The organism is Alphaproteobacteria bacterium (assembly GCA_019635875.1).
Lineage (GTDB): Bacteria > Pseudomonadota > Alphaproteobacteria > Reyranellales > Reyranellaceae > JAFAZJ01.
Window position 1 is genome coordinate 112544 of the sequence record JAHBYP010000001.1, and the last position, 56283, is coordinate 168826.

A 56283-nucleotide genomic window follows, 5' to 3' on the forward strand; every position below is an offset into this window, starting at 1 on the left:
CGCGCTGGCCGCTCGACGAATCGGCACGCGCCATGATCGGCCGCTCCGGTGTCGGCGCCGGCGTGAAGGTGTAGGCTCGTGACGATGAACGCCACCACCCTGCCCAACGGCGCGCGCGTCGAGGTGACGCCGCTGTTCGCTACGCCGGTCGTGCTGGTCGAGCTGCCGGATGCGGCGCGGCTGAACGGCGAGCTGCGCCGCGTGATCGCTGAGCGCGAGAAGGCAGTGCCGGGCACCCAGCACAGCAATCTCGGCGGCTACCAGTCGAGCTGGGACATGAACCAGTGGGGTGGCGCCGCAGCGCTGCGCCTGCTCGATGCCGGGCGCGACGTCGCCAATCGGCTGACCACCGACCGCACCGGCAAGCTGGTGCGCGTGCAGTGGAAGGCCAACATGTGGGCCAACGTCAATCGCGCCGGCCACGGCAACGAGTTCCACACCCATCCCGGCTCGTTCTGGTCGGCCGTCTACTACGTCGACGATGGCGGCATTGCAGCCGATCCGTCGCTCGGCGGCGAGCTCGAGTTCATGGACCCGCGCGGCGTGGCGCCGGCGATGTACGCGCCGCACCTCGCCTTCGCCACGCCGGGCGGGCTGTCGAGCGGCGCCTGCGAGTCGATCCCGCCGCGCGCCGGCCGGCTGGTGATGTTCCCGGCCTGGCTGCTGCACGGCGTACGTCCCTATCGCGGCGTCGCCGAACGCATCTCCATCGCCTTCAACCTGAGCGTCTGATGAACAGGCTCGATCTCACTTCTTGCCTTCCCCCGGAGGGGGAAGGTGGCACGTGCAGCGTGACGGAAGGGGGATGTCGAAGACGGACTTCTGCGTTCGGCATCGACATCCCCCTTCCGCCCTTCGGGCCCCTTCCCCCTCCGGGGGAAGGAATGGGGTCCTCGTCATGACCAGCGCGTTCTTTCCCTTCCGGCCGGGCGATCGCTTTCCCGAGGTGGCGCTGCCCGGCGTCGACGGCATGGGCCACAAGCTGAGCTGGAGCGTGCAGGGCGAGCCGCTGGTCGTGGTGGCCCTGGGCGATGTGCGGCTGCTGACCGCGGGGCCCATGGGCGGGCTGATCGCGTCGATCGCCGATGCCGGCGCATCGACGGCGGTGATCGTCGGCGCCAACATCACCGCGGCGCAGGGAGCGCTGAAGGGCTTCGCGATGCCCGGCGGTGGTAGCGTGCCGCCGGTGCTGTGCGATCCCGACCGGCGCGTGCTCGCGACCCTGCTGGCGCCCGATCCCGCGCAGGGCGCGTCGGTCGGCGCGCCGCACGATCATCGGCTGATCGTGCTCGACGCCAACCAGCGGCTGGTCGACGCGTTCACCGGCGCCGATGTCGAGGCGCTGCGCGATGCGGTGCTGGCGGCGATCGCCGCAGCGCGTGCCGATCGGCCCCCTGAAACGGTGCTGTTCGGCTCGGCGGCGCCCGTGATGATGCTGCCGCGCGTCTTCGAGCCGGCCTTCTGCAGGAGCCTGATCGAGCAGTGGACCAGCGGCGAGCGCAGCGACGGCGGCGTGTCGAGCCGCTACGGCAATGTCATGGCCGCCGACCGCAAGCGCACCGAGGACCACATCGTGCGCGATCCCGCCATGGTCAAGCAGATCACCGATCGCTTGGCCTATCGCGTCGGGCCGGAGCTGATGCGCCTGTTCAGCTGGGAAGCCGAGTTCGCCTTCGACGCGCCGGTGATCCTGTCCTACGCCGCCGGCCAGCAGCATTTCTTCCGCGCCCATCGCGACAACGGCACACCGCAGACCGCCGATCGCACCTTCGCCGTGTCGCTGAACCTCAACGAGGACTACGAGGGCGGCGAGCTGGTGTTCCCGGAGTTCGGGCCGACGCGCTACAAGCCCAAGGCGGGCATGGCGGCGATCTTCTCCTGTTCGCTGCTGCACGAGGCGCTGCCGGTGAGCGAGGGCAGGCGCTTCGTGCTCACCACCTTCTTCCGCGACCGCAAGAAGCAGCTGCAGGCGCAGCAGCAACAGCGGCCGCCGTCACTGCGCCGCTGAGCTGCGCTCCTCGCGCACGAACCACAGGATGGCGAAGCCGATCACGAGGAAGGGCAGCACGACGGCGACGCCCCAGCGCTGGGTCTGGGTGGCGGTCGTGACGATGGCGATGGCGGTGGGCGCCATCCACGCCGTGGCGCGGCCCGACAGCGCATAGAGGCCGTAGAACTCGCCGGCCATGCCCTCGGGCGCCAGGCGGCCCATCATGGTGCGGCTGCCGGCCTGCATCGGACCCATGCAGGTGCCCAGCAGCACGGCGAAGGCCATGAAGGTGAGTTCCTGCGACGAGCCGAACAGGCCGCGCGCCGGATCGAGCGGCGACACGGGGACGAAGTACAGGATCCTGTCGGCCGAGACCGAGAGGATGCCCAGGGCGGCGATGGTGACGCCGGCGGTCGTCAGCAGCACGAGGCGGCGCGAGCCGATGCGGTCGTCGAGCCGGCCGCCCAGCAGGCAGCCGGGGATCGCGGCGATGGTGATGATGATGCCGAAGACACCGAGCGTCACCGTGCTCCAGCCGAACACGCCCTTGGCGTAGACGCCGCCGAAGGCGATGATCGCCGCCAGGCCGTCATTGTAGATCATGTAGGCGATCAGGAAGAGGAACGGGTTGCGGTAGTGCGCGACCTTCTTGACCGTCGCCCACAGTTTGCGCGCCCCGTCGCGCGCGGCGTCGAGCGGCGAGACGCCGCTGGCCTTGCCGTCGGGCGTGAACAGGAACATCGGGGCCACGAAGATCGCCAGCCACAGCGCCGAGGCCGGGCCGATCAGGCGCTCGACCTCGAAGGTCCTGGCATCCAGGCCGAAGAGCGGCGGGCTGCCCGCGGGCGCCAGTCCGACCATCGCGGGATCGCGCACGGCCAGCACGATGAACAGCGACAGCAGGCCGCCGGTATAGCCCAGGCCCCAGCCCAGGCCGGAGAGCCAGCCCATGCGCCGGGGCTCGACGATGGTCGGCAGCTGCGCGTTGTTGAAGACGATCGAGAACTCCGCGCCGATGGTGCCGAGGATCAGCGCGAAGGAGATCGCCGGCACGATCGCGGCGTTGCCCGGCGTGGCGAACCACAGGATGGCGCAGCCGATCGCCGTCAGGATCTGGAAGACCAGGATGTAGGGCTTGCGCCGCCCGGTGATGTCGGCCATCGAGCCGAGGAAGGGGCTGAGCAGGGCCAGCAGCACACCGGCGGCCGATTGCGTGAAGGCCAGCGCCGCCTGGCCGGCGGCGCCCGAGGCTTCCTTGATCTGCGCCAGCTCGGCCGCCGAGGGCGCGCGGCCCAACGTCTGAAGGAGCTGCGCCTCCTGCAGCCCGGCGACCAGCTCGCCGGCGAAGTACGGGCCGAAGATGAAGGTGGTGATGAGGGTGAAGAACGGCTGGTTGGCCCAGTCGAACATCGCCCACGACACCTGACCCAGCCGCGCGCCGGGCCTCGCCGTGCCGTCGCTGTCCGCCGGCGCGTGTCCGCCCGCCATGCCCCCTCACACGGTCCCGTTGTGCGATGTCCAGCTTGCGGATGCGCGTCGTCGAAGTCCAGCGCTCAGGGCTTCTTGCGCACGATGCAGCCGCTGAAGCTGCCCTTGCCGCCGGTATAGGAGTGGCGATTGCCACCCAGCGAGAACGACCAGACGAAGCCGGTCGGGTCGTAGTTGATCGGCGTGCCCGCCGTGCCGTCGACCAGGCGCAACTCGCCGTCCCACGGATCGCAGACGCACACCTTGTTGCCGAAGGTGGTGTGGACCTCGTCGATCACGGTGAAGTGGCCGCCGCCGCCATTCCAGCCGACGCGCGCGATCACCGGGTAGCCCTTGTCGGTCGAGGCCTTGACCGCGGCGTAGACATCGCCCGGACTGAGGATGACGCATTCCCAGCCGGAGAGGCCGATGCGACGCAGCACCTCGGGATAGTGGGTGGCGTTGCTGTAGGTCGAGCCGTCGTAGACTGAGCCGGTGACGTCGCTGTAGATCTTGTAGATCTCGGGCTCCTCCTTCACCGCCTGCTCGACCGACAGTTTCGCCAGCTGCCCGCCAATGTACGTGCCGCCGGGCACGCCCGAGGAGGAGATCGCCGCGCCGGCCGAGACGCCGGCGACCATCAGATGCTTCTTCATCTTGAAGTTGACCATCAGGATGCTGGCGATGCCGCAGGAGTTCGAGCTGTCGGCGCCGGCCTTGGTGACGGTGTCCTGCGAGCGCACGGCGTGCACGCTGCCGTAGCGGTCGACGCGCATGAACCAGGATGTGATAGACATGGCGGATCTCTCCCAATTGTGGACAATGTCGGCGCGCTTGTGGCAATCGCCGGGCGCTACACCTTGCGCACGATGCAGCTGCTGAACTTGCCGGCGCCGCCGGTATAGGAGTGGCGGTTGCCGCCCAGCGAGAACGACCAGACGAAGCCGGTCGGATCGTAGTTCGTGACCGTGTTGGCGGCACCGTCGACCAGCCGCAGCTCGCCGTCCCACGGATCGCAGACGCAGAGCTTGCCGCCGCCCGATGTCGAATGCACCTGGTCGATGACGACGAAATGCGCGCCGCCGCCGTTCCACGCCACGCGCGCGATCACCGGAGCGCCCTTGTCGACCGCCGTCTTGATCGACGTATAGACGTCTGCCTCGGGCACGAAGACGCGCTCCCAGGTGCCCAGCCCCAGGCGGCGCAGCACCTCGGGAAACTGGCCGGCGATGCTGTAGGTCGAGCCGTCGTAGGTCGAGCCCGTGACGTCGCTGTAGATCTTGTAGATCTCGGGCTCGTCCTTGACCGCATTGGCGATCGATGCGCGCGCCAGCTGGCCGCCGATGAAGGTGCCCAGCGGCGAGCCCGACGAGGCGATCGAGGCGCCGGCCGAGACGCCGGCGACCATCAGATGCTTCTTCTGCTTGAAGTTCACCATCAGGATGCTGGCGATGCCGCAGGAATTGGAGCTGTCGGCGCCGCCTACGGTGATGGTGTCCTGCGAGCGCACGGCGTGCACGCTGGCGTAGCGGTCGATGCGCATGAACCAGGAAGTGATGGACATGGCAAATTCTCCCCTGTACCGAAACGCAGGGTGAAACAAATGTGATCAATCACTCGAAAGCGAGTGTGCCACGAAACGCGACGCTTGGACAGAAGATTCAGAAGGCGGGTCGCAGTTTCCCACCATCGCCCGTGGTCGTTGACCTGGATATCAGGCTTTCGTTACATCTGCGGCTGCGCGGGTGTAGCTCAATGGTAGAGCAGAAGCTTCCCAAGCTTACGACGAGGGTTCGATTCCCTTCACCCGCTCCAGCTCTCCTCGTTGAGACTTGACGAATTCGCGCCGGACCGCCTGCTCGTCGTCTTGCGCAAGCAGGGCGCGGGCCGATCACATCAGGCCGGGCTCGCCCAGATCCGTTCCGTCGACGAGCCGGCTGTAGCGATACGGGTGTGGATCGACGATCGGCGAGTCGTTGGCGACGATGTCGGCCGCCAGCCGTCCCGCTGCCGGGCCGATGCCGAAGCCGTGGCCGCTGAAGCCGGCGGAGACATGCAGGCCGGGCAGCCTGTCGATGGCGGAGATCACCGGGATCCAGTCGGGTGTGAAGTCGATCAGCCCGCCGTACTTGTGCACGATCTTCACGTCGGCGAGCTCGGGATAGATCTCGCCGATGCGCTTGAGCGCAAAGCCGACCAGCTTCTCCTGCGGCGGCGGGTCGTAGGTGCGCATGCGCTCGAAGGGCGAGACCGTATCGTTGCGCCAGCTCAGGATGGCCTCGGGGCCCTCGAAGAAGGAGCGGCCGACGCGGATGGACAGGAGCTTGTAGCGCTTCTTGAAGGTGCGCCAGAACGGCCGCGCATACTTCAGCCCCTGGGGGCTGAGCTCGAGCATGCCGCGTCCGCTGATGCCGATGGTGTAGCCGCCGTCGAGGCGGCGGCGGAACGTGACGTCGGGCGTCGAAATGCCGCCTTCGGTGATCTGCGGCGCCGGCGCGGTGAAGAACGACGTCGAGCGCACGCCGGCCAGGGGCATGTCGATACCGTGGTGGCGGCAGAACATCGAGGTCCAGACGCCGCCCGCGACGAGCACGGAGCTGGTGCGGATCGTGCCCTTTTCAGTGATCACACCGCTGACGCGCCCCGCCGACGTCTCGAGCCCACGCGCCGCGCAGTCCTGATGGAGGGTGGCGCCGCGACGCCGCGCACCCTCGGCGATCGCCGGCACCGCGAGCGCGGGTTCCGCCCGGCCGTCGGTCGGCGAGTGGATGCCGCCGGTCCAGTTCCCGGTGCTGCCCGGCGTCATCTCCTTGGCCTCGGACGCGGAGAGAACATGGCTGCGCATCTGCATCTCGCGGGCCTGATCGCTCCAGCGTGACCATCTGTCGAGGTCGGACGGGCTGTTCGTCACATAGATGAGACCGGTTCGGCGAAAGCCGGTCTCGGCGCCCAGCTCCTCGTTCAGCCCGCCCCACATCTCCAGGGCACGCTGCGCCAGCGGCAGTTCGCGCAGATCGCGGTTCTGCTGGCGGCACCAGCCCCAGTTGCGGCTGGATTGCTCGCCGGCGATGCAGCCCTTCTCGACCACGGCGACCGAATGTCCCTTCCCGGCGAGATGGTAGGCGGCCGAGATGCCGGCGATGCCGCCGCCGATCACGACGACATCGGCGGATTGCGGCAGCGCTGCATCGCTTGCGATACGGGTGACGGGCGGCGACATACGACGACCTTCCTGCGTTAGAGGTGCGTGTCGAGCACGCTCATGATCCAGATCAGCTTCGCCTCTTCGGTTGACCGGTTGGCGATGCCGTGCGGGATGTTGCTCCTGAACTGGAAGCTGTCGCCCTCGCCGAGCTCCGTGGTGCTGTCGCCGACGCTCAGCACGACGCGACCGGAGAGCACCAGGCCACCCTTGTCGCCGGTGCCGATCAGCACGTCTTCGCTGATGCTGCCGGGCGCCATGGTGATGATCATGAAACGGAGATTGTCGTCGTTGCGCGGCGACAGCAGCTCCTTCACCAGGCCGGTTCCGCTGGCGACGATGCGCGGGCGCTGGTCGGCCCGCCTGACGAAGGGCATGTCCTCGTTCGGCACGCCGCTCCCGGGATCGAGGAACTCCCAGAGATTGACGCCGAGCGCCGTGCGCAACCGCTGCAGCGTCCTCATCGACGGGTTGGACTGGCCGCGCTCGATCTGGCTGATGATGCCGGCGGACACGCCGGCCCTCGCCGCGAGCTCGAGAATCGTCAGCTTGTGCTCGGCCCGCAGCTGGCGAAGCCGCACACCGATCTGACGCGGATCGCTGCCGGGCACGGAACGCCCGTTCGTCGCCTGATCGGGAGGGGGTGAAATTTCAACAACCTGCATGGTAATTCATTATACAGAAGGGGAAGCGCCAAGGATCAGTCACCATCAGATTCGATTGATACTGCTCGATTGTCAACTGGAATGGATTATAGTAAATGATCCAATGGTATATATTTCACTATTGCACACTGTTAAAAATCAGGAAGGCTGTATTCGCATTCAGTAAATTTGAGAGAAGGTGCCGTATAATGAAAACATGGTTCGGATTCTGAAAAGGGATCGGAGCCGGTCGACCCTGAGTCCTGTCCTCTGACCGCCGCCCAGACTTACGACGAAGGCTCACTTCCCTTCGCGCGCTCCAGCCGCCACACAAGCCATCCGCCGAGCACGATGCAGCCGATGCCGGCAAAGGCGAGCAAATCGGGCAACTCGGCGAAGACGAGCAGCCCGATCAGCGTCGCTGTCACCAGCTCGAGATAGACCAGCGGCGAGAGGACTCCGACCTCGGCGTAGCGGAAGGCGGCGATCACCATGAAGTGGCAGAGGGTGGACAGCGCGCCCATCGCCGCGATCAGCAACAGCTCGTCCCCGCTCGGCCACGACCAGTGCGTCAGCGCGAACGGGGTCAGCAGCAGCGCGCCGGCGACGCACTGGAAGCGCAGCGCATCAATCGGCGGCGTGCGCACCACGGCGATGCGCGTCGTGATCAGGTAGCCGGCGAACAGCGCGCCGCTGGCGACCGCCAGCAGGGCGCCGAGGCTGGGCTCGGCGCCGGGCCGCACGACCAGGATGGCGCCGGCGAGCCCCAGCGCCGCGGCAGCCAAGCGGCCGGCGCTCAGCCGCTCGCCCAGCAGCGGCGCGGCCAGCGCGGCGATCACCGGCCCGAGGAAGTAGCCGCCGAACGCGGTGGCCAGCGGGATGCGCGTGATGGCGAAGAAGAAGCAGGTCATCGCGCCGACGATCAGGACGGTGCGCAGGAGATTGGCCGGCAGGTCCTGCCGCAGGTCGTGGGTGACGCGATAGAAGCCGGCGGTCAGCGACACCACGATCAGCGAGGATGCGACGTAGCGCGCCCAGGCGACGAAGACCGGCGAATGCGTGGCGCCCAGCAGCTTGGCGATGCCGTCGACCACGGGGATTGCCAACGACGCGCTGGCCATCAGCGCGATGCCGATGGCCAGGCGTCTTGTCGGCGAGGGGCTGTCGTTCATTGGCGGCGAGGATGCATCGCATCCCGCCGCCTGATCAACGTCAGGCCGGTTGCTGCACCGGCCGCGCGCGCGAGGCGAAGGGCGGGAAGGCGAGCGCGATCGCCGTGGCGCCCAGGCCCAGGCCGAACGAGCCGATATAGAGCCAGCCGTAGCTGGCATGGGCGTCGAAGATCCAGCCGCCGGCCAGCGGCCCGAACGCCATGCCGATGCTCGACAGCGCCGTGGCGGCACCGAACACGCGGCCCATGACGTGCATCGGGAAGTACTCGCGCGCGATCACCGCGTAAATCGGCATCACGCCGCCATAGGCGAAGCCGAAGACGATGGCGACGGCGTAGAATTCGCCAAGCTGGCGCGTGAAGAAGTACGCGCCGGCCATCACCGCCTGGACCAGCAGGCCGATCACCAGCACGCGCTTGGCGCCGAAGCGGTCGGCGGCGATGCCCAGCACCAGGCGCCCGGCGAGGCCGGCGAGGCCCTCGACGCTGTAGATCGTCACCGCGCTCATCATCGGCAGGCCGCAGGCGATGGCGTAGCTCACGGTGTGGAAGATCGGGCCGGAATGCGTGGCGCAGCACATGAAGAAGGTCAGGCCCAGCACGATGAACTGCGGCGAGCGCAGCGCGCGGCCCACCGTCATGCCTGGATCGGCGGCGGCGCCGGCGGCGACCGACGGCGATTGCGGCGGCGCGGGACGCACCAGCAGCGACGTGGGCACCAGCACGGCCCAGGCGAGGATCGCGATCCACACCTGCGCCGTACGCCAGTCGTAGGTCTCGATCAGCCAGCTGGCGAGGGGCGAGATCGTCATCGGCGCCATGCCCATGCCAGCTGAGACCAGCGACACCGCGAGCGCGCGGCGCTTCTCGAACCAGCCCGTCACCGTCACCATCATCGGCGCGAAGACCGCCCCGGCCGCGGCGCCCACCAGCACGCCATAGATGATCTGGAACTCCAGCAGCGAGGTTGCGCGGCTTGACAGGAACAGGCCCAGCCCGAGCAGGATCGAACCCGCCAGCACGACCGGCCGGGGCCCGACCCGATCGAGCAGCCAGCCCCAGAAGAAGGCGGCGACGCCCATGGTGAGGAAGTCGAGCGTCATCGCCGTGGAGATGCCGGTGCGCGACCAGCCGGTTGCCGCCGACATCGGCTGCAGGAAGACCGCGAGCGAGAACAGCGTGCCGATGGCGACACAGCCCATCACACCGCCCGCCGCGACGATCACCCAGCCGTAAGAGACACGCATGGATTGCTCCTTCGGATATGGCTGCATTTAACCCAATGGTTTAATACTGTCAATCCACTCCCTTCTCCCCGCCTTCGCGGGAAGAAGGACGGGTTCACCACCAAGACGAATGAGCGTCGGCGAAGGATTCGCAGCGAGATGGAAACTCCTCGATATGCCGCCTTTGACATGGTCACCCTCCTGCGGAGGCGCTTGATGGCGCCTCGTTCGATCACCTCGGATGCTCTCCACAAGTTGCGACGAAAGATTGCGGAGTCGCTCGAAGATCCGCGCCTGAACACTCCCGCCAGCAGGGTCTTTCGCGCCCTGCGCGTTCATCATGCGCGACGCCTGAAACAGAAGGCCAAAGCCCACTCATCGCGCGCCAGGCGTTGAGGCGAGTTCGTCACCCTGCGGAACAGAGCGAACCCGGTTGTTGCGGCCTTCACCTGCATCGGCCTGTAATCCGACAGACGAAGCCGAGGACACGCCGCATGACGCTACCGCTCGCGGGCATCAGGGTGATCGAGGTCGGGCAGGCCTATGCCGGGCCGCTGGCGGGCGCGATCCTCGCCGACATGGGTGCTGACGTGATCAAGGTCGAGAAGCCCGATGGCGGCGACGACGCGCGGCTGTGGGGCCCGCCCTTCGTCGAGGGCGACAGCGTGATGTTCCGCGCCAACAACCGCGGCAAGCGCTCGGTGACGCTCGATATCAAATCGGCGGCCGACGTGGCCAGGCTCAAGGCGCTGGCGAAGGACGCCGACATTCTGATCCAGAATCTGCGGCCGGGCATCGTCGAAGAGCTGGGCATCGGGCCGGAGGCGCTGCGCACGGTCAATCCCAGGCTGATCTACTGCTCGATCTGGGCCTTCGGCCACCAGGGGCCGCTGAAGATGGCGCCGGGCTTCGATCCTCTGCTGCAGGCCTATGGCGGGGTGATGACGCTCACCGGCCGGCCGGAGGATCCGCCGACCTTCTGCGCGCCGGCGATCAACGATGCCGCCACCGGCATGTGGTGTGTGATTGGCGCGCTCGCGGCGCTGCAAAGGCGGCACGCGACGGGCGAGGGCTGCGTCATCGACACCTCGCTGTTCGAGACCGCCGCGAGCTGGGTGTCGGGCGCGCTGCACAGCTACTGGGTCTCGGGCCAGCTGCCGCAGCGCCACGGCACCGGCAGCCCGATCATCGTGCCCTACCAGGCGTTCGAGACGGCCGACAAGCCGATCGTCATCGCCTGCGGCAACGACCGGCTGTTCGTGAAGTTCGCCGAGGCGGTCGGCAAGCCCGAATGGGCGGCCGACCCGCGCTTCGAGAACAACCGCAAGCGCGCGGAGGTGCGGGTGGAGCTGGCGGCGCTGATCCAGGCGATCATCCGCACGCAGCCACGCGCGCACTGGATCGCGCTCTTCGCCAAGGCCGGCGTGCCGTGCGCGCCGGTCAACGACGTCGGCGATCTGGCGCAGAGCGAGCAGCTGGCGGCGATGGACATGACGCGGACCTTGCCGACGACCGGCATGCAGGTGGTCGGCCTGCCGATCAGCTTCGATCGCCGGCGGCCTACGCCGATCCGCGATTCGCCGAAGCTCGGTGAGCACAACGACGAGGTCTTCGGACAATGACTACGATCAGCGAACATGTCGCGAAGTCGGCGCGGCACACGACGTTCTATCTCGCCGCCGGTCCGGCCGATGGCCTGCCGGTGATCTTCGTGCATGGCTGGCCGGAGCTGTCGATCTCGTGGCGCCATCAGCTGCCGGTGATGGGCGGGCTGGGCTTTCGCGCCATCGCCGCCGACATGCGCGGCTACGGCCGCTCCAGTGTCTACGCCACGCACGGCGACTACGCGCAGGAGCACATCGTCGCCGACATGCTCGAGCTCGCCGATTCGCTGGGCATCGGCAAGGCCGTCTGGGTCGGCCATGACTGGGGCAGCCCGGTGGTATGGAATCTCGCCAGCCACCATCCCGACCGCTGCATCGCCGTCGCCAATCTCTGCGTGCCCTATCACACGCTGGAGTACGGCCTCGACCATGTGCTGCCGCTGATCGACCGGAGTGTCTATCCCGAGGCGACCTATCCCGCCGGTCAATGGGAATACATGCGCTTCTACGAGGAGAGCTTCGCCACGGCGACCGGGAGCTTCGATGCCAATCCCTACACCGTGGTGAAGGCGCTGTTCCGCAAGGGCAGCCCGGCCGGGCAGGGCAAGCCCTCGCGCACCGCCGAGGTGCGGCGCAACGGCGGCTGGTTCGGCCCCGGCGGCGCGCCGGACCTGCCGCGCGACGCCGATGTGGTGAGCGAGGAGGATCTGCGCGTCTACGCCGGAGCGCTGGAACGCAACGGCTTCTTCGGTCCCGATTCCTGGTACATGAACCACGCCGCCAACGCCGCCTATGCGGCGAAGGCGCTGAACGGCGGACATCTCGACCTGCCGGTGCTCTTCCTCGCCGCGCGCTACGACTACACCTGCGAGAGCGTCACTTCGCGCCTGCCCGAGCCTATGCGCCGGTACTGCCGCAACCTCACCGAATCCATCGTCGACAGCGGTCACTGGATGGCGCAGGAGAAGCCCGTCGAGGTCAACCGCGCGTTGACCCACTGGCTGGCGACCAAGGTGCCCGGCGGCTGGCCGGGTTGAGTGCTCTCCCGCGCTCTGTCATCCCGAGCGCAGCGAGGGATCTCTTTGGCAGCGCCTCCCGCCGGCTCAATTGGATGCCGGCGAGACGCCGGCGCTCCCAGGAAGACACCTTGGATCCCTCGCTACGCTCGGGATGACAGGCACGCCTCAGAACACCGTTCCGTCGGGCGACCATTCGGCCTTGCGGTCTTCAATCTCGACCACCCAGACATCGGGATCGCGGCCGACCTGGCGGGCGATGTAGGCATCGGCTTCGGGTTCCGGCACGGGCAGCGGACCGGTGCCCCTGGCCCATCCCTGCTCGCCGTCGATCGTGCTGGTCTGGGTGAAGACTGTGACGCCCGCGTCGAAGCGGTTGACCTTCACCAGCACCGTGCCAGCGTCGGGATCGCCGCGGCGCACGACCACGGCGGGGATCATGCGCCGGTCGCACAGCCTGATCTGGGCCGAGACCCACAGGCTCGTGGTCAGCCCCATCGCCATCAGTGCAGGGCCGCGTCGAGACCGTCGAACACCGGACGCGCCGCGCGCCAGCGATAGCCCACGACATGCACGCCGGCCGTCCCGACGGCTTCGGCCAGTGAGGCGCGCGCGCCTTCCGGCACGATCAGGATCGCCGCCGCGCCGTTGCTGCCGACGCGGCGCAGCAGCAGGCGGCCGACTGCGCGCTCGATGCGATCGCGCGCCGGATCGGTGGCGATCTCCAGCAGCGGCGGCGCAGCGCGACGCGGCGTGAACAGCGGATCGCCGCCGCCATTGGCCGACAGCCCGCGGCGCGCCAGCTCCTCGGCCAGCGCCTCGAGCACCAGCGGCCGGTCGCAGGCTGCGCTGATCGCGTGACCGGCCTCGGTGATGGCCGGCGCCGGCGTCGCGGCGTCGAGCGCCGCGGCGGCGCCGTCGCCCGACTTGAAGCCATGCACCGCCGACACGAAGCGGCCGACCTGGCGCGCCAGGCGCGGCCCTTCGAGCGGGCCGATCACCAGCAGCTCGGTGCTCGTGCCGTCGGGCCAGCGCGCCGGCTGCCAGTTGCCCGTGGCGGCGAAGTCGCGGAACGCCTGCTTGCGCCGGCCGGCGCGCGCCCCGCCGATCTTGCCGCTATGGGCGAGGTAGAGCGCATCGTCCTCGTCGCGCAGGATGGCGCCGGCGACGCGCCGGTCGGCGCCGGCATGCAGCAGATTGATCTCGCAGGTGATGGTCTCGGTGCGCGTCGGCGCGTCGGGCGAATGACCGAAAGCCAGCCAGTGCCGGTTCTTCAGCAGCGCCGCGTCGTGGCGCCACCAGAACGCGTGCTCGCGCAGCCAGGCGATGTCGCCCTTCGCCTTGCCGCCGCCATGCCAGGTGATGGTGACGCCGCGCACCGGCAGGCCGGCGAGCCGTCGGCGCAGCACGCGCACGGCCCGCGCGATGCGACGACGGTCGGCCAAGACGTGGAGCATGCCGAGACATATACCGAAGGCCCGGCGCGGAGGCGAATCGAGTCATCGCCTTGGCGCTGCGCCGCTCCAGCGGCGCGGTCCGAACGGCGGGCTTGCTCCCGCCCGCGCCATCCGGCATGAGACGCGCCACCATGGCACCCCCGCCGCTCCTTGCGCTGAACGATGCGCGCTATCGCATCGGCGATCAGGTCATCCTCGACGGCGCCTCGCTGGGTGTCGGCCGCGGCGAGCGGCTGTGCCTGGTTGGCCGCAATGGCGCCGGCAAGTCGACCCTGCTGAGCCTGCTGGCGGGCGAGATCCAGGCCGATTCCGGCGAGCGCTTCATCCAGCCCGGTGCGCGCGTCGCCACCCTGCCGCAGGAGCCCGACCTCTCGGCGCACGCCTCGGTGGCGCACTACGTCGCATCAGGCCTCGCCGACGCACATGGTCCTGACGATCACCGCGTCGCCACGGTGCTCGACGAGCTGCGGCTCGACGGTCAGGCGCTGCCGGCGAGCCTGTCCGGCGGCGAGGCGCGGCGCGCGGCGCTGGCGCGGGTGCTGGTCGCCGAGCCCGACATCCTGCTGCTCGACGAGCCGACCAACCATCTCGACCTGCCGACCATCGAATGGCTCGAGGCGAAGCTCGAGGCCTGGCGCGGCGGCTATGTCCTGATCAGTCATGACCGGCGATTCCTGTCGCGGCTGGCGAAGGCGGTGCTGTGGCTCGATCGCGGCGTGGTGCGCCGGCTCGACGAGGGCTTCGACAGGTTCGAGGCATGGTCCGACGCGATCCTCGAGCGCGAGGAGACCGAGCGGCACAAGCTCGACCGGCTGATCGAGCGCGAGACGGTCTGGGCCGGCAAGAGCATCCGCGCGCGGCGCACGCGCAACGAAGGCCGCCTGCGCCAGCTCAAGGCGTTGCGCGAGTTGCGGCGCACGCAGATCGCGCAGACCGGCCGGGTGAAGATGGAAGCCGGCACGGCGGAGCAGGGCGGCACGCTCGCCATCGAGGCCCGGGGCATCTCCAAGCGCTTCGGCGAGCGGCTGATCGTGGCCAGCTTCTCGACGCGCATCCTGCGCGGCCATCGCGTCGGCCTGATTGGCCGCAACGGCGCCGGCAAGACGACGCTGCTGCGCATGCTGATCGGCGAGCTGGCGCCGGATACCGGCACCGTGCGACTGGGCGTCAACCTGATGCCTGTGGTGATCGACCAGCGCCGCGTGCAGCTCGATCCGGCAAGCACGCCATGGAAAGCCCTGGCCGACGTCAACGATCACGTGATGGTGCGCGGCCGGCCGCTGCACGTGATGAGCTATCTGCGCGAGTTCCTGTTCCGCGACGACCAGGCGCGCCAGCCGGTCGGCACCTTGAGCGGCGGCGAGCGCAACCGGCTGCTGCTGGCCAAGGCGCTGGCGGCGCCGTCCAACCTGCTGGTGCTCGACGAGCCGACCAACGATCTCGACGCCGATACGCTGGACCTGCTGCAGGAGACGCTGGCCGAGTACGACGGCACGGTGCTGCTGGTCAGCCACGACCGCGACTTCCTCGATCGCCTGGTGACCTCGACCATCGCCATGGAGGGCGACGGCACGGCGATCGAGTATGCCGGCGGCTACAGCGACTACCTGCTGCAACGGCCGCCGCCCAAGGAGGCGCCGGTCATGCGCCCCGCGGCACGCGTCGAGGCCACGCCGCCGCGCGGCGAAAGCCGCCGCAAGCTCAGCTACAAGCAGCAGCGCGCGCTCGACGAGCTGCCGCATCGCATCGAGACCCTGCAGGCCGAGATCGCCGCGCTGAACACCAGGCTCGCCGATGCGACGCTCTACGCGCGCGACCCGGCGGCGTTCAACACGGCGATGACGACGCTTTCAACCATGCAGGCCGCGCTGACGGCCGCCGAGGACGAGTGGCTGGAGCTCGAGACTTTGCGCGAGGAACTGGCGGGTTAAATGCCCGCCGTCGTCCTGAGCGCAGCGAAGGACCTCGCGGTGGCGTGATCAACTACGACGCTTCCATCTGGCCGCAGTACCGCCAGGTCCTTCGCTGCGCTCAGGACGACGGTGAGTTAGAGTAGCACTTTCGAGAGGATCAGCAGGATCGCGATCGCCAGGACGCCCTGCGCCGCGGTTCCTCCCGAGAAGGCAAGCAATGCTCGCGCCGGCGTGATTCGCTGGGCGTGGGCGGTGAGCCAGAAATGCGCATCGTTGATATGGCTCACCGTCATCGCGCCGGCGCCGATCGCAGCGACAGCCAGGGCCCGGCCGGTCGGCGCGTCGAGGCCCAGGGCCGGCAGCAGCGGCTCGATCATGCCCGCGGTGGTGAGCGTCGCGGTCAGCGACGAGCCCAGCATGGTCTTGACGATCGCCGCGACGAGAAACGGCGTCAGCACGCCCCAGCGCTTCAGCGACAGCGCCTCGCCCAGCAGCTCGGCGGCGCCGGTCTCGTCGAGCACGCGGCCGAAGCCGCCGGCAGCGCCCATCACCATCAACGCCCCGGCGGCCGCGGTGATCGCCTCGCCGGCCCAGCCGCGCTCCGATAGCGCCGCGGCGTCCCAGCGTCCGACCAGCAGCAGTGCCAGTCCGGCGGCGAGAACCATCAGCATCAGCGGCCGGCTGATGCCGGTGAACAGCTCGCGCATGCCGCCGCGGCCCAGCGGCTCGCTGGGTATCTGCGCCACCGATTGCACGATCAGCAGCGCGAGCGGCACCAGCACCGGCAGGACGACGGCGAGCAGGTCGCGTGCGTGCATCGGCTCGGTGGTGATCTCGGCGTCGCTGTCGTCCACCCTGGGCAGCGCCCGGCCGGCATAGAGCCAGCCGGCCATGGCGACGACGATCGCCAGCGGCGCGCCGACGATGAAGACGGTCATGGCGTCGGCGCCGAGCACCGCCGATCCGGCGATGGCGATGGGCGAGGGCGGCACCAGGGCGAAGGACGCCAGCAGCGACAGCGACAGCACCAGTCCCGAGCGGCCGCGCAGCGCGCGCACCAGCGGCAGCGCCAGCGCCAGCGCCGCCGTCGGCGAGGCACCGGTGCCGGCGACCAGGCCGATCGGCACAGCGATGCGTGACGACGCGCCTCGCCGCGCCAGCGCGGCGGCGATGCGCACCGCCGCGCCGGAGCGCTCGACGAAGACGGCGGCGACGATGCCGCCCAGCAGCACCAGCCCGACCTGGTCGAGCGTGTGCACGAAGCCGATGCTGAAGGTGCGGCCGATCGAGCTGATGGTCATGTCGGCGGCGAAGCCATAGGCGACGACCAGCCCGGCCAGCGCCAGGGTGGCGTGCAATCGCAGGCGCCCGGTGAGGATGATGAGCAGAGCGACGGCAAGCGCCAGCAGCGCGGCGCAGTACAGCAGGCCCGTCATTCCACCCCCGGCCGGTTCATCGCGTCGCAGGGTGGGGCAAACGCGCGCCGACTGCTAGTGTCGCGCGATGCTCCGGTTCGCCCTGTTGCTGATCCTTGTCGCGCTGTCGCTGCCCGCGGTGGCGGCCGATCCGGGCTTTGTGCGCGTCGAGGGCAAGCGCTTCGTCGGCCCCGACGGCAAGGCGATCCAGCTCAAGGGCATCAACCTCGGCAACTGGCTGATGCCCGAGGGCTACATGTTCAAGTTCGAGCGCGCCAAGTCGCCGCGCCAGATCGAGGGCGCAATCGAGCGCCTGGTCGGGCCAGAGGCGGCGCAGCGCTTCTGGCGCAGCTTTCGCGACAGCTACATCGGCGAGGACGATTTCGCCTTCATCAAGTCGGTCGGCTTCAACCTGGTGCGCATCCCGCTGCACCACAAGCACTTCATGCGCGGCGAGCGCTTCGAGGGCGACGGCTACGCGCTGCTCGACCGCGCCGTCGGCTGGGCCCGGGTGCATGGTCTTTATGTCGTGCTCGACATCCACGCCGCGCCCGGCGGCCAGACCGGCATCAACCACGACGACGGGCCGGGCTATCCGCTGATGTTCTACGTGCCGGAGCATCGCCGCCGGACCCTGGCTTTGTGGCGCCACATCGCGGCGCGCTACAGCAAGGAGCCGGCGATCCTCGGCTACGACCTGCTCAACGAGCCGATCGCGCCCTACCACGACACGGCGTGGCTAAACCCCAAGCTCGAGCCGTTCTACCGCGAGGTCACCGCGGCGATCCGCTCGGTCGATCCGCACCGCATCATCTTCATCGCCGGCGGCCAGTGGAGCTCGACTTTCGACATGTTCGGCGCGCCATGGACGGCCAACCTCGCTTACACCTTCCACAGCTTCTGGGCCAGCACCCGGCGCGACTCGATCCAGCGCCACCTGAACTTCGCCGCGCGCCACGACGTGCCGCTGTTCATCGGCGAGACCGGCGAGTTCACCGACGAATGGAACGAGGCGTTCCGCATCCTGCTGGAGCGCCACGGCATCGGCTGGAGCTTCTGGACCTACAAGAACCTCGACACGCCCTCGACCATCGTGTCGATCCCGCGGCCCGCCGACTGGCACCATGTCGTCGCCGTCGCCGACCGGCCGCGCGCGCGATGGAACGATCCGCTGCCGGTGCCGCGCGAGCGGCTCTATGACGCGCTCGGCCAGTATCTCGAAGGCACGCGCTTCGCCAACGGCACGATCCGCTGGAGCTACCTTAAGTCGCTGGGGCTGAAGCCGGCGCCGTAATCCCGCTGGTCACTGTCATCCCGAGCGCAACGCGGGTCCAGGGCTTGCCTGGATCCTTCGCTGCGCTCGGGATGACAGTGTGATCGAGTTCAGCGCGCTGCCGGCGTCGGCATCATCGGAAAGCCCGCCTGCTGCCAGGCCTGCAGGCCGCCGCGATACCAGTAGACGTTGCGGTAGCCGGCGTTCCAGGCGCGCAGCACGGCGTTGTAGGACTCCCAGCACTGCACGCCGTAGCAGAAGAAGACGATCGGAAAGTCCTTGCGCCCATTGGTGAGCTGATTGAGCTCGTTGGAGAGCGCCGTCTGCACCTGGTCGTTGAACGTGCCGCCGCGGCCGCCATAGGGGATGTAGCGTGCCTTGACGATGGTCTGTGCGTGCTGGCCCTCGAGCACGTCGACCAGCAGGAACTGCGTGCCCTTGCGGATCTCCTCCTCGAGCAGCACGGTCGAGATGATCTTGCCCACCGGTATGGCGTTGGGCGTCGGGCTGCCGACATTGCTCTGCAGGGTGTTCTGCGCCGGCACGCCGAAATCGCGCGTCTCATCGCCGTAGATGCGGCTGCCGGGCGGCTGTGGCTGCGGCTGGGGTTGTGGCTGCGGTTGTGGCTGGGTCTTGGGCTGCGGGTCCGCCGGCTCGGGCTGGGTCACCACCTTGCCCGGGTCCGGCTTGGGGTCGGGCCGGGGATCTGGTCGGGGATCGGGCCTCGGATCGGGCCTGGGATCCACGCGCCTGGGGTCGGGCTGGGGATCTGGCTTCGGATCCACACGTCTGGGGTCGGGTTGGGGATCGGGCTTCGGATCGACGTGCGGCTTGGGGTCCGGCTTGGGGTCGGGCTTCGGATCGGGATCCGTGATGATGGTGCCGATCACGAACAGCGCCACGAGCAGCAGCACCACGCCGCCGACCACGGCGAGGATGATCGCGTTGCGCCGGCTGGTACTGGCGGCGGTGGCGCCGCCGGAGCCGGTCGGCACATAGGTTCCCGCCGGTGCGTGGGTGCCTGCCGGCACATAGCCCTGTGACGGCGCCTGGCCGTAATTGCCCTGCGATGTCGGCCCGGTGGCGTAACCCTGCGGTTGGCCGAAGTTCCCCTGCGATGCCGGGCCTTGGGGCGGATAGGCGCTGGGCGGATTGACCCAGGAGCCCTGCTGCGCGCCGGGCTGGCTGACGCCCGGCGGCCGCTGCTGCACCGGTTCCGAGACGCCGACCCAGCCGTCGCTGGAATCGGCCGGCGTGGGCGGCATCGCCCCTGAGGGTGCCGCGTCGCCATAGGCCGAGGGCAGCGGACCGCGGCCCAGCCCGTGGGCGCAGGCACGCACGACGGGCAGCGCGATATCCTTGCGGATGCCGAGATTGCCCTCGATTCGCGCTGCCAGACGATCGATCTCGAACACCACCTGGTCGGGCCGCGTCGAGGCGAGCGCGTCGAATATGCCGTCATCGATGCAGCTGCCGATGACGCGGATCTCGCGCCGCGCCTCGGGCACCCGGTCGGAGAGCACCGACACGACGCGGCGGCGGTCGCTGAAGACGTTGGCGCCGAAGCGGCCCGGCAGCTCCGCCAGAACCTTGGCAATCGCGTCGTAGTGGTCGTCGGCCATGACGTTCTCTACCGCGCCAGCGTGGCGAACGGAAGGCGGGGGCAATCGATTCGGCGCGTCGGCATCATTGCACGATCCCGCAGCCGACGATGCGCTGACAATTGTCGGAGAGGATGCACAGTCGGCTGCTTTGCAGCTGGACGTCCTGGCCGCCGCCGCTGCCGATGAAAACGGCGCAGACGCCACCGACATTCAGCCCGTCACGCTGCCATTGCGGCTTCAGCACGCGGAATACCTCGTTGCCCTCGCGACCGAGCTGGAAGGGGCCGGGCATGGAGATGCTCTCCGGCTCGTTGGCACCCATCGACGCCACCGCCATCAGGCCGACGCCCCAGCCCTGCTGCTTGGAGACGGCGACCATCACCCGCAAAGGCTGCTGGCCGGCCGGGGCCAGGAACTCGAAGACCCAGGCCTGGCCACTGTCCTGCCCCCGCAGTGCCGGCAGCTGACCGCTGTCGGGCGAAGCGATCGTCGGCAGGTTGCCGCCCTGATGTGGTGGCTGCCGGCCCTGCGGCGGCTGACCCTGTGGCGGACGCTGCTGGGGTGGCGGTCCGGCGTGGGGCGGCTGCTGTTGCGGCGGGCTTTGCGGCGGTGGTTCGTCCTGTCCGCCGCCGCCGCGGCCCAAATGGTAGGCACTGATCGCCACGATCACCCCGATGACGCCGATTGCCCATTTGAGGCCGGTGCTGCTGCGCGCCAGCGGCGCTTGCGGCAAGGACGGATAGGGTTGCTGCGGCGGCGAGGCTGTGGCGGTCGGGGGCGCGGGCGCGCCCGGCCCGCCTACGGCGCTCGATACGCCGACCCATTCGGTCTGCCCGCTCGGCTGGGCCCGCGGCGTGGGCATCGCCGGCATGACCGGCGGCGGGGCGGGCGCCGGCGCGAACATGGCACCGAGCTGGGCGGCGACATGCACGCCGGCCATGGCGTCGTGCGGGCTGACACTCTCGGCGGCGGCGACCTCCTGGGCGATGCGCTGCATGTCGCCGGCGGGATCGCGGCTGGCGCGCAGCCGGTCCATCGCCCCCAGAGCCAGCGCCGCGGCAGCCGCCTTGATCGCGCCGCGCATGTCGGGCGCCTGGTCCGACAGCATCGGCACGAGTCGGCGCGGATCGCTGAGCACCGCCTCGCCGAAGCGCTGCCGGGCGTCGGCGAACAGGGCCACGATCCGTTGAGGATCGGCGCTCATGGCGATGTTTCCGGCGCGGCGCTCACCAGACGACGTCGCTTGCGGTCTTCTTCTGGCGCTCCGCGTCGCGCGCCAGCACGGTCACCGGATCGGGCGCGTTGGTCGACTGCGAGACCGACTTCACCGGCACCGTGGTCGCCCACTTGATGCGGTTGACCAGGTCCTGCGCGTTGTTGGCGCGCAGCGGCTTGAAATCGGGATGGGCGATGAAGCGCTCGAGGATCTCGATGTCGGCGTCGCCGCCGATGGCCACCGCAACGCGCAGCGCGCGCTGGCCGTAGGGCGCAGCCAGCAGCCGCTTCATGCCGACGTCGAACTCGTCGGAGGGCTGGCCGTCGGACACCAGCACAATCACCGGCGGCAGCTGCCGTCCGGGCATGTGATCGGGATCGAGGATGTCGGCGATGGCGCACAGCGCCTCGCCCATATGCGTCTCGCCGCCGGCCGCGAGGTCGGTCCATTCGAGCTCGTCGACCAGGGTCGGGTCGGGCACGTGCCACTGCGCACCCGAGGCGAAGCGCAGCACGCGCACCATCAGGTCGGTCTCGGGATTGTCGGCGGCGGCGGCGCGCATCTCGGGGATGGCGGCGCGCATCGCGTAGTTCAGCGAGGCGATCTTGTCGCCGGTCATCGAGCCCGAGCAGTCCAGCGCCAGGATCACCTGGAGCTGGCGGCGGACCAGCGCGGTCTGCCCGAGATTGGGGAGGTCGATCGCCATCAGCCCGTCACCGTGCCAAGGATGCCGCCGCCGAAGTCGATCGCCGTGCCGGGCACAAGGCGCACGTTCTTGTTGGGCTCGACCGGCTGCACCGAGTTGTCGCGCATGCGCACATACCAGGTGCCGGCGCCGAGATTCTTCAGGCCGATCACCCCGGGATTGCGCGGATGCACCGTGACCTCGCCGACCACGCCATTGCCGTGTCCGGCCAGCGAGGGGACCAGCGACAGGTCCAGCCGCGCGCCCGGCGTCAGCGGCATGTTCACGCCGGCGACATTGAGCGCCAGGGGAACGTTGGCGACGGTCTGCGCCACCGGCTGCGGTGCCATGGGCTGCGGTGGCGCCATGGGCTGCGGCATCGGCGCGGCTGGGGGCGGCGCACCGGCGGGGCTGAGCGGGCCGCTGGCCAGCGCCGCCCGGCGCCGCGGCGGGCGGTGGCGAGGAGGCGGCGCGGCGGCCATCGGCGGCAGTGAACTAACGGACCCGCGGGCGCCCAGGCCGGCGCTGCCGGCGGCGGCGGCGCGCCCATCGGCGGCGGCACGTAGGACGGACGCGGCGGCATCGGGCCGGCGCCCGGGGCGCCGACGACGATCGAGCCGCCGCCATCGGTGCCGCCGCGGCCGAAGATGCTGGTCTCGATCTCGCGCGCTTTCAGCAGGCAAGCGATCATCGCGATCACCGTGAGGATCGCGATCACGTACTGCAGCATCGGATGGACATGGGCGATCGAATTCCACAGCGCGTGCAGCACCGAGGCGGTCACCCAGCCAATGGCGAGCAGCTTGATCGCGCCTTTGGGCCGGATCACGGCCAAGCCGATGAAGTAGGCGAAGACGATGGCGTAGCCGATATGACCGGCCAGCGCGTTGAAGACGCGCGGCAGCAGCAGCATCAGGCCGACGCCGAAGGCGCCCAGCACTTCCTTGCCGCCGCTGCCCCTGAGCACCTCATTGACGATGTTGGGCACGTACTGGCCCCAGGTCTCGATGAACACGAAGGCGGCGCCCGAGCCCAGCGCCATCAGGATGGCGTCGAGCGGCCCGCGCACGCGCAAGAGGTCGTAAAGCGTGGGCGACAGCGTCTGGCGCAGCTTGATGCCCCAGATGGTCAGCGCTGCGCCGATCAGGATCGGCACGCCCTTCATCAGTTCTTCCATCAGGCCGGCGGCGAAGAACATGCCGACGAAGACGGTGGGGAAGTCCTTGGCGCCGAGCATGCCCGGGCCGCCGGGCAGGATAGTACGGAAGAAGAAGAAGAACGGTGCGCCCAGCGGCGTCATCAGGATCAGCGCCAGCACGAAGACCGGGAAGGCTAGGTACCAGATGCGCCGGTCGCTGCGCGAATAGACCATCATCGCGACCACGGTCATCAGCAGGATGTAGAACGTCACCACCATGCTGAGCTGGCCGAAGGCGGCGCGCGCCTGCGGCAGCGACTGGGAATTGAGCAGCTCTCGCATCAGGCCGAACAGCGCGACCGTAACGACGGCCGTCACCATGCCGAAGATGAAGAGCGGGCTCTTCCACAGCTTGATCTTGCTCGACCGGATCGGGACGATCTCCGAGAACGAGGCCTCGTCGTGGTCCCGCGGCACCGGCGGCATCATGTTGTTGCCGGTCATCGGCTGCTCCCGTTTCGACGGCAATGATGGACGATCATCGTCGTGATGGCTACCAGTCGCTGTCGTCGTCAGTCGCCGACCCGCCGCCGGCGGTCCGATTGGCAAGGCACAGCGTGACATCGTCGCCGCTGCCGCGGCGCGAGACCTCGGCCAGCCAGTCGTCGAGCCTGCCGATGACCTCGGGCAGCCCGACCTTCCGGACGGTGTCGCGATACTGCCGGCCGATGGCCAGGAAGGCCTTCTCGTCGGCGAACGACTTGGCCACGCCGTCTGTCGACAGCATGACGAAATCCGGCCAGTTCGGCGCCCCGTCGGCGGCCATGGCCCGGACGCGAAATCGCTGCGCGGCGTCCTGGGCGCAGAGTGAATAGGTCTGCTCGCCGATCAGCCCCTGGTCGACCGGCAGGGGTCGTTCGATGCGGCCGTCGGGATAGCCGAACAGCACGTCGCTGTCGCCGATCTGCAGCACCAGGAGCCGGGAGGGCGCCATCGCCACCGCGGCCAGGGTGCAGCCATAGGGCGTCAGCACGTCGTGGCCGGCCTCGACCCAGCCGCTATCCTGGGCACGGGCCTGGTGGTCGGCGGCCACCGCCTCGCGCCAGCGGCCGAGGATCTCCTCGACCACGCCCTCGCTGCTGCCGCCGCCGACGAAGCGGCGCAGCGCCTCGATGGCGCAGTTCACCGCGATCCGCGAGCCGATGTCGGAGCGGTCGTAGGCCGGCGCGCCGTGGCCGTCGGCTACGGCGGCGATGAAGGCCTCGGCATCCAGCGTCGGCTGGCCGCCGCTGCCCGCCGGCGCCCAGGCGAGCGCGTCCTGGTTGGGCATGTCGCGGCGCGCATGCGAGGCGCCGCGCACCGTCGAGCCGCCGGCCGCCCATACCCCGTTGGCCAGGCTCATTGCGTGCGCTCCCGCGCCACCACACTGGTGTCGCCGGTGACGAAACGGCCGGTGCGGCGGCCGAAATCGACCGTCGTTTCGTCCATGATTCGCACCGCGCGGCCGGGATCGACCGTGACCGCCGATCCGTCGCCCAGGGTGACCTTCCAGGCATTGCGCATCAGGTTGCGCAGGCCCCACACGCCCTTGTTGGTGGGGTGCTCCTCGACCACGCCGGCCATGGTGGCAAAATCGACCGGGCGGTCGGGATCGATGTGGTGGATGGCGACGCCGACCCCGGGCGCCAGCGTGATGGTGTCGCGGCCGATCAGCAGCACCGGCGGCAGCGCCATCGGCCGGCCGCAGGCGACGCAGACGGTGGGCATCAGGGTCTGGCCCTTGACGCCCTGGCGCGGTGCCTGGTCGTAGCCACAATGCTGGCAGGTGACGCAGCCATCGACCATGCGGGCGAAATTGGTCCGCCACTCCGGCTCCAGCACGCGCTCGCCGGGTTGCCGAAGGCCGACGGTGAACGAGCGGGTGAACAGCGAGCGGATCGCCGGCGTGAGCGAGTTCCAGCGCGCGACGATGGCGTCGTGCACGCCCGGCACCGGCCCGTTCGACTGGTCCTGCGGATCGAAGATGAACACCGGGTTGCGGCCGTACAGGCTGGTCTCGGCGCTTGAGTCCATGATCTGGACCTCGTTCTCGCGCCGCCCGTCGAGCGGGTGCCAACTATGGATGATGTAGAAGAACAGCACCGCCATGGAGAACAGGTCGGTCTTGGTGCTGGGCAGGGTCTCGCGTCGCACGACCTCCGGCGCCATGAACTTGCGCGTGCCAAACACGGCAGCGTCCATGCCGTCGATGTCGACGTTGTCGTTGTCGCAGATCAGGATGTCGCCGGTATTGGTGTGAAAGAAGATGTTGCCGAAATTGATGTCCTGGTAGCAAAAGCCGCGCGCGTGCAGCTCGAGGAAGTTCTGGGCGATGCGCAGGCAGACCATGACGCGCTTCGAGAGCGGCAGGTCGATGCGCTTGGGCGGCCGTGCGATCAGGTCGCGCATGCCGTTGTAGTCGCCGTCGCGCAGCGGCATGACGTAGCCAAAGCTGTTGGAGCCGGCGATCTCGACCAGGTCGATGGGCCACAGGAAGCGGTCGGTCGGCGGGCCGATGCCGATGGCGCGCGACAGCCGCGCCCGCAGGGTGCGGTCGATCGAGGCGATATCGTCGTGGTACCACTTCAGAGCAAAGCGCGTGCCCTCAATGGCGACGGCATAGACCGCGCCCTGGCCGCCAGCCCCCAGGAGGTTCTCGACATGCCCCCGGCGCCGTCCATGGACGGTCACCAGCGGCGTACCGCGTGGCAATTCGTCGTTTGTGGTCCCGCTCATCCGATCGTGTCCCGGCCCGCTCTCCGGCGGGGACGGCGCCTGCCGCCACCCGACCGAGCCGGGACGCCGCCAAGAGTACATGCCGCGTCTCCGGTTTTCTAGCGTTGGGAATCGGCGAGTGGTAAGACAATTGCCTGCCATTTTCCGCACCGGACGCCACGCCGTTGATCCGCCGTCTGTCCACTCTGCTGCACGGCGACCTCGTCGGCTTCAGCCGGATGATGGAGGCGGCCGAAACCACGACCGTCGCAGCCGTGAAATGGGCCCAGACCCAGGTCTGGGAACCGGCCATCGAGCGTGGCAGCGGCCGGCTGGTCAACACCGCCGGCGACGCCTTTCTGGTCGAGTTCGACACCACCCCGCAGGCGATCCGCTGCGCCATGGAGATCCAGGCGGACCTCGCCTGGCGCCAGCGCGAGGTGCCGGCCGAGCGGCGCCTGACGTTCCGCATCGGCATCAACCGCGGCGAGGTGCGGGTCGACGGCACCAACATCTTCGGCACCGCCGTCAATGTCGCCGCGCGCCTGCAGTCGCTGGCCTCGCCGGGCACCATCTTCGTGTCGGCGGTGGTGCGCCAGGAGATGGGCGAGCCGCTGGGCTTCACCTTCACCGACCGTGGCGAGCTGTCGCTGAAGAACATCGCTCGCCCGGTGCGGGTCTACGAGATCGTCGTCGACGCCGCCGGCCACGTGCGCACTCAGATCGTGCGCGAGCGCTGGCGCGTGGTCGGGCGGCGGCGCAATGGCGGGCCGATCGACGTGACCCTGGACGCCGCCGCCCTGGCCACGGCCGAGGGCATCATCGTCGGCCGTGTGCCCGAGCAGTGCCACCTGACGATCGACGACATCAGCGTGTCGCGTCGCCATTTCCGCCTGCGCCAGCTCTCGGGCGAGACGCTGTCGGTCGAGGACCTCGGTTCGACCAACGGCACCATCATCGCCGGTCGCCGCCTGACGCCCGGTCAGCCGGTGCCGATCACCGCCGGCACGAGCGTGACGTTCGGCGATGTCACAGTGAACATTGCGCGCGTGCCGGCGGGCGGCGAGTCGACGCGGTGGTGATCCTCGCTTAGCCTCGCGCCATGCCGAAGTCGTTCGAGATCCGCGTCATGGCCGCGACCGATCTGGCGCGTGCCCTCGACTGGGCCGCCGCCGAGGGCTGGAATCCCGGCCTCGACGACGCGCGCGCCTTCCAGATCGCCGATCCGCAGGGCTTCCTCGTCGGCATCCTCGATGGCGAGCCGGCGGGCTGCGTGTCGGTCGTGCGCTATGGCGGTGACTTCGGCTTCCTCGGCTTCTACATCACGACGCCGCAGGCGCGCGGCAAAGGCCACGGCATCCGGATCTGGAATGCCGGCATGGCGCATCTCGCCGGCCGCAACATCGGACTCGACGGCGTGCCGGCGCAGCAGGACAACTACCACAAGTCAGGCTTCCGGCTGGCCTGGCGCAATATCCGCTATCAGGGCGTGGCCGCGGCGCGCGGCCTGCCGCCGCCGGGCGTGACCTTCGCCGACGCCAGGGCGCTGCCCTTCACGCGGCTCGCCGCATACGACCGACGTTTCTTCCCGGCGCCGCGCGACGGCTTTCTTGCCTACTGGATCGCCGCGCCGGGCCATGTCGCGCTGGCGGCGATCCGCGACGGTACGATGCATGGTCTGGGCGTGATCCGACCCTGCCGCGAAGGCTTCAAGATCGGCCCGCTCTATGCCACCGATGCCGCCATTGCCGCCGCGCTGGTCGGCGCCCTGTGCGAGCGCGCCGGCCCGGGCGTCGTGGCGCTCGACGTGCCGGAGACCAACGCCCGGGCGGTGCATCTGGCGGAGTCGCTGGGCATGGTGCCGTCTTTCGAGACGGCGCGCATGTACACCGGCGCCGATCCCGACATCGACGCCGCCGGCCTGTTCGGCGTCACCACCTTCGAGCTCGGCTGATGCGCCTGCTGCTGATCAATCCCAACACGACGCAGGCGATGACCGACAAGGTCCTCGCCGTCGCCCGCGCGGGTCTCAGTGACGAGGTCGAGCTGGTCGGCGTCACCGGCCGCTTTGGCGCCGCCTACATCGCCAGCCGCGCCGCCTACGCCATCGCCGGCCATGCCGCGCTCGATGCCTGGGCCAATGCGCCGGGCGAGTTCGACGCAGTGGTGCTGGCCTGCTTCGGCGATCCCGGCCTCGACGGCTTGCGCGAGATCTGCCCGGTGCCGGTGGTCGGCATGGCCGATGCCTCGCTGATGGTCGCGGCACAGCTCGGCGCGCGGATCGGCATCGTCACCGGCGGCGAGCGCTGGGGCCCGATGCTGCGCGAGTTCGTCGCCGCGCGCGGCCTGGCCGACCGCGTCGCCGCGATCCGCACCGTGGCGCCCACGGGCGCCGACATCGCGCGTGATCCCGAAGGCGCGCTGGCGCTGTTGGCGCAGTCCTGTGTCGCCGCGGTCGACGACGGCGCCGACGTGGTGGTCCTGGGCGGCGCTGGCCTCGCCGGGCTGGCCGATCGCCTGCGCGAGCGCGTGCCGGTGCCGCTGGTCGATGGCGTGCTGGCCGCGATCGGTCAGGCGCTGACGCTCTGCGGGCTGGGCGTCGGCAAGGCCACGCGCGGCAGTCTCGCGCAAACACCTTCGGTCGGCAGCATCGGCCTTTCCCCGGCGCTGGCGGCCCGTCTCGTCGCAGGGGGGAAACCATGACGAAGCCGCTGGACGGCAAGGTCGCGCTCATCACCGGCGCGGGCAAGAACATCGGCAGGGCGATCGCGCTGAAACTCGCCGCCGATGGTGCGGCGATCGTCGTCAACGGGCGATCCGACCGACCGATCGTCGATGCGGTCGTGGGCGAGATCACGGCGGCGGGCGGCAAGGCGATGGCGGCGATGGGCGACGTGTCCGACGCGCGCGCGGTCGAGCAGATGATGGCGGGCGTGATCGCGCAGATGGGTGGGCTCGACATCGTCGTCAGCAATGCCGGCCTGCGCCGCCAGACGCCGTTCCTCGATATGCAGCTGGCGGAGTGGCGCGAGATCCTGTCGGTGGCGCTCGACGGCGCCTTCATCCTTGCCAAGGCGACGGTGCCGTCGATGATCGCGCGCGGCGGCGGCGCCTTCGTCGCCATGTCGGGCATCTCGACCCATGTCGGCACGCCCAATCGCTGCCACGTCTCGGCATCGAAAGCCGGGCTCGAGGGCCTGATGCGCGCGCTGGCGATCGAGCTGGCGCCGAAGAGGGTGACGTTCAACTGCGTGGCACCGGGCGCCATCGACACGACACGCGGTGCATCGGCGGGCGCGCGGCCGAGCGACGATCGCGCAGTGCCGCTGGGCCGCAAGGGCACGGTCGAGGAGATCGCCGCCACCGTACGCTATCTCGTCGGACCGGAGGGCGCCTACACCACCGGCCAGACCATCCACGTCAATGGCGGCGTGTTCCTGACGTAGCCACTCTGTCATCCCGAGCGGAGCGAGGGATCTTGGGTTCGCTAAAGGATCCCTCGCTACGCTCGGGATGACACCGAGTTGACGGGATGACGGCGACTAGATCGGCTCGTTGAGGAAGCGGTCGACCAGGCGGTCGGCGTTTGTGCGGTCGGTGAACGCCAGGTGGCGCGCGAGATTGCGCGCCGACGACGCCAGGTAGAAGCGCTCGTACTGCTCGTTGCGACTGGCCAGCGCGCTGCCGGTGTAGTCCCAGGCCAGCCGGAAGATGCGTGCGCGCTGCTCCGCCGCCATGCCCTTGGCGCCGGGCAGGTACTGGTCGATCAGCGGCCGCAGCGCCTTGTCGGCGAACTGCGCCGCCGTCGGCGCGGCGAAGAGATTGTGCGAGCCGATCAGGCGGATGATCTCGTTCACGCGCGGGAACCACAGCGGCAGGGTGGCGCGCAGCGCGTGCAGCGGGCGCTGGTCGCAGGTCCACAGGCCGGCGCCCCATTCGCGCGCGCCGGCTTCGGCCGCCAGCACCGCGGCGCGCGTGAACTCGGCGTATGTCCAGATCTCGCCGATCATCTGCTGGGTATTGGGATCGACGGCGTTGATCGCCTCGGCCATGCGCAGCGCCACGCCCCAGGCGAACTCCAGCTTCACCGCGGCGCGGATCATAGTCTGCTGCTGGATGTTGGCCGGCCAGCTCGAGCGCATCACCGTGTTGTAGGAATTCAGGTTGCGGTCGATGAACACGCGCTCGCGCGGCACCTCGACGTCGTCGAAGATCACGAAGGCGTCCTGCTCGTCGAAGCGGCTCGACAGCGGATGGTCGAAGCGGCTGGTGCCCGCGCTGACGCTGTCGCGGCACAGGAACTTCAGGCCCGGCGCCGACATCGGGATGCAGAAGGACAGCGCGTAGTCGTCGGCGCCCGGCGGCAGCGGCAGGGCGGGATAGACGGCGATCTCGTCGGCGAAGGGCGCCAGGGTGGCGAGGATGCGCGCGCCGCGCACGACGATGCCTTGTTCAGTCTGGCCGACGACGCGCAGCGCCTGCTGGTTGCCGGCCTGCGGCGCGTCGCCCATCGCCTTGTCGACGGTCGGCTGTACGATCGTATGCGTGAGCGAGATATCATTGCGGCGCAGGAACTTCTGGTACTCGACCAGGCGCGCGGCGCCCCCCTCGTTGCCGTGCGCGCCCCATTCGTCGGGCCGCCCGGCGAATCCCGCGTAGGTGACGTTCATGTAGTCGGGCGTGCGACCCATCAGGCCGACGGAGTACTCGGCGACGCGGCGCAGCGCCTTGTGCCTGATGTCGAGATCGGCGCGCGAGCGCGGGATCATGTGGCTGACCGCGATCGGCTCGCCGGTCTCGGGATCCGGCATCAGGCATTCGTCGGCGTGGCGGTGCTGCAGGTCGTAGACCTCGGCCAGCGCGTGCGCGGCGCCGCGCAGCGCCGGATGGTCGACGACGTCCGACACGCGCTGGCCGTCGACCCAGACCTCGCGCGCGCCGCGCAGGCCCCTGAGGAACTGCTCGCCCGTGCGCGCCGGCATGACGCTACTTCGCGCCGATCACGGCGGTGACGTCGCACTGCACCAGCGCGTCACCCTCGCCGGCCAGTGCCTGGGTGTGGCGCGCCGGCCGCGCATGCGCGTCGGGGAACATCTTGACCCACTCGGCATTGATGGCGTCGCGCTTGTGCGGCGCGCGGATCCAGAAGTTCAGCTTCACGATGTCCTCGGGCGTGCCGCCGGCGGCCTCGACAAAAGCGCGCACATGGCCAAACAGGCAGGCGAGCTGGCCGTCGAGCGTCTCCGGCAGCTTGCCGGTCTTGGGGTCGCGGCCGGCGATGATGCTCGACATCATCAGGTTGCCGACGATGCTGGCGCCGGGAATCGGGTTGCTGTGCTTGAAGCCGTCGATCTCGATGCTGCGCCGCTTGGCCATGACGTTTCCCCTATTGATGGCATACCCATCGATCCACCGTGCCAGGGGTGCCGTCAAGGCTGGTCGTCGGTTACCGCCGGGAAATGCAGCGAGAATGTGGTGCCCTGACCCGGCGCGCTGCGCAGCGTGATGAAGCCGCCGGACTGGTGGACGAAGCCGTAGACGGTGCTCAGCCCCAGCCCGGTGCCGCCGCGCTCGGCCTTGGTGGTGAAGAACGGCTCGAAGACCTTGTCGCGCACGTCGGCCGGCATGCCCCTGCCGGAATCGGTCACCTGCAACGCCACCCAGCGTCCGGCGCGCAGTTCCGAGTCGGCCTCCGCCGCGCCGGCGGCGATCTCGCGATTGAACACGCGCAGGGCGATCTCGCCCTGTCGGTCGATCGCGTCGCGCGCGTTGACGACAAGGTTCAGGGCCGCCGTCTCGATCTGCGTCGGATCGACGATGCAGGGCCACAGATCGGGCTCGATGTCGATGGCCAGGCCGATTTCCCGGGGCAGCGACGTCCTGAGGATGCCGTCGATCTGGCGCACCACGGCGCCGATATCGCTACGCGCCGGCGCCAGTTCCTGACGGCGCGCGAAGGCCAGCATCTGGCGCAGCAGCGCCGTGCCGCGATCGGCGGCGCTCATCGCGGTGTCGATGGTCTCGCCGGTGCTGGCGTCGGCGGTGTCGCGCAGATCCTCGAGGCAGGCGACGATCACCGCCAGCAGGTTGTTGAAGTCGTGGGCGATGCCGCCGGTGAGCTGGCCGAGCGCCTCGAGCTTCTGCGCCGCGCGCAGCCGTGCCTCGGCGGTGGCCAGCTGCTTCTCGGCGCGCCGCTGACGGGTGATGTCGCGTACATGCACGAGACGCGCGTCCTTGCCGCGGAACTTCGCCGACACGGCGTCGACGATGACGTCGAGGCGCCGGCCATCCTTGGTCAGATGGCGCATGCCCCTGCTGGTGGGCGCCGTGACCTTCGAGGAGCGCAGGGTGCGTGCCACGTCCTCGCGTTCTTCCGGCCGATGCAGGTCGGGGATCGACAGGGCGAGGAATTCCTTGGGCTGGTAGCCATAGGTCGAGCAGGCGGCGTGGTTGACGGCGAGGATGCGCAGGCTGCGCCGGGTGTAGACGAACATCGGGCTGGGATGGCGCTCGAACAGATCGCGAAACGTCGTCTCGCTCTCGCGCAGCGCCTGCTCGGCCTGCACGCGCTTGGTGATGTCCGACGCCGTGCCGCCGTAGCCGAGAAAGCGTCCGCCGGCGTCGAAACGCGGCCGGCCGCTGATGCGGAAGGCGCGCGCGCCGTCCTCCTCGGTCCGTACCTGATACTCGAAGCCGCGGAACTCCTCGTGACGCTCCAGCTTGGCGATATAGTCGCGCCAGCCGCCGCGCAGGACGCGCGCGCCGGGCAGCTCCCAGCGCCGCTGGCCATAGGTGATGCGATTGACAACAGGGCCGGCCTGCCGTCGGCCGACGTCGGAGACGATGCGGTGCTCGGCGTCGGTTTCCCAGGTCCAGTCGGAAGCAAGGTCGAGTAGCTCGCGATAGCGCTCTGCGGAGTCCCTGAGCGAGCGCGTCAGCAGGCGGATCTCGAGCTCCGACTCGACCAGCCGCGCCAGCGCCTCGAGGCTGGCGACGCGGTCGGCCGGAAGGTCGGGACGCGGTCGCGTATCGGAGACGCCGATCGTGCCGATCGGCTGGCGGTCGGAGGAGAAGATCGGCGCCGCGGCGTGGAAGCGCACGCGCAGCCCGCCGGCAACCTGCGGATCCTCGCGCAGGCGCGCCTCGTCCAGCGTGTCACGGATGACCTCGACCCGGCCGCTGGCGATGACGGTCTCGGAGAACGCCTGGGCGCGCGGCAGGCCGGGAAGATCGTGGCCGTAGCGCGCCTTGAACCACAGGTAGTCTGAATCGTGGAAGGCCAGCGTCGCGATCGGCGCATCGAGCACGCGCGCGGCCAGCGCGACGATGGCGTCGAACTGCGGCTCAGGCTCCGACCCGACGACGTCGTAGCGATACAATGCGGCGAGGCGCTGGACTTCCCCCAACGGACGTCCCCTTCTGCGGTACCACGCAGGCGGGAAAATCTACCACGAATGATTACCCACTAACCACATGGTTGGCATGCCCTATGCGCGCTGCACCTTCTGGATCGCCGCCCAGACGCGGTCGCTGGTCGCGGGCATGTCGAGCTCGCGCACGCCCACCTCGCTCAGCGCGTCCATGACGGCGTTCATCACCACCGGCATGGCGCCCACGGTGCCGGCCTCGCCGGCGCCCTTGGCGCCCAGCGGATTGAACTTGGTCGGCACCGGGTTGCTCTTGATCTCCATGCTGCAGATCGTGTCGGCGCGGGGCATGGCGTAGTCCATGAAGCTCGCGGTGTAGAGCTGGCCGCTCTCGCGGTCCCACATCACGCGCTCCATCAGGATCTGGCCGACGCCTTGGGCCACGCCGCCATGGATCTGGCCCTTCAGGCCGATGGGGTTCATGACCGTGCCGACATCGTCGACCACGGCGTAGCGGTCGAGCCTGACGTGGCCGGTCTCGGGATCGATCTCGACCTCGCAGACGTGGCAGCCGTTCGGGTAGGTGTCACGCGGCGAGAGGTAGGTTGCGTGCTCGTACAGCCCCATCTCCTCGCCCTTGGGCATGCGCGCCGGCTGGAAGGCGGCCAGCGCCACCTGCTTGAGCGCTACCTTCTTGTCGGTGCCGGCGACGGTGAAGGCGCCGTCGGCGAACTCGATGTCCTGCTCGCCCGTCTCCAGCATGTGCGCGGCGATCCGCTTGCCCTTGGCGATCACCTTGTCGGCGGCGAGGAACAGGGCCGAGCCGCCGATCACGGTCGAGCGCGAGCCCATCGTGCCCATGCCGAAGGCGACGCGGTCGGTGTCGCCGTCGATGAACTTCACGTCGGCGGGATCGATGCCCAGGCGCTCGTTGAGGATCTGCTTGTACATGGTCTCGTGGCCCTGGCCCTGGGCCTTGGTGCCCATCAGCAGCAGCGCGGTGCCCGAGGGCGTGAAGCGCACCTCGGCGTATTCCGGCTGCACTGTGCCGGCGGCCTGCTCGATGGCGTTGACGATGCCCAGGCCGCGCAGCATGCCGCGCTTCTTCGACTGGGCCTTGCGCGCCTCGAAGCCCGGCACGTCGGCGAGCTTCAACGCCATGTCGAGGTTCTGCTCGAACTCGCCGCAATCGTAGTAGGGGCCCAGCGGCGACTGATAGGGCAACGCCGAGGCCGGCAGCATGTTCTTGCGGCGCAGCTCGATGCGATCGATGCCCAGCTCGCGCGCGGCGTCGTCGACCAGCCGCTCGATCAGGTAGATCGCCTCGGGCCTGCCGGCGCCGCGATAGGGCGCGGTCGGGTTGGTGTTCGACAGCAGGCCGGTGATGTGCACGTAGGCGGCCGGGATGTTGTAGACGCCGACCACGGTGCCGATCTGGCCGAACGGGGTGAGCAGGTTGCGGTCGGATCCGATATAGGCGCCGATATTGGCCAGCATGTGCAGGCGCAGGCCGATGAACTTGTTGTCGGCGTCGAGCGCCAGCTCGATGTCGCCGATGTTGTCGCGGCCATGCTCGTCGGCCATCACCGCCTCGGAGCGCTCGCAGGTCCATTTCACCGGCCGGCGCAGCTTGCGCGCCGCCCAGACCGTCAGGCGGTGCTCGACATACTGCCAGCCCTTGCTGCCGAAGCCGCCGCCGACGTCGCCGGCGATCACCCGCATGTCGCCCTCGGGCACCTTGAAGATCGACTGCGCCAGCATGTTGCGCACGCGATGGGGGTATTGCACGTCGGCATAGAGAACCATGCGGTTCTCCTGCGCGTCGAAGTTCCCGAGCGCGCCGCGCGGCTCCATGTACTGCGCGTGCACGCGGGTGACGACGTAACGGCGGCGGATGATCCTCGCCGCCTTGGCGAAGGCCGCGTCGGTCGCCGCCTTGTTGCCGCGCTCCATGATGTGCGAGACGTTGTCGGGGCACTCGTCATAGACCGGCGGCGCGCCGGGCGCGGTGGTCGTGCCGGTGTCGGTCGAGGACGGCAGCGGCTCGTAGTCGATCTCGACCAGCTCGGCGGCGTCCTTGGCCTGGGCCAGCGTGTCGGCGATCACCATCGCCACCGGATCGCCGACATAGCGCACGCGATCGACGCACAGCGCCGGGCGCGGCGGCGCGAACATCGGCGAGCCGTCGGCGCGCTTGCGTGGCATGTTGACCCTGGGCATGCCGAGATTGTCGGCGGCGTAGTCGGCACCGGTGTAGACGGCGACCACGCCGGGCGACTGGCGCGCCGCGCTCACGTCGATCGAACGGATCTTGGCGTGCGCGTGCGGCGATCGCACCAGCACCGTGTAAGCCTGGCCGGGCAAATTGACGTCATGGATGTAGCGGCCCTCGCCGCGCAGCAGCCTTGGGTCCTCGAAACGCAGGACGGGTTGTCCGATACCGTACTTGGCCATGACGCCTGATCTCCTCGTTCTGGTCCCATCCTACCTGCTGTCATTCCGAGCGCAGCGAGGAATCCAGGCGCCATCCTGGATTCCTCGCTGCGCTCGGAATGACAGAGTGAGTCCGTCTGCGCTCTAACGCACGGCGTGCGCCAGCGGCTTCCACTTCGCCAGGTCCGCCAGGACGCGCGAGCGGAAGGCCTCGGGACCATCGGCCAGCACGTCGTTGCCGAGATTCTCGAGCTTGCCCTTGATGTCGGGCCGCCCGGCGACCTTCTGGATCGCCGCCACCAGCCTGTCGCGGATCGGCGCCGGCAGGCCGGCCGGCGTGGTGAAGCCGAGCCACGACACGACGTCGAAGCCAGGCACCGTCTCGGACACCGCCGGAATGCCGGGCTCGAAGCGCGAGCGCTCCTTTGAGGTCACCGCCAGGCTGCGCAGCTTGCCGGCGCGCACCAGCTGCGTGCTGTTGGTGAGCGTCGAGACCAGCAGGTCGAGCTGGCCCGTACCCATGTCGGCCAGCGGCTGCGCCAGCCCGCCGCGATAGGGCACATGCACGATGTCGATGCCGATCTGCGCGCGCAAGAGCTCCATCGCCATGTGCAGGGTCGAGCCGATGCCGGAGGAGCCGTAGGTCAGCTTGCCCGGCCGCTGCCGGGCCTCGTCGGTGTAGTCCTTGAAGGTCTTGAAGCGCGAATCGGCGGGAACCACGAAGTTGAAGGGAAAGCGCGTGACGATCGACAGGAAGTCGAAATCCTTGTCGAGCCTGTAGGACAGGTCGGGATCGGTGGCCGAGACCACCGCCTGGCCGCCAGTCATCATGTAGAGCGTGTAGCCGTCGGGCGGCAGCTTGGCGACCTGCGTCGCCGCCAGCCGCTCGGCGGCGCCCGGCTTGGGATCGACGATCATCGTCGTGCCGAGGAGCTCGCCCATCGCCGGCGCCATGTGGCGCGCGATCGTGTCCGGGTTCGAGCCGGCGGCGTAGCCGTGCACGATGCGGATCGGCTGCGACGGCCAGGCCTGCGCCCGCGCCGTCGCGCCGAGCCCGACAAGCGCCGGCGCCGCCAGCATCATCGTTCGTCGTGTCACCCCCGCGGTCGCCCACACCGCACTCTTACCTTCCCCCGGAGGGGGAAGGTGCCCGCAGGGCGGATGGGGGATGTCGAAGACAAACACCGATGTCGTTGGGGCATCCCCCATCCGTCGCGCTGCGCGCGCCACCTTCCCCCTCCGGGGGAAGGTAAGTGTGGTTGGCTTCCGTCGCATGGTTCTCTCCCCCAACTCTTGTCCTTGTGTCGTCAGCCCAGCGGCCCCTGGAAGGCCTGGTCGGCATAGGTGTCCGACAGCGGCTCGATGGTCTGCGGCCAGTCGCCATTGACCTTGCGGCGCAATTCGGCGGGGCGCGGCCGGCCGTCCCAGCCGACGCGCTCCATGTAGTAGTAGAGCATCAGGCAATGGCCCGCCGGATCGAGCACATGCGCGGCGTAGTCGATGCCGGGATGCAGGTCGTGCGGGATCGCCGTGGTGAAGCGCGCGCCCTGCGCCTTGAGCCAGGCTGCGGCCTCGCGCAGCTGGCTGTAGCTGCCGACCTGCAAGCCCATCGATGCGACCGAAGTCTCGGGATTGAGGCCGAGCTCGGCGCGCAGCGCCTTGGGCAGCAGCGACAGGCTGTGATGCTCCGCGCCGTTGCGCAGGAAGACGCAGCGATGGCCGCGCCAGGCCACGGTCTCCGTGACGGTGAAGCCCATCACCTCGGTGTAGAAGTCGGTCGAGGCCGCGACATCGGCGACGAACAGGCTCATCGGTCCGATGTTGGTGATCTTGAACGGCCGCTTCAGGCGCACGCCCTCGACCACGTGGTCGCCCTCGCCGATGTCGCGCACGGCGTAGCCGGAATGGATGTCGATGCCCTTGGCGAGCGCGTCGCGGACTTCCTCGGCCTCGGAGATCTGCGGCAGGCCAGGCGCCTCGCGGAAACCGCGATAGTACATGTCCGCCGGCTTGCTGCGGCCATCCCAGCCGATCTGCTCCATGCCGTAGTAAAGCTCGACGGTGTGGCCGTCGGGATCTCGGATATAGGTGTGCCAGTTGCTGCCCGGCATGTCGCGCCCGACGCGGCGGATCTCGACGTCGCGCTCGCGGAAGTAGTCGGCGGCGCGGAACACCTCCTCCATCGAGCCGACCTGCCAGGTGATCTGGTTCACCGTGATGTCCTTCGACACCGCGTCGTCGCCGAAGATTGCGCCCAGCGTCTTGTGCGCCAGCAGGAAGGCGTGGTGGTCCGCACCATGCGTCATGAAGACGATGCGCGGATCGGCCATGCGCCTGGCCATCTCCTCGCGGCCCGGCACCTTCGAGAAGTCGCGCTCGTCGGTGATGCGGAAGCCCAGCAGGCGGCCATAGAAGTCCATGCCGGCGCCGAGGTCGGCGACGTTGAAGCCGAAATGGCCGAGCCGGCGGATCTTGAACGGCCTGGGGTAGCTCACGCCGCCGACGCTGTACTGGTTGGATGGATGGGCCATGTTTGCCTCCCTCGATTGGCGTCGGCGATGATCGTGGTGAGAGAGAATAGTTTTGTAAACCGATAATCGATTATCGACGATGATATCGAAAAGATGGTTGCGCACCGGATGGTGCCCACCCTAAGCTGGCGGCCGTGACTCAGATCGCCGCCCCCAAGACGCTGGCCGAAGAGGTCTATCTGCGCATCCGCGCCGGCATCCTCAATGGCCGCCTGCTGCCGGGACAGCGGCTGAAGCTCGCGCTGCTCTGCGAGGAGCACGGCGCCAGCCTCAGCATCGTGCGCGAGGCGCTGACCCGCCTGTCTGCCGAGAAGCTGGTGCGATCGCAACCGCAGCAGGGCTTCGCGGTGACCGCCCTGTCGTCCGCGGCGTTGCGCGACATGACCTTCGTGCGCATCCAGATCGAGAGCATCGCCCTGCGGCGTGCCACCGAGCTGGGCGGCATCGAGTGGGAGGCCGGGATCGTCGCCGCCCATCACGTGCTGGCAAATACGCCGGTTCACGCGGAGAACGATCCCAAGCGGCTGAGCGAGGCCTATGCAGCGGCGCACGCCGGCTTCCACTTCTCGCTGACGGCGGCGTGCGACAGCCCGCTGCTGCTCGATTACCAGCGCACGCTCTACGACGCCTCGGAGCAGTACAGGCGCCTGTCCTACCTGATGCGCAGCGAGCGCCGCGGCGTGCGCGACAAGGCGGGCGATCACCGCAAGCTGATGGAAGCGACCATCGCGCGCGATGCCGAGCGCGCCACTCGCCTGCTGGCCGTGCACTACGAGGCGACGACCCGCAACCTCATCGACTCGGGAATCATCGACGGCGAGCCGGTCGGCGACGCCGCCTGAGCCAACGACATCGGAGACGCGTGATGGATCTCGGCATCAGGGGCCGCAAGGCGATCGTGTGCGCCTCGTCACAGGGGCTGGGCGAAGCCTGCGCCACGGCGCTGGCGCGCGAGGGCTGCGCGGTGGTGATCAACGGCCGCGACCAGGCCAAGCTCGCGGCAACGGCCAAGCGCATGCGCGCCGCGAGCGGCGGCGAGGTCACGCCGATCGCCGCCGACATCACCACCGAGGCCGGGCGCGAGCGCCTCGTGGCCGCCTGTCCCGAGGCCGACATCCTGGTCAACAACAACGCCGGCCCGCCGCCGGGACGGATCGCCGACTGGGATCACGCCGCCTGGATCGCGGCGCTGGAGGCCGACATGCTGGCGCCGGTGCTGCTGATCCGCGCCGTGCTGCCGGGCATGCGGGCGCGCAAGTTCGGCCGCATCGTCAACATCACCTCGGCGATGGTGAAGTCGCCGCGGCCGATGATGGGCCTGTCGACCGCAGCGCGCGCCGGGCTGACAGCGCTCGCCAAGTCGATGTCGATCGACGTCGCCGCCGACAACGTGACCATCAACAACATGCTGCCCGAACGCATCGACACGCCGCGCCAGCAATTCATGGCCCAGCGCATGGTCAGGGAGCAGGGCATATCGATGGAAGAGGCGCGCCAACGAATCGCCGCCTCGATCGCGGCGAAGCGCATGGGCCGACCGGAGGAATTCGCCGATGCCTGCGCCTTCCTGTGCAGCGCCCAGGCCGGCTTCATCTCCGGCCAGAACCTGCAGCTCGACGGCGGCTCGTATCCGGGGTTGATCTGAATTTCTACCTTCCCCCTCCGGGGGAAGGCACTCAAAACTCGACGTCGAGCTCCTCGAGCTCCTCCGGCTCCTCGTGCGCCGCCTCGATCCATTCGACCATGGCCGGCATCTCCAGGATGCGCGCGCGGTAGGCGGCGCAGGTCGGGTCGAGCTTCACGTCGTAGGTCAGGAAGCGCGTGCAGACCGGTGCGTACATCGCGTCGGCCATGGTCGGCGCGCCGAACAGGAAGGGGCCGCCATATTGCGTCAGGCATTCCCGCCAGATCGCCACCACCCGGTCGATATCGGCCTGGGCGCCGGCCCAGACCTTGAAGCCCGGGTAGTGCGCCTTGAGGTTCATCGGCAGGGCCGAGCGCAGGTTGGCGAAGCCGGAATGCATCTCGCCCGACACGGCCCGGCAATGCGCGCGGGCTATACGGTCGGCGGGCAGGAGCGCCGCCTCCGGCTTGAGCTCGTTGAGGTACTCGCCGATCGCCAGCGTGTCCCAGACCGTGGCGCCATCATGCCGCAGGCAGGGGACAAGGAAGGACGGCGACAGCAGCAGCAGCTCGGCCCGCGTCGAGGGATCGTCGATCGAGGCGACCCGCTCCTCGAAATCCAGGCCGGCCATCCGGCAGAGCAGCCAGCCGCGCAGGGACCAAGAGGAATAGTTCTTGCTACTGATCGTGAGCGTCGTCTTGGCCATGAGCGTTGTCCCTTTGTTCCAGCGGTGTTGTCTTCCCGCCCGGTTCTGGGTCCGACGTCCAGGCAGCTTGTAGTCGTCGCTTGCAATAAACGAGCCGGACCTCCCGCATGCTGTATCTGGCCTACCAGGCGCAATCCGACATGATGGAGCCGGCCCGCTCGCTGGCCCGCATGGCACTGTCGAGCATGGTCAACGGCTCGACATCCGCGCCGCCGGCCTTCCGGAACCTGGCTGCGGCCTACGAGCTGCTGTCGCGCGCTACCCTCACCCATCATCGCCCCGCCTACGGCATCACCAGCGTCAAGATCGGCAACCGCGAGGTCGCCGTGCGCGAAGAGGCGACCCACACGACGCCCTTCGGCACGCTGCTGCGCTTCGCCAAGGACGTCGAGATTGTCCAGCCGCGCATCATGGTGGTCGCACCGATGTCCGGCCATTTCGCCACCCTGCTGCGCGATACGGTGCGAACGCTACTGCCGGAGAATGACGTCTACATCACGGACTGGCACAACGCGCGCGACGTGGCGCTGAGCGAGGGCCGCTTCGGCTTCGACGAGTATGTCGAGCATCTGATCTGGTTCCTCGAGGCGCTGGGACCCGGCGCACATATGGTCGCAGTCTGCCAGCCCTGCGTGCAGGCGCTGGCGGCGGCGGCGATCATGGCCGAGGACGACAACCCGGCGACGCCGCGCAGCATGACACTGATGGCCGGGCCGATCGACACGCGCGTCAATCCGACCAAGGTCAACGAGCTGGCGACGTCCAGGCCGATCGAATGGTTCGAGCGCAGCCTGATCGCCTCGGTGCCGGCGCGCTATGCCGGTGCGCGGCGCCGCGTCTATCCCGGCTTCGTGCAGCTCGCCGCCTTCATGAGCATGAACATCGACCGCCATGTCAGGGCGCATATCCAGCTCTACGACGATCTCGCCAAGGGCGAGCACGAGAAGGCGGCGGCGACCAAGGCGTTCTACGACGAGTATTTCGCCGTGCTCGACCTCGACGCGGATTTCTACCTCGAGACCGTGCGGTACGTGTTCCAGGAGTTCCTGCTGGCCCGGGGCGAGCTGACCTGGCGCGGCCGCCAGGTGCAGCCCAGGGCGATCCGCCGCACCGCGCTGCTCACGGTCGAGGGCGAGCGCGACGACATCTGCTCGATCGGCCAGACGGTCGCGGCGCACGATCTGTGCTCGAGCCTGCGGCCCTACCGCAAGCGCCACCACATGCAGGCCGGTGTCGGCCATTACGGCGTCTTCAGCGGCCGGCGCTGGAGCGGGCAGATCTACCCGCTGGTGCGCAACGTCGTGCTGGCCAACGACTGACCGCGCCTGTCATCCCGAGCGCAGCGACGGATCCTTCGCATGCGTCAAGATCCCCCTCGCTACGCTCGGGATGACGGATATGGTTCAAGCACTGTGACCATGCGTCAGCCCGGTCGCCTTGCCGGCGTATGGGCCGGGCCCTTGAGCTCGATCTGGTTGCCCTCCGGGTCATTGAAGTAGATCGAGGGGCCGTCGCCCTCCGCGCCGTAGCGGTCGACCGCCTCTCCCGGATCGATGTTGTAGGGCTTCAGGCGCCGGGCGATGTCCTGGGGATCGAACGGATCGACTCGGAAGCAGAGGTGATCCATGTTCTTGCCGGTGCGCGGCTGGTCGTTGGCGACGAGATCGAGCAACGACTCGCCGGCGCGCAGCTGCACCAGGCTGATGCGATCGAGGCGGCGCTCGACCTTGCAGCCCAGCGCCTGCTCGTAGAACGCGACCATCGCCGGCAGGTCGTGCACGCGCAGCACCACGTGATCGATGCGACGGATCTCGAAGGACATCGGCGCCTCCTTGCGGCCGGGTTCACTCTGCCATGCCTTGTTGGTGCCGTATTGCCGATCCTTGAATCGATTGTCCGGACACAAGGGGATCGACCGCTGCTGGCACTGCGCGCCATCGCATCGCTGTGCACCATCGCCCTGGCGGCGAGTGCCGCCGGGCTGGCGGGGATTCTCGACCGCGGCGACTGGGAGCCGGCATTCTACAATCCGAAGCCGCTGGCGGACGATTTCATCTTGCCGATGCCGTGCGGCGGCGCCATGGCGTTTCGGCGCGTCGAGGTGCCGCGGTCCGATCCGAAGCGCCACCGCGGCCTGGTGGTGCTGGGCAGCGACGACCCGCGCCATGGCGTCTCCGAGGGCAGGCGCGAGGAGCCGATCGAAGGCGCCTTCACCGATCGCGGCGATCCCCGGCGGCGCTACTTCTATCTTGCGAAGTACGAGACCACTTCCCTGCAGCTGGCGGCGCTGGGCGGCGCGTGCGGATCGACCGACCGCGAGTCGCTGCGGCCGGCCACCGGCGTGACCTGGTTCGAGGCAGTGCGGGCCGGCCAGCGCTATTCCGAATGGCTGATGGAGAATGCGCGCCACCGGCTGCCGCAGGAGGACAACGCCATCGGCTATGTGCGCCTGCCGACCGAGGCGGAATGGGAGTACGCCGCGCGCGGCGGCCTGGAGGTCTCGCCGGCCGAGTTCGCGGCGCGCACTTTCCCGATGCCGGGCGGCATGGAGCAGTATGTCTGGTTCCGCAGCACGCGCTCCTCCAACAGCGAGCTGCAGATCGCCGGCGTTCTGAAGCCCAATCCGCTGGGCCTGCACGACATGCTGGGCAACGCCGACGAGATCGTGCTCGAGCCCTTCCGCGTCGTGCGCCAGTCGCAGGCGCGCGGCCAGGCCGGCGGCTACACCATTCGCGGCGGCAGCTACCAGACGGCCGAGCCCGACATCCGTTCGTCCTATCGCCAGGAGCTCTCGCCCTTCGACGAGAGAGGCGCGCGACGCGCGCCGACGGTCGGATTCCGGCTGGCGCTGGTGACTTCGGTGCTGTCGTCGCCCGCGCGCTACAACGAGTTGCGGCGCATGCCGCCGGTGCCGACGCCGTCGAAGGCGCTGGTCGCCCCCCCGCCGCGCCAGCCCGCGCCGCGCCCGGCGACGGAGAACCAGCGGCGCTAGCGATCGAACGCATCTGTCATCCCCGGGGCCGTCCGCGGCCCCTGTTGCGCAGCGAGGGATCCCGCATGTCCTCCTGGGAGCGCCGGCGTTCCGCCGGCTCCTGAAGATGCCGGCGAGAGGCCGGCGCTCCCAACGAGATCCCTCGCCGCACTCGGGATGACAGCAGATCCTTCGTATCCGCCCGCTGCTCTCGCTTCACACCAGCCGGTACACCAGCTCCGGCTCCTGCCGGCCGCGCACGGCCTGCTCGCCGACGAAGACGGGCTCGACGCCCAGCGCGGCCCGGTCCTGCAGCATGCCGAGCGTGTCGCCGCTCACCAGCACGATGACTTCGTCGGCTTCGACCATGTATTGCTTGCCGAGCTGCTCGAAGCGCTGCGCGACGTTCACGGTGTCGCCGACGACGGTGTAGTTCACTCTGCCGGGCGCGCCGATATTGCCGACCACCACCGGCCCCGAGTGCAGGCCGATGCGCAGGCGGATCGGCGCCAGGCCCTCGCCGCGGCGCCTGGCGTTGTCCGCGCGGATCAGGCGGGCGATCTCCAGCGCGGCGCGGCAGGCGGCGTCGGCGTGGTCGGGCATGCGCCGGATACCGCCCCACACCGCCATGACGCAGTCGCCGATGTACTTGTCGATCACGCCCTGCTCGTGCTCGATGGCGCCGCCCAGCATCTCGAAGTGCTTGTTGAGCAGCTCGGCGCTGCCGATCTCGTCCATCGCCTCGGCCTGCGGCGTGAAGCCGACGATGTCGGTGAACATCACGGTGACGACGCGGCGGCGCGACACCAGGCTGTCCTTGCCTTCCTCCATCAGGCGCGCCACCAGGCGGCGCGGGACGTACAGACCGAACCATTTCAGCGCGCCGTGCGCCTTCTCCAGCGCCTCGCCGGCGTCGTCGAGCTCGCGCAGGCGCGATCGCACGCGCGGCACGGTCTCGAAGTCGAGCCGCTCCAGCGCTTCGGCCGCCACGCCCAGGTCGCGGATCGAGCCGCCGACGCGCGCGCCCAGGATGACCGCCAGCAGCAGCGCGCCCAGGAGCGCGGTGCCGCCGCCGATCACGCCCCAGCGCAGGCGTTCGAGATCCTGGGTCGCGACCTCGATCGGGAAATAACGTCCGACCAGCCAGTTGCCGCCGTAAATCGCGATGTCGCGATAGAGGAAGACCCATTGCCGGCCGCCGATCTCGACGATATGGCCGGAGTCGCCCAGGCCGGCGCTGAGGCGGCTGCGAACCGGGGGCTGCCAGATGGCCGCCAGCACGGGATCGCCGATGGCGCCGATGGTCGGCAATGGGTTCTCGTCATTGAGCGCCAGCCCGGCCGGATCGACAAGCCGGCGATGGGCGATGACGAACTTGCGGTCGACGAGGATGAAGCTGCCGTCCTGGCCGCCGAGCTCGGGATCGGACACCTGGCGCGAGAGATCGCCCATGGTGACTGCGGCGAACAGGCCGCCGAGGAAGGCGTTGTCGTCGCGCTGCACCGGCACGCGCACGTTGAGCATGGGCTGGCGCGCCTCCGGGTTCCAGAAGATGTCGCCCCAGACCGGCCCTGCCTCGCCGCGCATCTTGACGAAACGCTCATAGCCGCCGGGCACCTCGTAGACGGACATTGTGTCGAACAGCACCCGACCGTCGAAACGGCGTGCGCGATACGTCGTCAGATCGAGCCCGGTGAAGGCGGCACCGGAAGTCTGCGGCAGTCGCTCGACGAACGTCACCAGCGTGTCGGACATCGCCGCCGAAGACGTGATGTCGATGCGGCCACGCGCCGACAGTCGCGCGACATAGGCCAGCTGATCGGCGACCGGATCCAGCCGGTCGCGCAGGATGCGCACCTCCGCGTCGAGAATGCGCCGGCTGCGATCGAGCAGCAGGCGTTCGGTGGTCTCGCTGGCGCCGAATACCGTCCAGGCGAAGGACCCGGCGGCGATCGCGGCGACGGCGACGAAGCCCAACACCAGCGCGGTGACGATGCGCACGCGCAGGCGGCGCGCCTCGAGCCGCGAGCGCAGGATGCGTCGCAGACGGCCTTGGCGATGTTCGGCGTCGAGCGGCAAGACGATCCCAGCCGTTGGCGGAAGGCCACAATAACATGGGGTGCCGCCAACCAAGCGGCAGATCCCTTCGCCTATATGTGGGAGTACATTGTCCTTCCTGCCACCGGCATCTCGGCGCGCAGGACGGTGCCGGCTTGCACCTTGCGGCTGGAGCGTGACACGACGCAGAACAGTGAGCGATCGGCCTCGCCGCCGAAGGCGATGTTGGTGCAGAAGATGTCGTCGCCGGCATCCAGCACATGGGTGGGACGGCCCAGCGGATCGAAGCGCCAGACGCTGGTGCTCGGAACCGCGACGACCACGCCGCCCTCGGCGTCCAGCGCGATGCCGTCGGGGCCGGCATGGCTGCCCGAGAGCTGGATGAAGCGGCCGACCTTGCTGAGCGTGCCGTCGGGCATGATCGGCAGGCGCCAGATCGCGTTGTCGCGCGTGACGCCGACATAGAGCACGGTCTCGTTCAGGTTCATCACCAGGCCGTTGGGGCTGGGCACGGTGTCGATCAGCCGCTCGAGCCGGCCCGCGGTGTCGTAGCGATAGACGCGGCCGGTGGGATCGTGCAGGCCGGTCTGGCCCTGGTCGGTGAAATAGAGATCGCCGTTGGCGGCAAAGAACAGGTCGTTGACGCCCTTGAAGCTCTCGGACTTCACCGTGTCGATCAGCGGCGTGACCTTGCCGCTGCCGGGATCGAGCAGGACTATGCCGCGCAGGTAGTCGGTGATGAAGATGCGACCGTCCTTGTGGATCTTCAGACCGTTAGGCCAGCCCTCGTACTCGGTCACCAGCGTCCATTCGCCGTCGGGCGAGATGCGGAAGATGCGGCCGAAGGGAATGTCGGTGACCCACAGGTTGCCGGCGCGATCGAAGCTCGGCCCCTCGAGGAAGCTGTCGAGTTCCTGGCCGGCGGCGTTGAAGTCGCCCCACTTGCTGCGCCGCTTCCTGCGGAACTTCTCCGGCATGGCGCTGAAGATCGTGGCCGGAATCGGCTTGGGCGGGGCGTACATCGGCGGTCTCGCGTCACTGCTGTCATTGCGAGCGTAGCGAGGAATCGAGAATTGCCCTAGATCCCTCGCTGTGCCCGGCATGACATAGAGGCTGCCGCGCCTGCTGCAATTCATGGTACTGCTGTCGCAACGCCAACCCACCAACCGGGAGGATCCGATGGTCATCGTCCAGATCAACTACCGCCGTCCCGACATGCCCAAGGCCGAGTGGAACGCGCGCTACACCGACGAGACGGCCAAGCCGTTCCTGTCGGTCGACGGCCTGCAATGGAAGATCTGGCTCGACGACGAGGCCGAGCTGCGCTCCGGCGGCATCTATTGCTTCGAAGATCGCGCCAAGGCGCAGGCCTATGTCGACGGCCCGATCGTGGCGCGCATGAAGGCCAACACGGCGCTGGGCGAGCTGCAGATCCGCATGTTCGACGTGCGCGCCCGCCAGAGCGAGATCACCCGCGCGCCGGTGCCGGGCCTCGCCAAGCGGATGGCCGCGGAATAGCCCGTCTGCCTCCTCCCGGAGGGGGAAGGTGCCCGAAGGGCGGAAGGGGGATGTCGAAAACGGACTCCTGCGTTCGTCTTCGACATCCCCCTTCCGTCGCGCTACGCGCGCCACCTTCCCCCCTCCGGGGGAAGGGAAGGTTATGCAGCCGCTCTGATCGCGGCCTTGTTGACCTTGTCGTCGACCGCCGGCTCGAACTGCTTGAAGTTCGACTCGAAGCGCTGCGCGACGTCGCGCGCGGCGCTGTCGTAGGCCTTCTTGTCCTTCCATGCGCTCTTCGGATTGAGCACGTCGGCAGGCACGTCGGGGCAGGCCGACGGCACCTGCATGCCGAAGTTCGGATCCGACGTGGTGGCGACCTGGGCCAGGCGGCCGTCCAGCGCAGCACGCACCATCGAGCGCGTGTGCCTGATCGCCATGCGCTCGCCGACCCCGAAGCCGCCGCCCGACCAGCCGGTGTTGACCAGCCAGCACTTGACGTTCTGCCGGGCCATCTTCTCGCCCAGCATCCTGGCGTAGACCGTCGGGTGGCGTGGCATGAACGGCGCACCGAAGCAGGTTGAGAAGGTCGCCTGCGGCTCGACCACGCCCTTCTCGGTGCCGGCGACGCGCGCGGTGTAGCCGCTGAGGAAGTGGTACATCGCCTGCTCGGGCGACAGCCGGCTGATCGGCGGCAGCACGCCGAAGGCGTCCGCCGTGAGCATGACGATGTTCTCGGGCGTGCCGGCGATGCCGGTCGGGCTGGCGTTGGGGATGAAGTCGAGCGGATAGCAGGCGCGCGTGTTCTCGGCGTACTTCGCGCTGTCGAGGTCGAGCAGGCCGCTCTGCGGATCGACGACCACGTTCTCCAGCACGGTGCCGAAGCGCTCGGTCGTGGCGTAAATCTCGGGCTCGGCCTCGCGGCTGAGCTTGATCACCTTGGCGTAGCAGCCGCCCTCGAAGTTGAAGACCGAGCTTTCGCCCCAGCCATGCTCGTCATCGCCGATCAGCGTGCGCGAGGCATCGGCCGAGAGCGTCGTCTTGCCGGTGCCCGAAAGCCCGAAGAAGATCGCCACGTCGCCCTTGGGACCGATGTTGGCCGAGCAGTGCATCGGCAGCACGTTCTTCTCGGGCAGCAGGTAGTTCAGGATGGTGAACACCGACTTCTTGATCTCGCCGGCGTACCAGGTGCCGCAGATCGCCACCAGCCGGCGGCCGAAGTCGCAGATGATGGCGCAGTCGGAGTTGGTGCCGTCGATCTCCGGGATCGCCCGGAAGCCGGGCAGCTGCAGGATGGTGAAGTCGGGCTCGAAGTCCTGGAGGTCCTGCATCGGCGGACGCAGGAACATGTTCATGGCGAAGAGGTTGTGCCAGGCGGTCTCGTTGATCACCCGCACCTTGATGCGGTGCGCCGGGTCGGCGCCGCCGTAGCATTCGCGCACGAAGAGGTCGCGGCGCTGCGCGTAGGCCAGCATGCGCGCCAGCAGGCCCTCGAACTTCTCGCGCTCCATCGGCTTGTTGGTCTTGCCCCAGTCGATCTTCGATTCACTGCCGGGCTCGCGCACGAAGAATTTGTCGTTGGGCGAACGGCCGGTGTGCACGCCCGTGAGCACGCAGAGCGGGCCGCCGGCGGCCAGTACGCCCTCCTTGCGACGCAGCGCTTCCTCGTAGAGCGCCGGCACCGAGAGGTTCCAGTAGACATTGCCGAGGTTGTCCAGTCGGAAGGAGGCGTTGCCCGGCACATTGGCGCCCAGCGCGCCGAGGCCATGCTTGGAAATCACCGGTCCTGCCTGATGCACGTGAGCTCTCCTGGGCTTGGTCGCCGCGCGGCGCGACGCGAGGGGTATTCGTTTCCGCCCTTGGACTAGAGGCGGCGACCATAATGGCGGCGCAGGCCGCAATGAAGCTGAAATCACGGCATTTATCGGTATGGAAGTGGAGAAGTTGCCGATCTGCGACACGCCGCCGCTTCAACTTTCCGCGTGGCGATTTTTTCGCCGCCGCACAAAGGACTTGCTGCGTGTGCGAGATGAGATCGGCGGCTCGCGGCAGCGCCGTGACAATTCGCGGGCCGCGTGGCGAGGAGGCTTCAGGCGGCCCGGGTGCGGGCCCGCCGTACCAGGTCGACCAACGCCTTGCGCGCGCCTTCGGCATCGAGGACCGGCGCGGCGAAGTTCAGGCGTGCCACGAGGCCGCGCCAGCGCAGGTCGCAGCCGAAGGCGTCGATGCCGGTCATCTTCCATTCGCCGGGCGCGAAGCCCAGCAGCCGCGTCGCGTAGAGGCCCACCGCGTCGGCGTGGTCCTCGTTCATGTGGCCGACGATGTCGGCCTCGCGCTCGATCAGCACCTTCCACGGCGCCGGATCGACGCGCAGCGCCGACCCTTCGATCGAGTCGATGCGGCCGAAACCGGCGACGAAATGGGCGCGCTCGATTGCGATCCGGTAGAAGCTGAAATCGCCGAAATCCGCGTACAGTCGCGCATCGGGATGGCGGGCGAGGAAGCGCGCCCGCGCGCCGGGTTCCTGGCTCTTCTCGGCCCGGCCGAACACCGAAAGCCGCGGGCCGGTCAAGGGCTGGTCCAGCCCCACGGTGCCGTCAAACAGCAGGCAGACCCTGGGGTCGGCGGCGATGGCCTTGCCATGCACGGCCATGCTGCTCATCAGCAGGATGGGCGACAGATCGTGATCGACCGCCACCAGGCCGAGGGAGGCGTAGGGCCACGGCAACCCCTCACCCGGCAGGGACGTTGCCAACGAAATGCGGTCCAGCCGGCGCATCAGGTCCTGCGCCTGTGTCGGCGCCGGTATCGCAGGGGGGGTCGACATCGGCAGACAAACTGAATCAGTGGTTTAGTCAGGTCAACGGCCTAGTGTAGGGGTGGACCCGACCCCTTCCACCCCGGCTCATCCTGTGGTCAAAGGGGCGACGCGCCCCCTGGGCGCGGCCAGCCCGGAGACATCCCGTGAAGAAATCGATCGCCTTGGTCGACGACGACCGGAACATCCTGACGTCCGTCTCGATGCTGTTGGAGGCCGAGGGCTTCCAGGTGCGCACCTATAATGACGGCGTGAGCGCCTTGGACGGGCTGAACCAGTCGCCGCCGGATCTCGCCATCCTCGACATCAAGATGCCGCGAATGGACGGCATGGAACTGCTCAACCGGCTGCGTAAGACCCAGACCCTGCCGGTCATCTTCCTGACCTCCAAGGACGAGGAGATCGACGAGGTGCTCGGCCTGCGCATGGGCGCGGACGACTATATCCGCAAGCCGTTCTCGCAGCGTCTGCTGCTCGAGCGCATCCGCGCCCTGCTGCGCCGCGGCGATCGCGGCCCGGCCGGTACCGAGGGCGAGGGCAAGGAGGCCGACCGGCTGGTGCGCGGCGAGCTGACGCTCGATCCGTCCCGGCATCTTTGCGTGTGGAAGGGCAAGCAGGTGAACCTCACGGTCACCGAGTTCCTGCTGCTGAAGTCGCTCGCCGAGCGGCCGGGCCACGTCAAGAACCGCGACCAGCTGATGGACGCCGCCTACGGCGAGACGATCTACGTCGACGACCGCACCATCGACAGCCATATCAAGCGCCTGCGCAAGAAGTTCCGCGAGGTCGACGAGAGCTTCGAGCAGATCGAGACGTTGTATGGCATCGGATACCGGTACCGCGACGGCTGATCCACCGGAACCCAAACGGCCGCCGGAGACGACGCGCGCCAACACGAGATGGTGGCGCCGCTGGACGACCGATTGGCTCTTTCCGGCGCGACGCGGCGCCGGCCCACCGCCACCCGATACCGAAACCGCTGGTGGCGCGACGCTGTGGACCCGCCGCGGCCGTGAGCGGCGCTTCTCGCCGCTCACGCGGCGCATCCTGTTGGTCAACACGTTGCCGGTGGCATTCCTGGCCGGCTCGATCGTCTTTCTCGGCGACTACGAGGACACGCTGATCGACGCCGAACTCGCCGCCCTTACGCTGCAGGGCGAGGTGGTGGCCGCGGCGATCGGCGAGAGTGCGGTGCGCGGTGGCGAGGCGACGATCAACCGCGTCGATCCGGACATGGCGCGTCAGCTCATGGCGCGGCTCACCACGCCGATCGGCGCGCGCGGCCGCATCTTCGGCGAGACCGGCGAGATGTTCGGCGACACCGCCAACCTCGGCGAGCGCCAGCAGCGCATCATCAAGCAGACCCTGCCGCCGCCCGACATGGTCACAGAAGAGAGCTGGTTTCGCCGCTTCCTCGACGACGTCGAGCAGCAATTGCGCGCCGGCCGCTCCGACGGGCCGTACAAGGAGATCGCCGATCCTGTGGCGCGTGACTATCCCTGGGTCGAGCAGGCCCTGCGCGGCTACAACACGCGCACGGTGCGACGCGCCGACGACGGTCGGCTGATCCTCTCGGTGGCCATCCCGGTGCAGCGCTACAAGCAGGTGCTGGGCGCGCTGATGTTGCAGCGCGACGATTCCGACATCGCCTACCGCGTCCATCTGGTGCGGCTCGACCTGCTGCGCATCGCCGCCGTGACCTTGGGCTGCACCATCCTGCTGTCGTTCTTCCTCGCGCGCACCATCGCGCAGCCGATCACGCGGCTGGCGCGGGCGGCCGACCGCGTGCGCCTGGCGCGCGATTCGAAGCCGACCATGCCCGACATCGGCGGCCGCAACGACGAGATCGGCGACCTCTCCGAATCGCTGCGCTCGATGACCGACGCGCTGTGGCTGCGCATGAACGCCATCGAGAGCTTCGCTGCCGACGTCGCGCACGAGCTCAAGAATCCGCTGACCTCGCTGCGCTCGGCCGCCGAGATCGCCGCGCGCATCGAGGATCCCGAGAAGCGCGCAAAGCTGATGGCCATCGTGCTGGACGACACGCGCCGGCTCGACCGCCTGATCAGCGATATCGCCGACTCCTCGCGGCTCGACGCCGAGCTGATGCGCGGCGAGCTGCATGTCGTCGATGCCGAGGCGCTGCTGCGCTCGCTGATCGAGGCCTATGCCGCGACCACCGCCACCGAGGCCGACGTGCGCGTCGAGCTGAACGCCTTGCGCCAGGGGCCGTTCCGCGCGCTGGGCCACGAGAGCCGCTATGGCCAGGTGTTCCGCAACGTCATCGACAACGCGATCTCCTTCAGCCCCAAGGGCTCGAAGATCGTCGTCGGCCTGATGCGCGAGAAGAACGCCATCGTCGTCACCATCGACGACCAGGGGCCGGGCATTCCCGACGCCAATGTCGAGACGATCTTCCGCCGCTTCTATTCGGAACGGCCGACCGCCTCGTTCGGCCGCCACTCCGGGCTCGGCCTGTCGATCTGCCGGCAGATCGTCGACGCCTATGGCGGCTCTATCGCCGCCGGCAACATCAAGAACGCCGAGGGCAGGACGCTCGGCGCGCGATTCACCATCCGCCTGCCGATGGCGGGTTAGCCACAGAGCCATCGCCCTGTGGAATTGCGAGCACTCGCTTTGCGGGTGCGTCGATGCCAGATTCCGGTTAGGAACGATCCATGGACCGCAGCGAAACCGTGGTCGCGTTGCGCGTGTTGTTCGACGCGCTGCAGGCGGGCCGCATGGCCGAGGCACTCGAGCGTCTGGGCGAGCTCCCCGACGCCTCGGTGATGCCCGACCTGTGGCTGGCCTGCGTGCAGGGCGCGGTGATGACTGCGCGCGCCGACGACGACCTCGATCTCTACAGCGCCGCCATCGAGGCGGCCGAGCGCGCGCTGGAGATCTTGCGCGGTCCCGACAACGCCATGCGCGTCGGCATGATCGAGCGCTATGCCGGCGAGGCGATGCACGCGCTGGCGCGCCACGACAACGATGTCGAGGAGTTGCGCGGCGCGATCGACCATTACGACCGTTCACTGAACGGGCTGGCCGGCGAGGAGCTGCGCATCGAACGCGCCGAGGCCTATTTCCGCCGCGGCTGCGCGCTCAACGACATCGCCCATCGCGAGGACGACCCGCGCTATTCCGAGCGCGCCATCGCCAGCTGGGACCAGGCCCTGCCGCTGGTGTCGAAGAAGGACGAGCCGCGCCTCTTCGTGAAGGTGTGCACCGAGCTCGGCCAGTCGCACGCGCGGCTGTCGATGTTCGATGACGACGAGGAGCGGCTCGACAAGGCGATCGGCGTGCTCGAGCAGGCGCTGTCGGTGCCGCGCGGCCCCGACGTGGCGCGGCCGCTGGCCGAGGCGCGCATGGCGCTGGGCGCCGCCCTGCTGCGCCGCGGCAAGCAGCGCGACGACGAAGACGACCTCAACCGCGCCACGGCGATGCTCGAGGCGGCGGCCAACGGCTTCGAGCGGCGCGACGCCAACTGGTCGGCGGCACAGAACAACCTCGCCGTGGCCCATCTGGTGCGCGCCGAGGGCCGCGAGGATCCCGAGCCGCTGCGTGCCGCCGTTGCCGCTTTCAAGCGCGCCCAGTCGGTGCGCTCGCCCAAGACCGATCCGCGCAACTGGATCAACACCCAGCGCAATATCGGCGCGGCACTGATGACGCTCGCCGAGCGCGTCGGCGATCTCGCCACCGCCGAGGAATCGGTGGTGGCGCTGGAACTGGCCGAGAACCAGGCGCCGGAGCTGCAGCCCGCAGCGCTCGAGGCGATCCGCGAAGCGCTGGCCGCGGCGCGCACGCTGGCGACACGTCTGAAGCGCGAAGCCGACCGGCCGGACTGACCCCCGTCGTCCTGAGCGAAGCGAAGGACCCAGCGGTGGTGCAAGCGGCACCACGTCGATGCCTGGCCGCGATACCGCAAGGTCCGTCGCTTCGCTCAGGACGACGGTCGGTTCAATCCCCCAGCACTTCCTTGTTGTGCTCGCCCAGCCTGGGCGCGCGCTGGCGGAATTTCGGGCGCTGGCCGTCGAGCTGGATCGGCAGGCCGATCAGCTTCACGTCGCTCTCGAGATTGGGTACGGATTGCAGCATGCCCATCGCCTTGGTCTGCGGCTCGGCCAGCATCTCCGGCAATGTGTTCACCGCCGTGCACGGCACACCGGCCTCGGTGATCACCTTGAGCCAGTGCGTGCGCGACCTGGTCTTGAGGATCCGCTGGCACTCGCCCAGCAGGTGCTCCTTGTGCTCGACGCGCCCACGGTTGTTGGCGTAGGCCGGCTCGGCCTTCCACTCCGGCTTGCCCAGCACGTCGGCGAGCTTGAGAAACAGCCGGTCGCTGCCAGCGGCGATGACGATCGGCGCGTCCTCGGTCTCGAAGCCGCTGAAGATCACCACGCCGTTGCTGCCCGAGGGATGGCGCTCCGGCACCTCGCCGGTGGCGGCGTAGTTGGAGTAGGGGTTCATCCACCACGCCGTCGCCGTCTCGAACAGAGAGGTCTCGACCAGTTTGCCCCTGCCGGTGCGACCGCGCTCGATGATCGCGCTCAAGACGCCGATCGCCGCCCACATCGCGCTGCCATGGTCGAGCACCTGCGTGCCCATGCGGATCGGCGGACCGCCCGGCCAGCCCGACATCATGCACATCGCCGAGAAGGCCTGGACGATCGGCTCGTAGCCGGGCTCGTTCTTCTTCGGCCCGGCGTTGCCATAGGCGCTGACCGAGCAGTAGATCAGGCGCGGGTTGCGCGCCATCAGGTCCCTGGCGCCCAGCCCCATCTTCTCCAGCACGCCGGGCAGCATGTTCTGCACGACGACGTCGGCGCCGTCGATCACGGTCAGCAGCCTGTCGCGCTCGGCCGGGTCCTTGAGGTCGAGCACGATCGACTTCTTGTTGAGGTTGATGGCGTTGAACGAGGCGCCGGCGTCCTCCGACAAAAGCTTGCCCCAGTGCCGCGCGTCGTCGCCGACCTTCGGCTTCTCGACCTTGATCACCTCGGCGCCGAGATGCGAGAGGATCTCCGCGCAGAACGGCCCGGCGAGATTCTGCGCCAGTTCGACGACCTTGATGCCCTCCAGCGGCAGCATGCGCATTCCTCCCGATCCCGTGTTGCGCCAAGCCTAATGGCCACGTGCTATCCTTGCATCAGGAACGTGGAGCCCGCGCATGCCGCGTCGGCTGATCTGCATTGTCGCCGTGCTCATTGTCGCCTTGCTTGGAGCCGCCCCGGCCCCGGCGGCGGATGTCACGGCGCTGCCCGTCGTCGAGGCCGGCCTGTTCAGGGCGAGGACGACCGGGCACATCCCGGCGCCCCGGGCGGTCGAGGAGCGCACGAACATCCTCGACGATGTCGTGTTCTACAGCCCGACCGCGAAGGTGCCCGCCAGGCAGGGCATCCGCTTCGGCACGCGCTTTCGCGTCGTCGGCGCGCCGGCGAACCGCGCCGTGACGCTGCGCTCGATCTGGCGCATACCGGACCCTGGCATCGTCAATCCCGAGACCGGCACCCGCTATCGCCAGAGCATCGCCGAAACCGCGAGCAGGATCGGCGCGACGCTCATGCTCGCCTATACCTTCGACGCGCCGTGGGAGATCCGCTGCGGCGACTGGGTTCAAGAGGTCTGGTTCGGCGAGCGCCGGCTGCTCAGCCAGACCTTCACGGTCGAGGGCTGCCAGGGTCTTCCCGTCTCGGCGCTCGACCCTCGCCATCCGGAGCTTGGTGCCGCATGGCGCGCCTGATGTTCTGCCTTCTGGCGCTGCTGTGCGCCGGGCCGGCGCTGGCGGCGGACGTGTCGGGCCTCGAGATCGTCGAGACCGGCCTCTACCGCGCGCAGACGACCGGCCACATCGCCTCGCCGCAGGCGGTGAACGGGCGAACGAACACGATCGTCGACATCGAGTTCTACAGCGCGACATCGAAGGTTCCGGCGCGGCAGGGCATCCGCTTCGGCACGCGCTTCCGGGTGCTCGGCTCGCCCGCGAACCGGTCGGTCTCCCTGCGCTCGGTGTGGCGCATCCCGGAACCGGGAATCCGCAATCCCGAGAGCGGCATCGTCTATCATCAGAGCATCGCCGAGTTCACGACGGTGATCGGCGCGGTAACGATGCGCGGCTTCAGCTTCAGCCATGCCTGGCAGATCCGCTGCGGCGACTGGATCCAGGAGGTCTGGTTCGGCGAACACCGGCTGCTCAGCCGGACCTTCACCGTCGAGGATTGCCGGACCGTGCCTACGGCAGCACGTAAAGCAGCAGCGCCGGCAGGGTGAGGAATGACAGCAGGGTGGTGATGACGATCATGCCGGCGACGTCGGCCGGCTCGCGCTCGTAGCGCAGCGCGAACAGGTAGTTGAAGATCGCCACCGGCATCGCCGACTGGATCAGCAGCACGCCGCGCGCCGCGCCGGTCAGGCTGAAGAGCCACGCCACCAGCAGCCCGACCGCGAAGCCGCCCAGCAGGCGCACCAGCGACAGCGCGAAGGCGCGGCCGGGCCGGCTGATC

General features: G+C 68.9%; 52 protein-coding genes and 1 tRNA gene (2 of these 53 only partly in view). 22 read left to right on the top strand and 31 right to left on the bottom strand.

Translation table 11 applies throughout. The features are described 5' to 3' along the window. From tsaD to KF889_00530, 3 genes are all read left to right on the top strand, one after another. Nucleotides 1-74: the 3' end of a tRNA (adenosine(37)-N6)-threonylcarbamoyltransferase complex transferase subunit TsaD gene (tsaD, locus tag KF889_00520; protein MBX3497899.1), read on the top strand. The gene continues 1018 nt to the left of window position 1, outside the view; 74 of the gene's 1092 nt are visible here — the last part of the coding sequence; the start codon falls outside the window, past its left edge; the stop codon is at nucleotides 72-74. A gap of 10 nt (nucleotides 75-84) precedes the next feature. Beyond that, nucleotides 85-732, top strand: a complete 648-nt coding sequence (locus tag KF889_00525) for a 2OG-Fe(II) oxygenase family protein (protein ID MBX3497900.1) — start codon at nucleotides 85-87, stop codon at nucleotides 730-732. A 166-nt stretch (nucleotides 733-898) separates the two neighbouring features. Further along, nucleotides 899-2008, top strand: coding sequence for a 2OG-Fe(II) oxygenase (locus KF889_00530; GenBank protein MBX3497901.1), 1110 nt, complete (start codon nucleotides 899-901; stop codon nucleotides 2006-2008). Here the strand turns inward: KF889_00530 and KF889_00535 are convergent. The 3 genes from KF889_00535 to KF889_00545 form a co-directional block, all read right to left on the bottom strand. Beyond that, nucleotides 1994-3478 (bottom strand): MFS transporter, encoded by a 1485-nt coding sequence (locus KF889_00535; GenBank protein ID MBX3497902.1) that lies wholly within the window; start codon nucleotides 3476-3478, stop codon nucleotides 1994-1996. The two genes, KF889_00530 and KF889_00535, sit on opposite strands and share 15 nt — an antisense overlap. A gap of 65 nt (nucleotides 3479-3543) precedes the next feature. Further along, nucleotides 3544-4254 (bottom strand): hypothetical protein, encoded by a 711-nt coding sequence (locus KF889_00540; protein MBX3497903.1) that lies wholly within the window; start codon nucleotides 4252-4254, stop codon nucleotides 3544-3546. Between the two features lie 56 nt (nucleotides 4255-4310). Beyond that, the gene (locus KF889_00545; protein ID MBX3497904.1) at nucleotides 4311-5021 is read right to left on the bottom strand and encodes a hypothetical protein; all 711 of its coding nucleotides are present in this window, start codon (nucleotides 5019-5021) and stop codon (nucleotides 4311-4313) included. Nucleotides 5022-5198: 177 nt separating this feature from the next. On the opposite strand from KF889_00545, the gene KF889_00550 reads away from it, so the two are divergent. Then, a tRNA-Gly gene (locus KF889_00550) sits at nucleotides 5199-5272 on the top strand. Between the two features lie 76 nt (nucleotides 5273-5348). Here the strand turns inward: KF889_00550 and KF889_00555 are convergent. From KF889_00555 to KF889_00570, 4 genes are all read right to left on the bottom strand, one after another. Then, on the bottom strand, nucleotides 5349-6677 hold the full coding sequence (locus KF889_00555) for an FAD-binding oxidoreductase (protein MBX3497905.1): 1329 nt from the start codon (nucleotides 6675-6677) through the stop codon (nucleotides 5349-5351). Nucleotides 6678-6694: 17 nt separating this feature from the next. Then, a complete protein-coding gene (locus tag KF889_00560; protein MBX3497906.1) occupies nucleotides 6695-7324 on the bottom strand; it encodes a cupin domain-containing protein in 630 nt (209 codons plus the stop codon). A 266-nt stretch (nucleotides 7325-7590) separates the two neighbouring features. Further along, nucleotides 7591-8475 (bottom strand): DMT family transporter, encoded by an 885-nt coding sequence (locus KF889_00565; protein ID MBX3497907.1) that lies wholly within the window; start codon nucleotides 8473-8475, stop codon nucleotides 7591-7593. A gap of 40 nt (nucleotides 8476-8515) precedes the next feature. Then, complete coding sequence (locus KF889_00570) at nucleotides 8516-9721, bottom strand: MFS transporter (GenBank protein MBX3497908.1); 1206 nt, start codon at nucleotides 9719-9721, stop codon at nucleotides 8516-8518. Between the two features lie 473 nt (nucleotides 9722-10194). On the opposite strand from KF889_00570, the gene KF889_00575 reads away from it, so the two are divergent. Further along, nucleotides 10195-11322 carry a CoA transferase gene (locus KF889_00575; GenBank protein MBX3497909.1) on the top strand — a complete coding sequence of 376 codons (1128 nt, stop codon included), beginning with the start codon at nucleotides 10195-10197 and terminating at the stop codon, nucleotides 11320-11322. After that, on the top strand, nucleotides 11319-12341 hold the full coding sequence (locus KF889_00580) for an alpha/beta hydrolase (GenBank protein ID MBX3497910.1): 1023 nt from the start codon (nucleotides 11319-11321) through the stop codon (nucleotides 12339-12341). Before KF889_00575 ends, KF889_00580 begins: the two co-directional genes overlap by 4 nt. A gap of 147 nt (nucleotides 12342-12488) precedes the next feature. Here KF889_00580 and KF889_00585 read toward each other — a convergent pair whose 3' ends face one another. Next, the gene (locus KF889_00585) at nucleotides 12489-12824 is read right to left on the bottom strand and encodes a DUF1491 family protein (protein MBX3497911.1); all 336 of its coding nucleotides are present in this window, start codon (nucleotides 12822-12824) and stop codon (nucleotides 12489-12491) included. After that, the gene (locus KF889_00590; GenBank protein ID MBX3497912.1) at nucleotides 12824-13777 is read right to left on the bottom strand and encodes a hypothetical protein; all 954 of its coding nucleotides are present in this window, start codon (nucleotides 13775-13777) and stop codon (nucleotides 12824-12826) included. Before KF889_00590 ends, KF889_00585 begins: the two co-directional genes overlap by 1 nt. 131 nt (nucleotides 13778-13908) lie before the next feature. Here KF889_00590 and KF889_00595 point away from each other — a divergent pair, with 131 nt between their 5' ends. After that, nucleotides 13909-15708 (top strand): ATP-binding cassette domain-containing protein, encoded by a 1800-nt coding sequence (locus KF889_00595; GenBank protein ID MBX3497913.1) that lies wholly within the window; start codon nucleotides 13909-13911, stop codon nucleotides 15706-15708. 116 nt (nucleotides 15709-15824) lie between these two features. Here the strand turns inward: KF889_00595 and KF889_00600 are convergent, their stop codons facing one another. Beyond that, on the bottom strand, nucleotides 15825-17126 hold the full coding sequence (locus KF889_00600; GenBank protein ID MBX3497914.1) for a GntP family permease: 1302 nt from the start codon (nucleotides 17124-17126) through the stop codon (nucleotides 15825-15827). Nucleotides 17127-17193: 67 nt separating this feature from the next. On the opposite strand from KF889_00600, the gene KF889_00605 reads away from it, so the two are divergent. Beyond that, nucleotides 17194-18399 carry a cellulase family glycosylhydrolase gene (locus tag KF889_00605; GenBank protein ID MBX3497915.1) on the top strand — a complete coding sequence of 402 codons (1206 nt, stop codon included), beginning with the start codon at nucleotides 17194-17196 and terminating at the stop codon, nucleotides 18397-18399. Between the two features lie 89 nt (nucleotides 18400-18488). Here KF889_00605 and KF889_00610 read toward each other — a convergent pair whose 3' ends face one another. The 7 genes from KF889_00610 to KF889_00640 all read right to left on the bottom strand — a co-directional run bounded on the left by KF889_00610 (nucleotide 18489) and on the right by KF889_00640 (nucleotide 25796). Continuing rightward, nucleotides 18489-20000: a hypothetical protein gene (locus tag KF889_00610; GenBank protein ID MBX3497916.1), complete on the bottom strand. Its 1512-nt coding sequence runs from the start codon at nucleotides 19998-20000 to the stop codon at nucleotides 18489-18491. 64 nt (nucleotides 20001-20064) lie between these two features. Continuing rightward, nucleotides 20065-21186, bottom strand: coding sequence for a hypothetical protein (locus KF889_00615; protein MBX3497917.1), 1122 nt, complete (start codon nucleotides 21184-21186; stop codon nucleotides 20065-20067). A 22-nt stretch (nucleotides 21187-21208) separates the two neighbouring features. Beyond that, nucleotides 21209-21904: a VWA domain-containing protein gene (locus tag KF889_00620; GenBank protein MBX3497918.1), complete on the bottom strand. Its 696-nt coding sequence runs from the start codon at nucleotides 21902-21904 to the stop codon at nucleotides 21209-21211. After that, nucleotides 21904-22233, bottom strand: coding sequence for a hypothetical protein (locus KF889_00625; GenBank protein ID MBX3497919.1), 330 nt, complete (start codon nucleotides 22231-22233; stop codon nucleotides 21904-21906). The genes KF889_00620 and KF889_00625 overlap by 1 nt, the downstream gene beginning before the upstream one ends. Continuing rightward, the gene (locus KF889_00630) at nucleotides 22167-23525 is read right to left on the bottom strand and encodes a PrsW family intramembrane metalloprotease (protein MBX3497920.1); all 1359 of its coding nucleotides are present in this window, start codon (nucleotides 23523-23525) and stop codon (nucleotides 22167-22169) included. The genes KF889_00625 and KF889_00630 overlap by 67 nt, the downstream gene beginning before the upstream one ends. Before the next feature lie 49 nt (nucleotides 23526-23574). Continuing rightward, complete coding sequence (locus KF889_00635) at nucleotides 23575-24423, bottom strand: protein phosphatase 2C domain-containing protein (GenBank protein ID MBX3497921.1); 849 nt, start codon at nucleotides 24421-24423, stop codon at nucleotides 23575-23577. Then, entirely contained in the window at nucleotides 24420-25796 is a 1377-nt protein-coding gene (locus tag KF889_00640) for a serine/threonine protein kinase (protein ID MBX3497922.1), read from the bottom strand. The genes KF889_00635 and KF889_00640 overlap by 4 nt, the downstream gene beginning before the upstream one ends. A gap of 164 nt (nucleotides 25797-25960) precedes the next feature. Between KF889_00640 and KF889_00645 the strand changes: the two genes are divergently transcribed. The 4 genes from KF889_00645 to KF889_00660 are packed head-to-tail and all read left to right on the top strand — an operon-like array spanning nucleotide 25961 to nucleotide 29221. Beyond that, nucleotides 25961-26857 carry an adenylate/guanylate cyclase domain-containing protein gene (locus tag KF889_00645; protein ID MBX3497923.1) on the top strand — a complete coding sequence of 299 codons (897 nt, stop codon included), beginning with the start codon at nucleotides 25961-25963 and terminating at the stop codon, nucleotides 26855-26857. A 20-nt stretch (nucleotides 26858-26877) separates the two neighbouring features. Beyond that, the gene (locus KF889_00650; protein MBX3497924.1) at nucleotides 26878-27729 is read left to right on the top strand and encodes a GNAT family N-acetyltransferase; all 852 of its coding nucleotides are present in this window, start codon (nucleotides 26878-26880) and stop codon (nucleotides 27727-27729) included. Then, a complete protein-coding gene (locus KF889_00655; protein MBX3497925.1) occupies nucleotides 27729-28478 on the top strand; it encodes an aspartate/glutamate racemase family protein in 750 nt (249 codons plus the stop codon). Before KF889_00650 ends, KF889_00655 begins: the two co-directional genes overlap by 1 nt. Further along, nucleotides 28475-29221 (top strand): SDR family oxidoreductase, encoded by a 747-nt coding sequence (locus KF889_00660; GenBank protein MBX3497926.1) that lies wholly within the window; start codon nucleotides 28475-28477, stop codon nucleotides 29219-29221. Before KF889_00655 ends, KF889_00660 begins: the two co-directional genes overlap by 4 nt. Nucleotides 29222-29317: 96 nt before the next feature. Here the strand turns inward: KF889_00660 and KF889_00665 are convergent, their stop codons facing one another. The 6 genes from KF889_00665 to KF889_00690 form a co-directional block, all read right to left on the bottom strand. Beyond that, nucleotides 29318-30757, bottom strand: coding sequence for a 4-hydroxyphenylacetate 3-hydroxylase (locus KF889_00665; protein MBX3497927.1), 1440 nt, complete (start codon nucleotides 30755-30757; stop codon nucleotides 29318-29320). A 4-nt stretch (nucleotides 30758-30761) separates the two neighbouring features. After that, nucleotides 30762-31151 (bottom strand): RidA family protein, encoded by a 390-nt coding sequence (locus tag KF889_00670; GenBank protein MBX3497928.1) that lies wholly within the window; start codon nucleotides 31149-31151, stop codon nucleotides 30762-30764. A gap of 53 nt (nucleotides 31152-31204) precedes the next feature. Continuing rightward, the gene (locus tag KF889_00675) at nucleotides 31205-33181 is read right to left on the bottom strand and encodes a PAS domain S-box protein (GenBank protein MBX3497929.1); all 1977 of its coding nucleotides are present in this window, start codon (nucleotides 33179-33181) and stop codon (nucleotides 31205-31207) included. An 81-nt stretch (nucleotides 33182-33262) separates the two neighbouring features. Next, nucleotides 33263-35596, bottom strand: coding sequence for a xanthine dehydrogenase family protein molybdopterin-binding subunit (locus KF889_00680; protein MBX3497930.1), 2334 nt, complete (start codon nucleotides 35594-35596; stop codon nucleotides 33263-33265). A 123-nt stretch (nucleotides 35597-35719) separates the two neighbouring features. Then, complete coding sequence (locus KF889_00685; protein MBX3497931.1) at nucleotides 35720-36673, bottom strand: tripartite tricarboxylate transporter substrate binding protein; 954 nt, start codon at nucleotides 36671-36673, stop codon at nucleotides 35720-35722. A 209-nt stretch (nucleotides 36674-36882) separates the two neighbouring features. Beyond that, nucleotides 36883-38106, bottom strand: coding sequence for a VOC family protein (locus KF889_00690; GenBank protein ID MBX3497932.1), 1224 nt, complete (start codon nucleotides 38104-38106; stop codon nucleotides 36883-36885). 134 nt (nucleotides 38107-38240) lie between these two features. Between KF889_00690 and KF889_00695 the strand changes: the two genes are divergently transcribed. Both KF889_00695 and KF889_00700 read left to right on the top strand, forming a co-directional pair. Beyond that, a complete protein-coding gene (locus KF889_00695) occupies nucleotides 38241-38948 on the top strand; it encodes a GntR family transcriptional regulator (GenBank protein ID MBX3497933.1) in 708 nt (235 codons plus the stop codon). A 23-nt stretch (nucleotides 38949-38971) separates the two neighbouring features. Further along, nucleotides 38972-39751 (top strand): SDR family oxidoreductase, encoded by a 780-nt coding sequence (locus KF889_00700; GenBank protein MBX3497934.1) that lies wholly within the window; start codon nucleotides 38972-38974, stop codon nucleotides 39749-39751. 31 nt (nucleotides 39752-39782) lie between these two features. Here KF889_00700 and KF889_00705 read toward each other — a convergent pair whose 3' ends face one another. After that, the gene (locus KF889_00705) at nucleotides 39783-40436 is read right to left on the bottom strand and encodes a glutathione S-transferase family protein (GenBank protein MBX3497935.1); all 654 of its coding nucleotides are present in this window, start codon (nucleotides 40434-40436) and stop codon (nucleotides 39783-39785) included. A gap of 107 nt (nucleotides 40437-40543) precedes the next feature. Between KF889_00705 and phaZ the strand changes: the two genes are divergently transcribed. Further along, nucleotides 40544-41755: a polyhydroxyalkanoate depolymerase gene (phaZ, locus tag KF889_00710; protein MBX3497936.1), complete on the top strand. Its 1212-nt coding sequence runs from the start codon at nucleotides 40544-40546 to the stop codon at nucleotides 41753-41755. A gap of 104 nt (nucleotides 41756-41859) precedes the next feature. Here phaZ and KF889_00715 read toward each other — a convergent pair whose 3' ends face one another. Then, nucleotides 41860-42258, bottom strand: a complete 399-nt coding sequence (locus tag KF889_00715; protein ID MBX3497937.1) for a VOC family protein — start codon at nucleotides 42256-42258, stop codon at nucleotides 41860-41862. A gap of 51 nt (nucleotides 42259-42309) precedes the next feature. On the opposite strand from KF889_00715, the gene KF889_00720 reads away from it, so the two are divergent. After that, nucleotides 42310-43428, top strand: coding sequence for an SUMF1/EgtB/PvdO family nonheme iron enzyme (locus KF889_00720; GenBank protein MBX3497938.1), 1119 nt, complete (start codon nucleotides 42310-42312; stop codon nucleotides 43426-43428). A 195-nt stretch (nucleotides 43429-43623) separates the two neighbouring features. Here the strand turns inward: KF889_00720 and KF889_00725 are convergent, their stop codons facing one another. Both KF889_00725 and KF889_00730 read right to left on the bottom strand, forming a co-directional pair. Beyond that, nucleotides 43624-45486, bottom strand: coding sequence for an adenylate/guanylate cyclase domain-containing protein (locus tag KF889_00725; protein ID MBX3497939.1), 1863 nt, complete (start codon nucleotides 45484-45486; stop codon nucleotides 43624-43626). 71 nt (nucleotides 45487-45557) lie between these two features. Further along, nucleotides 45558-46487, bottom strand: coding sequence for an SMP-30/gluconolactonase/LRE family protein (locus tag KF889_00730; GenBank protein MBX3497940.1), 930 nt, complete (start codon nucleotides 46485-46487; stop codon nucleotides 45558-45560). Between the two features lie 157 nt (nucleotides 46488-46644). On the opposite strand from KF889_00730, the gene KF889_00735 reads away from it, so the two are divergent. Then, entirely contained in the window at nucleotides 46645-46983 is a 339-nt protein-coding gene (locus tag KF889_00735) for a YdhR family protein (protein ID MBX3497941.1), read from the top strand. A gap of 140 nt (nucleotides 46984-47123) precedes the next feature. Here KF889_00735 and KF889_00740 read toward each other — a convergent pair whose 3' ends face one another. Then, nucleotides 47124-48716 carry a phosphoenolpyruvate carboxykinase gene (locus KF889_00740; protein MBX3497942.1) on the bottom strand — a complete coding sequence of 531 codons (1593 nt, stop codon included), beginning with the start codon at nucleotides 48714-48716 and terminating at the stop codon, nucleotides 47124-47126. Between the two features lie 335 nt (nucleotides 48717-49051). Beyond that, nucleotides 49052-49789 (bottom strand): DUF2470 domain-containing protein, encoded by a 738-nt coding sequence (locus KF889_00745; GenBank protein ID MBX3497943.1) that lies wholly within the window; start codon nucleotides 49787-49789, stop codon nucleotides 49052-49054. A 137-nt stretch (nucleotides 49790-49926) separates the two neighbouring features. Between KF889_00745 and KF889_00750 the strand changes: the two genes are divergently transcribed. From KF889_00750 to KF889_00760, 3 genes are all read left to right on the top strand, one after another. Next, nucleotides 49927-50631: a response regulator transcription factor gene (locus KF889_00750; GenBank protein ID MBX3497944.1), complete on the top strand. Its 705-nt coding sequence runs from the start codon at nucleotides 49927-49929 to the stop codon at nucleotides 50629-50631. Further along, a complete protein-coding gene (locus tag KF889_00755; protein MBX3497945.1) occupies nucleotides 50600-52378 on the top strand; it encodes a stimulus-sensing domain-containing protein in 1779 nt (592 codons plus the stop codon). Before KF889_00750 ends, KF889_00755 begins: the two co-directional genes overlap by 32 nt. 80 nt (nucleotides 52379-52458) lie before the next feature. Continuing rightward, nucleotides 52459-53628, top strand: coding sequence for a hypothetical protein (locus tag KF889_00760; GenBank protein MBX3497946.1), 1170 nt, complete (start codon nucleotides 52459-52461; stop codon nucleotides 53626-53628). Nucleotides 53629-53740: 112 nt separating this feature from the next. Here KF889_00760 and KF889_00765 read toward each other — a convergent pair whose 3' ends face one another. Next, a complete protein-coding gene (locus tag KF889_00765) occupies nucleotides 53741-54871 on the bottom strand; it encodes a CoA transferase (GenBank protein ID MBX3497947.1) in 1131 nt (376 codons plus the stop codon). A 79-nt stretch (nucleotides 54872-54950) separates the two neighbouring features. Between KF889_00765 and KF889_00770 the strand changes: the two genes are divergently transcribed. Beyond that, on the top strand, nucleotides 54951-55523 hold the full coding sequence (locus tag KF889_00770; GenBank protein MBX3497948.1) for a DUF3859 domain-containing protein: 573 nt from the start codon (nucleotides 54951-54953) through the stop codon (nucleotides 55521-55523). Then, the gene (locus KF889_00775; GenBank protein MBX3497949.1) at nucleotides 55511-56050 is read left to right on the top strand and encodes a DUF3859 domain-containing protein; all 540 of its coding nucleotides are present in this window, start codon (nucleotides 55511-55513) and stop codon (nucleotides 56048-56050) included. Before KF889_00770 ends, KF889_00775 begins: the two co-directional genes overlap by 13 nt. Here the strand turns inward: KF889_00775 and KF889_00780 are convergent. Beyond that, nucleotides 56013-56283, bottom strand: partial view of an AEC family transporter gene (locus KF889_00780; protein MBX3497950.1) — the 3' portion only. 620 nt of this gene lie beyond the right edge of the window; only the last 271 of its 891 coding nucleotides appear in the window; its start codon lies off the right edge, out of view; its stop codon occupies nucleotides 56013-56015. The genes KF889_00775 and KF889_00780 overlap by 38 nt on opposite strands.

What these genes read in the sequence shown, in the direction of transcription:
- KF889_00525 (MBX3497900.1), top strand. Translation starts at nt 85, where the DNA reads ATGAACGCCACCACCCTGCCCAACGGCGCGCGCGTCGAGGTGACGCCG.
- KF889_00530 (MBX3497901.1), top strand. Translation starts at nt 899, where the DNA reads ATGACCAGCGCGTTCTTTCCCTTCCGGCCGGGCGATCGCTTTCCCGAG.
- KF889_00535 (MBX3497902.1), bottom strand. Translation starts at nt 3,478, where the DNA reads ATGGCGGGCGGACACGCGCCGGCGGACAGCGACGGCACGGCGAGGCCC.
- KF889_00540 (MBX3497903.1), bottom strand. Translation starts at nt 4,254, where the DNA reads ATGTCTATCACATCCTGGTTCATGCGCGTCGACCGCTACGGCAGCGTG.
- KF889_00545 (MBX3497904.1), bottom strand. Translation starts at nt 5,021, where the DNA reads ATGTCCATCACTTCCTGGTTCATGCGCATCGACCGCTACGCCAGCGTG.
- KF889_00555 (MBX3497905.1), bottom strand. Translation starts at nt 6,677, where the DNA reads ATGTCGCCGCCCGTCACCCGTATCGCAAGCGATGCAGCGCTGCCGCAA.
- KF889_00560 (MBX3497906.1), bottom strand. Translation starts at nt 7,324, where the DNA reads ATGCAGGTTGTTGAAATTTCACCCCCTCCCGATCAGGCGACGAACGGG.
- KF889_00565 (MBX3497907.1), bottom strand. Translation starts at nt 8,475, where the DNA reads ATGAACGACAGCCCCTCGCCGACAAGACGCCTGGCCATCGGCATCGCG.
- KF889_00570 (MBX3497908.1), bottom strand. Translation starts at nt 9,721, where the DNA reads ATGCGTGTCTCTTACGGCTGGGTGATCGTCGCGGCGGGCGGTGTGATG.
- KF889_00575 (MBX3497909.1), top strand. Translation starts at nt 10,195, where the DNA reads ATGACGCTACCGCTCGCGGGCATCAGGGTGATCGAGGTCGGGCAGGCC.
- KF889_00580 (MBX3497910.1), top strand. Translation starts at nt 11,319, where the DNA reads ATGACTACGATCAGCGAACATGTCGCGAAGTCGGCGCGGCACACGACG.
- KF889_00585 (MBX3497911.1), bottom strand. Translation starts at nt 12,824, where the DNA reads ATGGCGATGGGGCTGACCACGAGCCTGTGGGTCTCGGCCCAGATCAGG.
- KF889_00590 (MBX3497912.1), bottom strand. Translation starts at nt 13,777, where the DNA reads ATGCTCCACGTCTTGGCCGACCGTCGTCGCATCGCGCGGGCCGTGCGC.
- KF889_00595 (MBX3497913.1), top strand. Translation starts at nt 13,909, where the DNA reads ATGGCACCCCCGCCGCTCCTTGCGCTGAACGATGCGCGCTATCGCATC.
- KF889_00600 (MBX3497914.1), bottom strand. Translation starts at nt 17,126, where the DNA reads ATGACGGGCCTGCTGTACTGCGCCGCGCTGCTGGCGCTTGCCGTCGCT.
- KF889_00605 (MBX3497915.1), top strand. Translation starts at nt 17,194, where the DNA reads ATGCTCCGGTTCGCCCTGTTGCTGATCCTTGTCGCGCTGTCGCTGCCC.
- KF889_00610 (MBX3497916.1), bottom strand. Translation starts at nt 20,000, where the DNA reads ATGGCCGACGACCACTACGACGCGATTGCCAAGGTTCTGGCGGAGCTG.
- KF889_00615 (MBX3497917.1), bottom strand. Translation starts at nt 21,186, where the DNA reads ATGAGCGCCGATCCTCAACGGATCGTGGCCCTGTTCGCCGACGCCCGG.
- KF889_00620 (MBX3497918.1), bottom strand. Translation starts at nt 21,904, where the DNA reads ATGGCGATCGACCTCCCCAATCTCGGGCAGACCGCGCTGGTCCGCCGC.
- KF889_00625 (MBX3497919.1), bottom strand. Translation starts at nt 22,233, where the DNA reads ATGGCACCGCAGCCGGTGGCGCAGACCGTCGCCAACGTTCCCCTGGCG.
- KF889_00630 (MBX3497920.1), bottom strand. Translation starts at nt 23,525, where the DNA reads ATGACCGGCAACAACATGATGCCGCCGGTGCCGCGGGACCACGACGAG.
- KF889_00635 (MBX3497921.1), bottom strand. Translation starts at nt 24,423, where the DNA reads ATGAGCCTGGCCAACGGGGTATGGGCGGCCGGCGGCTCGACGGTGCGC.
- KF889_00640 (MBX3497922.1), bottom strand. Translation starts at nt 25,796, where the DNA reads ATGAGCGGGACCACAAACGACGAATTGCCACGCGGTACGCCGCTGGTG.
- KF889_00650 (MBX3497924.1), top strand. Translation starts at nt 26,878, where the DNA reads ATGCCGAAGTCGTTCGAGATCCGCGTCATGGCCGCGACCGATCTGGCG.
- KF889_00655 (MBX3497925.1), top strand. Translation starts at nt 27,729, where the DNA reads ATGCGCCTGCTGCTGATCAATCCCAACACGACGCAGGCGATGACCGAC.
- KF889_00660 (MBX3497926.1), top strand. Translation starts at nt 28,475, where the DNA reads ATGACGAAGCCGCTGGACGGCAAGGTCGCGCTCATCACCGGCGCGGGC.
- KF889_00665 (MBX3497927.1), bottom strand. Translation starts at nt 30,757, where the DNA reads ATGCCGGCGCGCACGGGCGAGCAGTTCCTCAGGGGCCTGCGCGGCGCG.
- KF889_00670 (MBX3497928.1), bottom strand. Translation starts at nt 31,151, where the DNA reads ATGGCCAAGCGGCGCAGCATCGAGATCGACGGCTTCAAGCACAGCAAC.
- KF889_00680 (MBX3497930.1), bottom strand. Translation starts at nt 35,596, where the DNA reads ATGGCCAAGTACGGTATCGGACAACCCGTCCTGCGTTTCGAGGACCCA.
- KF889_00690 (MBX3497932.1), bottom strand. Translation starts at nt 38,106, where the DNA reads ATGGCCCATCCATCCAACCAGTACAGCGTCGGCGGCGTGAGCTACCCC.
- KF889_00700 (MBX3497934.1), top strand. Translation starts at nt 38,972, where the DNA reads ATGGATCTCGGCATCAGGGGCCGCAAGGCGATCGTGTGCGCCTCGTCA.
- KF889_00705 (MBX3497935.1), bottom strand. Translation starts at nt 40,436, where the DNA reads ATGGCCAAGACGACGCTCACGATCAGTAGCAAGAACTATTCCTCTTGG.
- phaZ (MBX3497936.1), top strand. Translation starts at nt 40,544, where the DNA reads ATGCTGTATCTGGCCTACCAGGCGCAATCCGACATGATGGAGCCGGCC.
- KF889_00715 (MBX3497937.1), bottom strand. Translation starts at nt 42,258, where the DNA reads ATGTCCTTCGAGATCCGTCGCATCGATCACGTGGTGCTGCGCGTGCAC.
- KF889_00730 (MBX3497940.1), bottom strand. Translation starts at nt 46,487, where the DNA reads ATGTACGCCCCGCCCAAGCCGATTCCGGCCACGATCTTCAGCGCCATG.
- KF889_00735 (MBX3497941.1), top strand. Translation starts at nt 46,645, where the DNA reads ATGGTCATCGTCCAGATCAACTACCGCCGTCCCGACATGCCCAAGGCC.
- KF889_00745 (MBX3497943.1), bottom strand. Translation starts at nt 49,789, where the DNA reads ATGTCGACCCCCCCTGCGATACCGGCGCCGACACAGGCGCAGGACCTG.
- KF889_00755 (MBX3497945.1), top strand. Translation starts at nt 50,600, where the DNA reads ATGGCATCGGATACCGGTACCGCGACGGCTGATCCACCGGAACCCAAA.
- KF889_00760 (MBX3497946.1), top strand. Translation starts at nt 52,459, where the DNA reads ATGGACCGCAGCGAAACCGTGGTCGCGTTGCGCGTGTTGTTCGACGCG.
- KF889_00765 (MBX3497947.1), bottom strand. Translation starts at nt 54,871, where the DNA reads ATGCTGCCGCTGGAGGGCATCAAGGTCGTCGAACTGGCGCAGAATCTC.
- KF889_00770 (MBX3497948.1), top strand. Translation starts at nt 54,951, where the DNA reads ATGCCGCGTCGGCTGATCTGCATTGTCGCCGTGCTCATTGTCGCCTTG.
- KF889_00775 (MBX3497949.1), top strand. Translation starts at nt 55,511, where the DNA reads ATGGCGCGCCTGATGTTCTGCCTTCTGGCGCTGCTGTGCGCCGGGCCG.